Genomic DNA, 55843 nt, shown 5'->3' on the forward strand with positions numbered 1-55843 from the left:
TATCCGGTATTAGACCCCGTTTCCAGGGCTTGTCCCAGAGTGCAGGGCAGATTGCCCACGTGTTACTCACCCGTTCGCCACTAATCCACCCCGAAGGGCTTCATCGTTCGACTTGCATGTGTTAAGCACGCCGCCAGCGTTCGTCCTGAGCCAGGATCAAACTCTCCGTGAATGCTTTCCCCATAATCGGGGTGACACATCACGAGAGCGGAACCACCGGAGGAATAACCCGATGGTTCACAGCGTCCTCGCTGTGTATTTCTTCAAAGGAACCACGTCACCGGAAGAATCCGGTAGACGGGGTATCAACATATCTGGCGTTGACTTTTGGCACGCTGTTGAGTTCTCAAGGAACGGACGCTTCCTTCGTACTCACCCTCTCGGGCTTTCCTCCGGGCGCTTCCCTTCGGTGTTTCCGACTCTATCAGATCCCTTTCGGAGCCTGATTCCCGGTCGGCGGGGCCTTTCGGCATTCACTACGTTAGCGGATTCCCTCGGGGACTCATAATCGAGTTCGTGAGTTCCTGAATTCAGGCATGCAGACATGCTGAATGGGCCCTCACTGAGGGGTGTCGCTGGTAGTGGTTTGGCCGCTTCCGGCTGCTGGCGAATGCCGTACCCGGTTCAAGCGGCTCGGGCCACGTTACGCATCTTCCAAGGACGAGTCAACTTGAGCGGCGCCTGGGTACGTGGGCCCGATAAGGGCTCACCGTCGGGTCGTTGGCGATCCAGTAGCGCCACGAGTGGACACCGCCGTCGCCGGACACACCCGTGCGGGAACCGTTGCGTGCCTGGTCGGCGGGCACGGGGGTGCCGGTGGCCATCCTCAGCGGGGTCTCGCCGCGGGCGCAGGCGTCCGTGCCGTCGAGGGCTCGGTCCATGTCCAGGGCCGTGGCGAGCCGGGCCGGGTCTTTGGCCAGTTCCTTGTCGCTTCGGGCCGATAGTCGACCTTTGGTGCACCGACTCCACGTACGCCGAGGTGACGGTGGCAGGGCCGGCCGCGAACGAGAGCGGGGCGCACAGCGGCTCAGGCTCCGGCGGACGGCTTGGCTCTCGGGCTCAGTCGGTACGCCGAGACCGTCGGATCACCGGCGAGGTAGAAGCGGTGCAGCCAGTCATGGGCTTTGCTCACGCCTACCCGGGGACCAACCCGGATGAGTGCGGCGGGCACCGGCTCACCCTCGGACAGCGCGACCGAGGCGCCTGTCAGCAGGTCTGTGCCGTTGTGCTCTGCCGTGATGCCGAGCGCTTGGCAGAAGTTCCCCGGCCCCCGTGCGAGACGCGGACTCTCGACCGTGCTCCCTCGCCGCTTGCGTGCCACATCCTCCCCTTCGATGACCCTGCCTGCTCGGATGAGGACAGCCGAAGCGATGCCGTCTGTCCCGGTGACGATGTTGGCGCACCAGTGGAGACCGTGAGACCGGTAGACATACAGGCGCCCTGCCGGTCCGAACATGACGGCGTTGCGGGGTGTCCTGCCTCGGTAGGCGTGGGAGGCCGGGTCGGCCGCACCGGAGTACGCCTCGGTCTCCGTGATGGTGATGCTCACGGTTCCCTCGGATGTCTCGTGGCTGAGGATGGCACCGAGCAGCTTGGGAGCGACTTCTTCAGCGGGGTGGGCGAGGTCCACGACGTTCATGCCGACTGCCTTGGCATGCCGTAGGTGCGGTGGACGCAGACGTGTCCGGGTGGACCGGGCACCGCCTCGGGGGCGGCCTCCGGTACGGGGCGGTCGAAGAAGCTCCTGAAGAGTGGCGTACGGTCCCGGGGCACGATCATGGCTCTGGAGCGTAGTCCAGTCGGGTGGGCGCCAGAAGGTGTGGGGGGCCGCCCCGGTTGCCGGGGCGTACCGCGGAACCGGCTGGGCCCGGAGCGCGTTTGTAGGGATCAAGGGTCCGTACGTAAAGGGAGAGTCATGGCGTTCAAGAGGCTGCTCGCAAGCCTGGGGGCCGGCGGGGCTTCGGTCGAGACGGTGCTCACCGAGGAGAACGTGGTACCGGGCGGCGTCGTCCAGGGTGAGGTGCGGATCCAGGGCGGATCCGTGAACCAGGAGATCCAGGGGCTGAGCGTGGGCCTGCAGGCGCGGGTCGAGGTGGAGAGCGGCGAGGAGGAGTACAAGCAGAACATCGAGTTCACCAAGGTGCGGCTCGGTGGCGCGTTCGAGTTGCAGGCGGGGGCCGTGCACACGGTGCCGTTCGGGCTGGAGATCCCCTGGGAGACGCCCGTCACGATGATCGACGGGCAGGCGCTGCGCGGCATGCACATCGGGGTGACGACCGAACTGGAGATCGCCCGCGCCGTGGACTCCGGTGATCTCGACCCGATCAATGTGCACCCGCTGCCGGCGCAGAAGGCGATCCTGGACGCCTTCATCCAGCTGGGCTTCCGCTTCAAGAACGCGGACATGGAGCGCGGTCACATCCGCAACACGCGGCAGCGGCTGCCGTTCTACCAGGAGATCGAGTTCTTTCCGCCGTCGCAGTACCACGGCCTGAACCAGGTCGAGTTGAGCTTCGTGGCCGACGAGCAGGCCATGGACGTCGTACTCGAAATGGACAAGAAGGGCGGGCTGTTCAGCGAGGGCAGTGACACCTTCCGGTCCTTCCAGGTGGGGCTGCACGACTTCCACGGGACCGATTGGGCGGCGTACCTCAACCAGTGGCTGTCCGAGGTCGGCAGCAGGCGCAACTGGTTCTAGGCTCGGTTCCCTCTGCAGGAAACGGATCAGGAGGTACCGAGGTGACCGAGCTGAAGCGGCGGCCGCTCCCCCATGATTTCCACCCGCCCGTGCCGTCGTTCACGGTGACGAGCGAGGACGTCGAGGAGGGCGCGACGCTCAAGGACGCTCAGGTCTACGCGGCCGGCAACACCTCGCCGCAGCTGCGGTGGGCGGGCTTCCCGCCGGAGACCAAGAGCTTCGCCGTCACGTGCTACGACCCGGACGCGCCGACGGGCAGTGGTTTTTGGCACTGGACCGTGTTCGACATCCCGGCCTCGGTGACCGAGCTGCCGGCGGGCGCGGGCAGCGGCGCGTTCGAGGGTCTGCCCGCGGGTGCGGTGCAGGTCCGCAACGACTACGGGACCAAGGACTTCGGCGGTGCCGCGCCGCCGCCCGGGGACGGCCCGCACCGTTATGTCTTCACGGTGTACGCGGTGGACCAGGAGAAGCTGGGTCCGGACGCCGATGTCTCCCCCGCCGTGGTCGGTTTCAATCTGCGTTTCCACGCGATCGCGCGCGCCCAGCTCATCGGCGAGTACGAGAATCCCGCGGAGGGCTGATCCGGCGCACGGAATCAGCCGAGCGTTCATGGAACGTTTGCCCGCCCCCGGTCTTGGATGTGATCGGGGGCGGGCATTTTTTATTGCGTTGTCCATCTCGGCGCGCCCGTCCAGAGTTGATCCAAGCCCGCCGGGGGGTGGGCGGTGCGCACGGGAGGTGGGCTGGATGCGGGACACGCTGGTGCTGAACGCGAGCTTCGAGCCGCTGTCGACGGTGACATTGAACCGAGCCGTCGTGCTGGTGCTCCAGGACAAGGCGGTCGTCGAGCAGGCCCATCCCGAACTGCGGATGCGGGGCGCCGATGTGGACATACCCGCGCCTCGGGTGATCAGGCTGTGCAGATACGTACGGGTGCCGTTCCGAAGACAGGCTCCGTGGTCGAGGCGGGGTGTGCTGGTGCGGGACCGGCACCGCTGCGCGTACTGCGGGCGGCGGGCGACGACCGTGGACCATGTGGTGCCGCGATCGCGGGGCGGGCAGGACACCTGGCTGAACACGGTGGCCTCGTGCGCCGAGGACAACCATCGCAAGGCCGACCGGACTCCGCTGGAGGCCGGTATGCAGTTGCTGCGGGAGCCGTTCGAGCCGACGCCGGCCGATGCGATGTTGCTTGCGCTGGGGGCCGAGGAGTTTGAGGCTCTGCCGGACTGGCTGGCTCGGGATGCCGCCTGAGCCGTAGCGGCTTGCTCGGGGGCTCGGCCAAGGGTTGTTCGTGGTCGCTCGCGCAGTTCCCCGCGCTCCCTTGCGGGGCGCGGGGGTTGCTCGGTGTCGGCGGAAGGCGGGGTCAGTCGATCTGGGGCTTCTCGCGGCGTTCTGCGGTCGGGGGGTTGTTCTGCTGGGACGGGACGGTGTTGCCGTTGTTCCCCGAACCCCCGCCCAGAGGGCCGAAGTTGCCCATCGCGCCGGACAGGCCCTTGAGGGCGTCGCCGATCTCGCTGGGGACGATCCAGAGCTTGTTGGCGTCGCCTTCGGCGATCTTCGGGAGCATCTGGAGGTACTGGTAGGACAGGAGCTTCTGGTCCGGGTCGCCGGCGTGGATCGCCTCGAAGACCGTGCGGACGGCCTGGGCCTCACCCTCGGCGCGCAGCGCGGCGGCCTTGGCCTCGCCCTCGGCGCGCAGGATCTGGGACTGCTTCTCGCCCTCGGCGGTGAGGATGGCGGCCTGGCGCGTGCCTTCCGCGGTGAGGATCGCCGCGCGCTTGTCACGGTCGGCGCGCATCTGCTTCTCCATCGAGTCCTGGATGGAGGTGGGCGGTTCGATGGCCTTCAGTTCCACGCGGTTGACGCGGATGCCCCACTTGCCGGTGGCCTCGTCGAGGACGCCGCGCAGGGCCGCGTTGATCTCCTCACGGGAGGTCAGGGTGCGCTCCAGGTCCATGCCGCCGATGATGTTGCGCAGCGTGGTGACGGTGAGCTGCTCGATGGCCTGGATGTAGCTGGCGACCTCGTAGGTGGCGGCCCGGGCGTCGGTCACCTGGTAGTAGATGACGGTGTCGATGTTGACGACCAGGTTGTCCTGGGTGATCACCGGCTGCGGCGGGAACGGGACGACCTGTTCACGCAGGTCGATGCGGTTGCGGATGGTGTCGATGAACGGGACGACGATGTTGAGGCCCGCGTTCAGTGTCCGCGTGTAGCGGCCGAAGCGCTCGACGATGGCCGCGCTGGCCTGGGGGATGACTTGGATCGTCTTGATCAGGGCGATGAAGACCAACACCACCAGAATGATCAGGACGATGATGATCGGTCCCATCGTATTTCCCCGTACCCTTCTCCGCCTCGGCGCTTTTGGAAGATCTTATGTTGTTGAAGATCTTGCTGGTCGAGTCTGGCAGACCGTGGGACAACTCGTGGTCTGTTCGGCCCAGTTGAGTCTCGCGAGGTCAGATGACGATCGCGGTGGCTCCCTCGATGTCCACGACGTCCACTTCCTGACCCGCTTCGTAGGCCCGGCCGGTGTCGAGGGCGCGCGCCGACCAGATCTCTCCGGCGAGCTTGATCCGGCCGCCCGAGGCGTCGACACGCTCCAGCACGACGGCCTGCTTGCCCTTCAACGCGTCGACGCCGGTGGCGAGTTCGGGCCGCTGTCTGCCGTGCCGGTTGGCGATGGGCCGTACGACGGCGACGAGGGCGACCGAGACGATCACGAAGGCCAGCACCTGGACCACCACGTCGAACCCGAGGCCGGCGAGCACGGCCGCGGCGATGGCGCCCACCGCGAACATGCCGAACTCCGGCATCGCGGTGATGACGAGCGGGATACCGAGCGCCGCCGCGCCGATCAGCCACCACACCCATGCGTCGATGTTGTCCACGTGGTCATGGTAGGGCCGCGGGTCCGCGTCGGACAGTGCGCAAAAGGAGTCAGGACAGCGGAAGTCCCTGGGCGGTCCAGCGGTCGCCGACCTGCTCGACGACGAGCGGGAGGCCGAAGCAGAGGGAGAGGTTGCGGGAGGTGAGTTCGAGCTCCAGCGGGCCGGCGGCCATGACCTTGCCCTGGCGGATCATCAGGACGTGGGTGAAGCCGGGGGCGATCTCCTCGACGTGGTGGGTGACCATGATCATGGAGGGGGCGATCGGGTCGCGGGCGAGGCGGCCGAGGCGGCGGACCAGGTCCTCGCGGCCGCCGAGGTCGAGTCCGGCGGCCGGCTCGTCGAGCAGGAGGAGTTCGGGGTCGGTCATCAGGGCGCGGGCGATCAGGGTGCGCTTGCGCTCGCCCTCGGAGAGCGTGCCGAACTTCCGGTCGAGGTACTCGCTCATGCCGAGGCGGTCCAGGAAGGCGCGGGCGCGCTGCTCGTCGACCTCCTCGTAGTCCTCCTGCCAGTGGGCGGTCATGCCGTAGGCCGCGGTGAGCACGGTCTCCAGGACGGTCTGGCGCTTGGGGAGCTTCTCGGTCATGGCGATGCCCGCCACGCCGATGCGCGGGCGTAGTTCGAAGACGTCCGTGCCGGGCCTGCCGAGGGTCTCGCCGAGGACGGTGGCGGTGCCCTTGCTGGGGAAGAGGTAGCTGGAGGCGACGTTGAGCAGGGTGGTCTTGCCGGCGCCGTTGGGGCCGAGGATGACCCAGCGCTCGCCCTCCTTGACCGACCAGGAGACCTGGTCCACCAGAGCCCGGCCCTCGCGGACCACCGATACGTCCTGAAGTTCCAGAACATCGCTCATGAGCGCGTTGTCTCCCCTTGCATTGTGGCCGGTCTCGGCGCAGTCGCGGTCACCAGTGGCTCGGTCCGCCGCGCCGGTGGCGCAGCCCCTACGAAATCTACGCCACCGGTGCCGCGGTCCATTCCATCGGTCCGGTCCTTAGGGTGGGGGCATGCTCTCGGAACCGCGTTCAGGACGCCTTGCCGCTTGGGGAAATGCCCTATTGGCCGGACTTGTCTCTCCGGATGACGCCGTGCTCGCCATCGTGGGGGAGGACGCGGTGCACCGGCTGGAGGGGCTGCCCGGGGAGCCGGCACCGGTCGGTCTCACGCTCGGCCTTGGCCGGCTGCGGGCGCTCGGGGTGACGGGGCTGCGGGTGGCGCTGCCGCAGCCCGGGCATCCGCTGGGGCTGAGCGGGCCGCCCGAGTTCAACGCGCGGGCGCTGGAGGCCAAGGAGGCGGTGGTCTGTCACGGCGCCGCGTTCGGGTTGGTGCCCGAGGTGGACGAGGCGGGGCCGGACGGCGATGTGCATGTCGAGGTGGTCTGGCGCTGTCTGCCGGTGCGGGAGGCGCCGCCCGCCGATGTGCCGTCGCTGGGCGAGGCGGAGCGGGAGTTGGCGGAGGCACTGCGGGAGGCCACGGAGGTGCTGTCGCGGCTGGACCTCGCGGGGTCGGGCCCGGTGGCCGAGGCGGCGATCGACGCCTACCGGGCACGGGCCGAACGGGGGCGGGAGGTGCTGGCGCCGGGGTATCCGCCGCGGGCGGTGCGGGTTTTGGAGCTGGCGCAGCGGGTGGGCCTGTTGGTCTCGCTGGCGTACGAGAACGGGCACGGCGGTGCGGTGAGCGCCTCGGAGATGGCGGCGCGGGGTGCCGCGCTGCGTCCGGTGGAGCGGACGGCCCGGCGGGCGCAGGTCGCGGCGTACAACTCCGTTGTGGAGGAGCGGGAGCGCGGAGCGCGGTGAGCGGTGCCTTGTGTGGGGTGTGGGTGCGGGCGTATCTGGGGGCTGCCGCCCCCAGACCCCGCTCCGGCCGTGACCGAACCGAAAGGGCTCGGCTCAGCCGTTGGCGCTCTGGTTGCCGAACGCCGGGTTCAGCAGGCCGACCACGTTGACGCTGTCGCCGGTGACGTTGACGGGGATGTGGACCGGCACCTGGACCACGTTGCCGGAGCCGACGCCCGGGGACTGCTCGGCCGCGCCCGCCGCTCCCGAGTCGGCGAAGGCCGCGCCGGCCGAAGCGCCCGCGGCGATACCGGCGACGGTCATGGCTACGGCGGCCCTCTTGGCGATGTTCATTGGAAACGTTCCTCCTGCGTGTGCGTATCCGACCCGGCGTGGGTCGCACGCTGATCAACGTCGATCGGGTCCGGGCGGTACGGAGCCGCGCGGCCGACAGCCCGATCGGACGATTGGAACGACAAACGGACCGGCCTCCCGGGGCCCGGGAGGCCGGTACTCGCTGTCGGCGCGCGGCGCGGCGTCAGCCGTTGAGGCCGAGGTTGCCGAAGGCGGGGTTCAGCACACCGATGACGTTCACGCTGTTGCCGACCGCGTTCACCGGGATGTGCACCGGGGCCTGGATGACGTTCCCGGAGACGACGCCCGGGGAGTGCTCGGCCTTGCCGCCGGCCGCCGAGCCGTCGGTGGCGGAGGCCATCCCGGCGCCGGCGGCCACCAGGCCACCGGCCACCATCGTCACGGCCGCTGCCTTCTTCAGGTTCTTCACTTCTAAGCCCTCCTTGGCGAACACCGCGGCAAGTCGCCGCGGCACGCACTGGAGAACGCCGGCGGTGCACGAAGGATGCGCCATCCGGGTGACGTTCCCACGACGGTATGAATCTCGGCCCGGAGGGGAACCGTCCGCGCTGATGCCGGGTGTGCGGCCTGCCGAGGGGCGTTTCAGCCGGTCACGCCGTGCCGGACGGCCCACAGCGCGGCCTGGGTGCGGTCCGCGAGGTCCAGTTTCATCAGGATGTTGGAGACATGCGTCTTGACCGTCTTCTCGGACAGCACGAGGGCGCGGGCGATCTCCCGGTTGGAGCGGCCGTCGGCTATCAGGCCGAGCACCTCGCGCTCCCGTTCGGTGAGTGAACCCCCGCGGCCCTGACCGGAGTTGACCTCGTCCTGGGAGAGCAGCGCACCGGCCACCTCCGGCTGGAGCAGGATGTGTCCGGCGTGCACGGAGCGGATGGCGCCGGCGAGCGCGTCGGGGTCCACGTCCTTGTAGACGTATCCGGCGGCGCCCGCCCGCAGGGCCGGGACCACCGTGCGCTGCTCGGTGAAGCTGGTGACGATCAGTATCCGCGCGGGGTTGCCGAGTTCCCGTAGTCTGCGCAGCGCGTCGACGCCGTCCATGCCGGGCATCCTGACGTCCATCAAAACGACGTCGGGGCGCAGTTCCTCGGCGCGGTCGATCCCTTCGGCGCCGTCGGCCGCCTCGCCGACGACCTCGATGTCGTCCTGCACCTCCAGGAAGGTGCGCAGTCCCCGGCGGACGACCTGGTGGTCGTCGACGAGCAGGACTCTGATTGCGTCAGCCACCAGGAACCTCCATCTCGATCGTGGTGCCCTTGCCGGGCGCCGATTCCACCGTCAGCGTGCCGCCGACGCCGCTCGCGCGGTCGCGCATGGAGACCAGGCCGAGATGGCGTCCGGCCCGGTGCACGGAGCGCGGGTCGAAGCCGCCGCCGTCGTCGGTGACCCGGAGCACGGCCCCGTAGCCGCGCCGGTTCACGGTGACGTCGACCTGGGCGGCTCCGGAGTGCCGCAGGGCGTTGTGCAGGGCTTCCTGGGCGACCCGCAGCAGCGCCTCTTCCTGGGCGGCCGGCAGGGCGCGGAAGCCGGTGCTCGCGAAGGTCACGCGCGCGGTGTGGGCGCGGTCGAGGACCTGTATCTGGGTGCGCAGGGTGGCGATCAGGCCGTCCTCGTCGAGCGCCGCGGGGCGCAACTCGACCACGGCGGCGCGCAGTTCGTCGGCCGCCTCCGCGGCGAGCGCGGCCACCTGCTGCAGCTCGCACTTGGCGCGGGCCGGGTCGCGGTCGACGAGGCGGGCCGACGCCTGGGCGGTCAGGCGCAGCGAGAAGAGCTTCTGGCTGACCGCGTCGTGCAGTTCATGGGCGAGGCGGGAGCGCTCCTCGGCGATGGTCAGTTCGCGGCTGCGTTCGTAGAGCCGGGCGTTGGTCAGGGCGATCGCGGCGTGCTGGGCGAGGATGGCGAGGAGTTCCTCGTCCTCCTCGGTGAAGGCGCAGCCGCCGGTCCGCCCGGGGGCCGGGCGGTGCCCCTTCGGCCGGCGGCGCTTGTTGGCGAGGAACAGCGCGCCGATGACCTCGTCGCCGTCGCGGATCGGCAGGCCGAGGAAGTCGGACAGTTCGGGGTGGGTGGTGGGCCAGCCCTCGAAGCGCGGATCCTTGCGGACGTCGGCGAGGCGTACGGGGGTGGCCTCGTGCAGCATCGCGGCCAGGATGCCGTGCTGGCGCGGGAGCGGGCCGATGGCCTTCCACTGGGCGTCGCTGATGCCGGCGACCACGAACTGGGCGAATCCGCCGTGGTCGTCCGGGACGCCCAGGGCGGCGTACTCGGCGTCGAGCAGTTCGCGGGCGGAGGCGACGATCGTCTTGAGGACGTCGCGCACCTCCAGGTGCCTGCTCATGGCCAGCAGCGCGGAGCTGACCGCGGCGAGGCCGGACCGGGGGCCGTGACTCATGTCCTCACGGTACCGGCGGGGTGCGACAGCGCGGATCGGGCCGGTGGCGGCCGGGGGTGGGCCGGTGGGCCTAGGTCCACCGCCGTAGGCCGCGGGTCGGCGCCGTAGGCCGCGGGTCGGCGCCGTAGGCCGAAGGACCCCGCCGCTGTGCCGCCCGCGTCCGAGGCGGGCCGGGTGGGTCGCGTTCCTACGTGGGGCCACCGCCGGGTGGAGGCAGATGGGAGCGAGGGGCCGCCTGTCATGCCGCAGCGATCATCACGGGTGCGTCGAAGGGGCTGGGGCGGGCGCCGGCCGCGCGCGGCTGGGGCCCGGTGTGCGACACGCGGGGCGGTGCGGCCCTGGCCCGGGCGGCGGAAGCGATCGCCGCGCACGGCACACGCGTGGAGGCCCGGACCGGGGCTGTCGCCGACGCCGGCCGGCCGAGCCGCGGCGGCCGAGCCGTACGTCCTTGCGGGCAGAGTCCTCACACAGCGCATTGCTGACGCAACTCCTGGTGAGAGCGGCACCGGGTTCATGTGACCCCGCACATAGGGCGCAGCTCACGTACGAAGGCATATAGGAGATAAATAGGACCGCCATTAGCGGGAAAGACGTTCCAGTCTGTCCCGATTTGCCCCCCACCGGTCAACTATCACAAATCGTACGTCACATCTTTGCCATGGGATTTTGCGACCGCTAAGAATGGCTGCCGTCGCTCAACGCCGCGGGTTCCCGTCCGCGGCGTCCGTGCGGAGAGGAACCGATTCCCCCTCCGCAGAACGGACGCGGCCTCCGCGCTATTCGAAGAGGTCCAACTGCATGCCCAAGAACATCAACATCCGAGATCTCGGTCGGACGCTGACCAAGCAGCACAAGATCGCGATCACCGGTGTCGGTGCCCTCGGTGCCGCCGCTGTCGCCTTCTCCGCAGCCCCCAGCAGCGCGGAGCCAGTCGCCTCCGCAACCTCCGTGCCCTCCGCCCAGGTGGCCTACAGCAATGACCGGATCCAGGACGTCAAGGGCACCGTCACCGACCAGCTCGCCGACCAGAACGTCAAGCTGGAGGCCATCGCGACGCGGCAGAAGGCCGCGGCCGAGACCGCGAGGAAGCAGGCCGAGACCACGGCGAGGAACGCGGCCGTCAAGAAGGCCGCCCAGGAGCGCGCCGCGCAGGAGACCGCGAGCCGGTCCGCGCAGCGCCTCCAGGTCCAGCCGGTCGCCGTAAAGACCTACGGCAACAACCTCGACGGCTGGATCCGGGAGTCCCTCGACATCATGAGGGCGAAGGGCATCCCGGGCAGCTACTACGGGCTGCACCGCAACATCATGCGGGAGTCCTCCGGCAACCCGAACGCCATCAACAACTGGGACGTCAACGCCGTCAACGGCGTCCCGTCCAAGGGGCTGCTCCAGGTCATCCCGCCGACGTTCAAGGCGTACCACGTCCCGGGCACGTCCTGGAACATCTACGACCCGGTCGCCAACATCACCGCGGCCGCCAACTACGCGGCCCACCGGTACGGCTCGATCGACAACGTCAACAGCGCGTACTGAGGTAGGCGCGGGCCTCAGTCGTGAACGCCGAAGGGCGGCACCCGGTGGCCGGGTGCCGCCCTTGGCCCGTCCTGGCGGCCGGACGCGCCTACTTGCGCATGACCTCCGGCTCATGGCGGCGCAGGAAGCGGGCCACGAAGAACCCGCAGATCACACCGAGCGCGATCAGCGCGGCCATGTCCAGGCCCCAGGCGCCGACGGTGTGCTCCCACAGCGGGTCGGTGTCCCCGGCCGACTCCGGGGGGCTGATCTTGTTGAAGTCCAGCGTGGCGCCCGCGGCGGCGACGGCCCAGCGCGACGGCATCAGATACGAGAACTCGTTGACGCCGATCGAGCCGTGCAGGGTGAACAGACAGCCCGTGAACACCACCTGGATGATCGCGAACATCACCAGCAGCGGCATGGTCTTCTCGGCCGTCTTCACCAGCGAGGAGATGATCAGGCCGAACATCATCGAGGTGAAGCCCAGCGCCATGATCGGCAGCGACAGCTCGACCAGCGTGGCGCCGCCGAGGACCAGGCCCTCCTCGGGGATCTCCCGGCTCGCAAAGCCGATCACGCCGACCAGCAGGCCCTGCAGCACGGTGATCATGCCGAGCACGAACACCTTGGACATCAGATACGCCGAGCGCGACAGGCCGGTGGCGCGCTCCCGCTCGTAGATGACCCGTTCCTTGATCAGCTCGCGGACGGAGTTGGCGGCGCCCGCGAAGCAGGCGCCGACCGCGAGGATCAGCAGGACCGTGGTCGCGGTGCCGTTGGGGACGATCTGGCCGTTGGCGCGCGGCGGGTTGGGCAGCAGGCCCTTGTCCGCGTCGATGAGCAGGCTCACCGCGCCGAGCACGGCCGGCAGGATCACCATCAGGGCGAGGAAGCCCCGGTCGGAGGCGATCACCGAGACATAGCGGCGCACCAGCGTGCCGAACTGCGACATCCAGCCCTGCGGCTTCGGCGGCTTCATCGCCTGCATCGGCGGCACCTGTACGGACTGCGGCGCGACCGCGTCGATGTCCGCGGCGTACATCTGGTAGTGCTGCGAGCCCTTCCAGCGGCCGGCCCAGTCGTAGTCGCGGTAGTTCTCGAAGGCGGAGAACACATCGGCCCAGGTGTCGTAGCCGAAGAAGTTCAGCGCCTCCTCGGGCGGACCGAAGTAGGCGACCGCGCCGCCCGGGGCCATTACCAGGAGCTTGTCGCACAGCGCCAGTTCGGCGACGGAGTGGGTGACGACGAGGACCGTGCGGCCGTCGTCGGCGAGGCCGCGCAGCAACTGCATCACATCGCGGTCCATGCCCGGGTCGAGGCCCGAGGTCGGCTCGTCGAGGAAGATCAGCGAGGGCTTGGTGAGCAGTTCGAGGGCCACCGAGACCCGCTTGCGCTGGCCGCCGGAGAGGGAGGTGACCTTCTTCTCCTTGTGGATGTCCAGCTTCAGCTCGCGCAGCACCTCGTCGATGCGGGCCTCGCGTTCGGCGGCCGTGGTGTCGGCCGGGAAGCGCAGCTTGGCCGCGTACTTGAGTGCCTTCTTGACGGTCAGTTCCTTGTGCAGGATGTCGTCCTGCGGGACCAGTCCGATGCGCTGGCGCAGCTCGGCGAACTGCTTGTACAGGTTGCGGTTGTCGTACAGGACCTCGCCCTGGTTGGCGGGCCGGTAGCCGGTGAGCGCCTTGAGCAGGGTCGACTTGCCCGAGCCGGACGGGCCGATGACCGCGATCACGGACTTCTCCGGGACGCCGAAGGAGACGTCCTTGAGGATCTGCTTGCCCCCGTCGACCGTGACCGTCAGATGGCGGGCCGAGAAGGAGACCTCACCGGTGTCGACGAACTCTTCCAGGCGGTCGCCGACGATACGGAAGGTGGAGTGGCCGACACCGACGATGTCGTTCGGGCCGAGCAGTGCCGAGCCGCCCTTGGCGATCGGCTGGCCGTTGACGTACGTGCCGTTGTGCGAGCCGAGGTCGCGGATCTCCATGCGGCCGTCGGGCGTCGCGTGGAACTCGGCGTGGTTGCGGGAGACCTGGAGGTCGGAGACGACCAGGTCGTTCTCCAGGGCACGGCCGATGCGCATCACGCGGCCGAGCGCGAACTGGTGGAACGTGGTGGGGCTGCGGTCGCCGTAGACCGGCGGCGCCCCCGCGCCACCACCGGACCCCTGCTGCTGCGGGATCGACGGCTGCTGGGCCGCCTGCTGCGGCTGCTGCCAGTCCTGCTGCGGCGGCTGCTGGGCCTGCTGCGGCTGCTGGGCCCAGCCGGCCGCCGCGCCCTGGGCCGCGTACGGCTGTTGCTGTGGCTGCGCGACCACGGCCGCGGCACCGGACAGGCTCACCAGCGGCCCGTCGGTGGCGTTGCCCAGGTGCACGGCCGAGCCGGGACCGATCTCCACCTGGTGGATCCGCTGGCCCTGCACGAAGGTGCCGTTGGTGCTGCCGTGGTCCTCCATGACCCAACTGCGGCCGTTGAAGCTGACCGTGGCGTGCCGCCAGGAGACCCTGGCGTCGTCGAACACGATGTCTCCCTGCGGATCGCGTCCGAGGGTGTAGTGCCTGGACGCATCGAGCGTCCAGGTCCTTCCGTTTGATTCCAGTACGAGTTCCGGCACTCCATGCCCCACTGAGTTGTCCCCCGAATTTCCCCCGTCGCAGGGAGTCTAGGGATGTCGAACATCGTGAGGAACTATTCCAGGCCCGCCCCTGTGTCCGAAAGTCGGGCCTTGTCACGAGCGCGTACCAGCGCTGGGACTTCTTCCGTTGACGGGGTTGAAACCGGCGCGGAAAGTGGTAATCCCCCGCGAGGGGGGCATGCGCGACCGACGGCCGCGCCGCGGATCGGGGGGTCTGCCATGAGTACTGCCACGCACATCGGGACCGAACGGCACGGCGGGCGGCTGCCGTGGGCAGACGTTCTGCTGTCCGCGATCACCGCCGTGAGCTGGGCATTGATCGGGATGGCGGGAACGGCCGCGCTCGGTCTGCATCTGCTGCGAGCCGATTCGGCCGGCTCACTGGGGCCGATGACGGCGGCGGTTGTGGCGCTCGGGGCGGGTGGTTCCCTCTCGCCGTCCGGAGATCTGTCCGCTTTCGGACTGAAAGGCGCTCAGGCGCATACGGCCGTCGAGATCACGCCACTCGGCGTGAGCCTCGTGGGCGCCCTGCTGTTGTCGTGGTTCTTCCTACGATCCCTGCGCGCGGCCGGCGTGGTGATCGCCCCGCCCGAACTCCTCGCGCGCGCGGGGGCGGTGGTCGCGCTGTTCGTGGCGATGCTGGGCGGGCTCGCCCGGGCCGGGCACGACGTCGTCACGATCGACGGCGGTGCGCTCGGGCTCGACCGGCTGCCCGGCACGGGCGGGGGCGACGGCGGCGGCCTCGGCGTCCTTGGGCTCGGTGACCTCGGGGACGTAGGCGGGCTGCTGCCCGACCGGATCGGCGATCTGATCGACGCGAAGGCGGCGGTCGGCTTCACCGTGGACACGGCGCCCACCCTGCTCGGCGGGCTGGGCTGGTCCGCGGGCGTGCTGCTGATCGCGCTGCTCGCCTCGCGCCGCGCTCCCCTGCCGCGCGGCTTCGACGCCGTGCACCGGGTGGTCCGGCCGGCGGTCTCGGCCCTCGTCGGCGTGCTGGTCGTGGCCGTCGTGGCGGGGCTCGCGGCGGCGGCGTACGCGGCGATCGGCGACGAGCATCCCCGGCGCATCGCGGGCGCGGCCCTGCTCGGCGCGCCCAACGGGGTGTGGCTGGGCGTCCCCCTCGGTCTGTTCGTGCCCTTCGACGGCAGGGCCACCGGCGCCCTGACCGCCGTGCTGCCCGATCCGCTGGACCGGCTCCTCGCCGGGATGCCCGACCGGCCCGTGACGCTGGGGCGGCTGGCGGAGCTGGACGGCCGGGTGTGGCTGCTCGGCGTGGCGGCGGCCCTCATGATGCTGTCGGCGGGAGTACTGACCGCGGTACGAACTCCGACGGCGCCACGCGGCGTCCGGGGGGCGGGCGGCTCGGGGACGGGCGGCTCCGGGGCGGTCGGCTCCGGAGCTGCCGGCTCCGGGACCGCGGAGTGGGGGGCGGCTGGCTCCGGGATTGCCGGCTCCAGGACAGCGCGCTCCGGGGACGGGGCGGCCGGTTCCAGGACGGCGGGCTCCGGGGCTCCGGGCTCCGAGATGGCTGGCTCCAGGACAGCGGACTCTGGGACGGCCGATTCCAGGACGGGGGGCTCCAGGGTGGCCGGTTCCGGGACAGCGCGTTTCGGGGCCGGGGTGGTGGGCCCCGGGGCTGGCGGCTCCGGGGCGGTCGGTTCCGAGGCGGGTGGGGTGAGGCTGTCGGGTGCCGGAGGTGTCGGTCGGCACGGTTTCGGGGTTCTGGGGTTCGCGGGGCGCTGTGCGCTGCGGCTGGGGGCCGTGACCGCGCTGGCGCTGCCCCTGCTCGCCTGGCTGGCCGACGTCTCCGTGGACGCCTCGCTGTCCGTCCTGGGCCTCGACGCGCTGGGCGCCGGGGTCGAACTGCACGGGCATCTCGGTACGGCGCTGCTCCTCGGGGCCGCCTGGGGTGCCGGGGCGGGAGCCGCGGGCGCGGTGCTCGCCTGGGTGGCGGGGGCCGCGGGCCGGCAGGCGGCACCGTTGGCCCTGGGCGAGCCGGCCGGCGGTACCGGTCGGCCGGCGTACGGGCACCTCGGCGACGTCGGGGGCAGCGGGCCGTACACGCCTCGGGTGCCTTACCGACCGCCCAACCCTGGGACGAATCCCTATCTCCGGCTGCCGGACGAGCTGCGGAACGCCGGGGGCTCCGGCCCGCTCGAGGCCGAGCAGCCGCGACCGCCGGCCGGCCCGCCGCCGGCCGACGATGTGTACGACGCCACCACCGTGACCCGCCCCCTGGACCCGCCGCCGCGCCCCCGGTACCGTCCCGGAGACCGGCCCGCCGACCACCCCGACAACGGTCCCCCACCCCCACCCGCGGCGCCGCCGGGACAGTCGGGCGGGAGGAACTGAGCCGTGCCGCACCGGGCGACGGCCGGTCACGGGGAAAGGCCTCGCGACGGCGGCACGCGGTGACCCCCACCACCGTTCCCGCCCCCGCCACGACCGCCGGACACACGGCATCGAGCCATGCCGACGGAGTGACGCCTGGCCGCGGAAAAGCGGACACAACACCCCGGCGACCCCACCACCGCCCCCCGCCCGCGGCGCCCCGGACGGCCGGGCGGGAGAAACTGAGCCGTGCCGCACCGGGCGACGGCCGGTCGCGGGGAAAGGTTTCGTGACCGCGGCACGCGGTGACCCCCACCACCGTTCCCGCCCCCGCCACGACCGCCGGACACACGGCATCGAACCATGCCGACGGAGTGACCGGTGGCCGCGGAAAAGCGGACATAACACCCTGGCGACCACGCCCCATCCCCGCCTACGGCGCTGCCGGGGCGGCCGGGCGGAAGGCGCTGTGCCCTGCCGCACCGGGCGACGGGCGGTCACGGCGGCGGCACGCGGTGTCCGTGGTGGGGCTGTCGGGCGTGGTGGCCGCGGGTGCGAGCGGGGTGGCATGCGACACGGTGGGCACGGGCGCGCGCACGCGTGCCGGGGGCTCGGCGGGCTTGCGGCCGTGTCCCGTGGCGGCACGGACGCGCGCTCGCGTGCCGGGGGCTCGGCGGGCTTGCGGCCGTGTCCCGTGGCGGCGCGGACGGAGCGTACGACAGTTCTGGTCATCCGCCCGGGACCGGCGGCCGGGGCCACGGTCGTGGTTGTGCCGCAAGGCGTCGGACACCGACCCGACATCTATTGTTCCGTGTCCGCCAGGCGGACCTCGGGGGCATGGGGCACGGGGTGCCGGATACGGTGGATGCACCATGAGCGCTTCGCAGACTTCCGAGGTCCCCACCCTCCTCGTCAAGATCTTCGGCAAGGACAGGCCGGGCATCACGGCCGGACTCTTCGACACTCTTGCCGTCTTCTCCGTCGACGTGGTCGACATCGAACAGGTCGTCACCCGGGGCCGGCTGGTGCTCTGCGCGCTCGTGACCCAGCCGACCGCCGGTCTTGAGGGTGATCTGCGGGCCACGGTGCACAGCTGGGCCGACTCGATGAAGATGCAGGCGGAGATCATCTCCGGACGCGGCGACAACCGTCCGCGTGGACTCGGCCGCTCCCTGGTGACCGTCCTCGGCCATCCGCTCACCGCCGAGTCGACGGCCGCCGTCGCCGCCCGGATCGCGAAGGTCGGCGGCAACATCGACCGGATCTTCCGGCTCGCCAAGTACCCGGTGACCGCGGTCGAGTTCGCGGTGTCCGGCGTGGAGACCGAGCCGCTGCGCACCTCCCTGGTGGCCGACGCGGCGGCGCTCGGCGTCGACATAGCGGTCGTCGCCGCGGGCCTGCACCGACGGGCGCAGCGGCTGGTCGTGATGGACGTCGACTCCACCCTCATCCAGGACGAGGTGATCGAACTCTTCGCCGCGCACGCCGGCTGCGAGGAGCAGGTCGCCGAGGTGACCGCCGCCGCCATGCGCGGGGAGCTGGACTTCGAGCAGTCGCTGCACGCGCGCGTGGCGCTGCTCGCGGGGCTGGACGCCTCGGTCGTGCACAAGGTGCGCGGTGACGTGCGGCTGACGCCGGGCGCGCGCACGTTGATCCGTACGCTGAAACGACTCGGCTACCAAGTCGGCGTGGTCTCCGGCGGGTTCACCCAGGTCACCGACGATCTCAAGGAGCGGCTGGGACTGGACTTCGCGCACGCCAACACCCTGGAGATCGTCGACGGGAAGCTGACGGGCCGGGTCATAGGGGACGTCGTCGACCGCGCGGGCAAGGCACGGCTGCTGCGCCGGTTCGCCGCGGAGGCGGGCGTCCCGCTCTCCCAGACGGTGGCGATCGGCGACGGCGCCAACGACCTGGACATGCTGAACGCGGCCGGTCTCGGTGTCGCCTTCAATGCCAAGCCGGTGGTCCGCGAGGCCGCGCACACCGCGGTGAACGTGCCCTTCCTGGACACGGTGCTGTATCTGCTGGGCATCACCCGCGAAGAGGTCGAGGCGGCGGACGCCCACGACGAGGACTGAGCCGCCGGCACGACCCCTGCCCCGCCTGGGCCCGGCACCGCCGCGGCACCGGGCCCAGGCGGAGTCGTAGCGGCCGTACGCGTGGTACGGGTCGTACTGGTCGTACGTACGGTCCTACGGGTCTCGTACGGGTCGTACGGGTCGTACGGGGGTCAGTCGGACGGCGCCCAGTAGTCCGCGAGCGCCGCGGCGCCGGGCTCCAGGCCCTTCCACGAGCCGTCGAAGGTCAGCACGGCGAAGGCGGCGGCGGGGAAGCCACGGCGCTTCATCCGCTCGCCCGCCTCGCCGTCGGCGGAACCGGAAAGGATCTCGGCCAGCCCGTGCACGCCCGGGTTGTGGCCGATCAGGACCAGGTTACGGGCGTCGTCGGGCACCTCGTTGAGCACGGCGATGATCTCGCCGGGCGAGGCCTCGTAGAGCCGCTCCTCGTAGACGGTCTTCGGCCGGTGCGGCAGCTCCTGCACAGCGAGCTTCCAGGTCTCGCGGGTCCGGACCGCGGTGGAGCACAGGGCCAGGTCGAAGGAGATGCCGCTATCGGCCAGTCTGCGGCCGGCCACTGCCGCGTCCATGCGGCCCCGCTCGGCGAGCGGCCGCTCATGGTCGGTCACCTGTGGCCAGTCGGCTTTCGCATGCCGGAAGAGGACAATCCTGCGGGGTTCTGCGACGCTCATGAGGTCCAGCTTCGCATGAAACAGGCCATGGGGCGCAGGGAGTTGACACCCGACCGGACCGCCCGGGCCGGCCCCGGGCTCAGCGGGTCAGCAGGTGCTGTGCGCGCTCGATGAACTGGGCGACGGCCGGCTGGCCGGTGGCCGCCTGGGCGTCCGAGGGGTTGAGGAGCAGCACCAGCAGGGAGACGAAGGCGAGCACGGGCAGGGCCAGCGCCCACCAGGGCAGCCGCATGTCGACGCCGCCCGTGGTCGCCGGGCGGGGCCGGGTGTGCGTACGGGCCGGCATGATCGCCTCCGCTGGGCTCCGAGTGGTCGGTGACCGCTTGTCGCGGTCACATCTCGACGGTAGGGAATCCGCGGGCGCCGACCCATCCGGTGATCCACCCAGTTCACCCTGACACTCACCCCCTAGGGGATGGTGGGGCTGGCCCCACCATCGGCTGCGGTGGTGAGGTCAGGGGGACGCGAGGGTCGCGATGACGGCGATGAGCACGAAGATGGCGAAGAACGAGCCGAAGACGATCAGCATCTTCTTCTGGCCGTTCTGGGGGTTCGGATCGAGCACGGGCATGCGTCCCAGTCTCGCACCCCACGCCCGCGCCCAACCGGCCGGGTCCGGAGAAACCACCCCGACGGGCCGCACCCCGCCCCACCGAACCGGCGCACCGGGGCCGGGCGGTGTGCCGAGCGGGCCCCGGCCCTCGGTGGGACGGACGACAAGCGGGCAGGCCCCTGGCCGGGTGGACGCGGAGGCCGAGCCGTTCCCTGCCCATCAGCGGGCGGCCCCGCCCGGGGTGGACCCGATGCCTCCCGTCAGCGGTGGGCCTCGTCTTCGACGGTGCGGTCGCGGCCCGCCAGTATGCCCACCGCCATCTGCGGGACCATGAGGCCGGCCATGAGGGCGATGGGCAGGCCCCAGCCGCCGCTGTGCTGGTAGAGCACCCCGACCAGCAGCGGCCCGGGGATGGAGATCAGATAGCCGGTGCTCTGCGCGAACGCGGAGAGCTGGGCGACACCCGCGCCGGTCCTGGCCCGCATGCCGACCATGGTGAGGGCCAGCGGGAAGGAGCAGTTGGCGATGCCGAGCAGCAGCGCCCACGCCCAGGCACCGCCGGCCGGGGCCAGATACAGGCCCGCGTAGCCGGCCAGGCCGCAGGCGCCGAGGACGACCACGATCGGCCCCTGGTGGGGCAGCCGGGTGGCCAGGCGCGGGATCACGAAGGCCAGCGGTACGCCCATGACCATGGTGACGGCGAGCAGCAGTCCCGCCGTGCCCGCGGGGACGCCCGCGTCGCGGAAGATCTGCGCCATCCAGCCCATGGTGATGTAGGCGGCGGTGGCCTGGAGTCCGAAGAAGACGGCGAGTGCCCAGGCCGTACGGCTGCGGGTGATCCGCAGCGGGGGCGCGGCGGGCCGCTGGTCCGCCGCGGGCGCGGCCGTCCGCGCGGGGGCGCTCCGCCGGTCCCGGGCCAGTGGCAGCCACGGCAGGACCGCCGCCGCGGCGAGCGCGGCCCACACACCGAGGCCGGCCCGCCAACTGCCGCCGAGCGCATCGGTCATGGGCACGGTGACCGCGGCGGCCAGCGAGGTGCCGAGGGCGAGGGCCATCGAGTACAGGCCGGTCATGGAGCCCACCCGGTCGGGGAACCAGCGCTTGACGATGACCGGCATGAGGACGTTGCTGACCGCGATGCCCATGAGTGCGAGGGTGCTGGCGGCCAGGAATCCGGCGGTGCCCCCGACGTACGGGCGGATGACCAGGCCCGCGGTGATCGCGGCCATGCCGGCGCAGACCACCGCGCCGGGCCCGAAGCGGCGGGCGAGCCGCGGGGCCGTGACGCCGAAGACGGCGAAGCAGAGCGGGGGTACGGAGGTGAGCAGCCCGGCCACGCTGCCGCTCATGCCGAGGCCGTCGCGGACCTCCTCCAGGAGGGCGCCGAGGCTGGTGATGGCGGGGCGGAGGTTCAGCGCGGCGAGCACGATGCCGACGACGACCAGACGCGTCGCCCACGCGCGCGTGCCTCCCGCCTCGGCGGTCGGGGTGCCGTGCGTCTCGCTGGACGCGTCGTGGTCGGCTTCCGCGGTGGCGGCTGCGGTGGTGGGCGGCGGGTCCGTTGACCGCGTCGCCATGTCTGTCGTGCGGGTTTCCTCACTAGCCATGAGAGACATCATAGAATCATGGGATGATTGGTTGTCCATTCCCGGGTCGTCGCGACCCGGCCGTCCCCTGCGAAGGTGTGCCATGCCCCTGAGCCACCCCCGTCGCTCGGCGCTGTCCGAGCAGGTCATCGCAGAGCTGCGGAACCAGATCGCCACCGGCGAGTGGCCGGTCGGCTCCCGTATCCCGACCGAGCCGGAGCTGGTCGAGCAGCTCGGCGTCGCCCGCAACACGGTCCGCGAGGCCGTCCGCGCGCTCGCCCACAACGGCCTGCTGCACATCCGCCAGGGCTCCGGGACCTATGTCGTGGCGACCAGCGAACTGGCGGGCGTGATGCAGCGGCGCTTCGCCGACACCGACCCGCGGCACATCGCCGAACTGCGCTCCACGCTGGAGTCCGCCGCGGCGACGCTGGCGGCGCGCCGGCGCACCGAGAAGGACCTCAAGCAGTTGGACGCCCTGCTCGTGCGGCGTGAGGAGGCCTGGGAGTCGGGTGACGCGGAGGCCTTCGTGACCGCGGACTCCACCTTCCATCTGGCGGTGGTGGCCGCCTCCCACAACGACGTCATGACCGCCCTGTCCGCCGACCTGGGCGAGGTGCTGCGGGACTGGCTGCGCGCCGATGTGGGCGCGGATCTGACGCCCGAGACGCACATGGACCACTCCCGGCTGGTCGACGCGATCCGCACGGGCGACGCGGAGGCGGCCGGGCGGGAGGCGGCGAGCTATCCGTTTCTGTGCCGCCCGGGCCGGCACAGTCCGCCTTCTGGTGGCTGATCCCCGGCCTACGGGTTGTGGCGGTAGGCCGTACGGCAGGCACAGGACGCCGGCGAGGGCCGTGGTCGCCGAGACCGGGCTGCCGGGCAGGCGCACAGGGGAACGTCCTCGGCCGGGCCGGGGAGGGAATGCGCGAGGGGAACGCTTACTCCGGAGCGCGCGGTCACGGCCGGTCCCCGCCCGGCCGGTGGACCGCACGGGTGAGGCCGGCACAGGCCGAGGCCCCCACCGCGGCTTGAGTTCCAGGGGTCGTCGCAACACCACTTGGTTTAGGTGTTGCGAGGACCGTTAGAACCCAAGCGGAGTGGGGGCCTCGGTCGTCGGGCGGGGTCGGGGCGGTCAGGCGCCGATGGCGTGCAGACCGCCGTCCACGTGGATGATCTCGCCGGTGGTCTTCGGGAACCAGTCGCTCAGCAGGGCGACGATGCCGCGGCCGGCCGGCTCGGGGTCCTTCAGGTCCCACTCCAGCGGCGAGCGGGAGTCCCACACGGAGGCCAGGTCCTCGAAGCCCGGGATGGACTTGGCGGCCATGGAGCCGATCGGGCCCGCGGAGATGAGGTTGCAGCGGATGTTCTGCTTGCCCAGGTCCCGCGCCATGTAGCGGTTGGTGGCCTCCAGGGCGGCCTTGGCCGGGCCCATCCAGTCGTACTGCGGCCAGGCGTACTGGGCGTCGAAGGTGAGGCCGACGACCGAGCCGCCGTTCTGCATCAGCGGCAGGCACGCCATGGTGAGGGACTTCAGCGAGAACGCCGACACGTGCATGGCCGTGGCGACGGACTCGAACGGGGTGTTCAGGAAGTTGCCGCCCATGGCGTCCTGCGGCGCGAACCCGATGGAGTGCACGACGCCGTCGAGGCCGCCCAGCTCCTCGCCGACGATGTCGGCCAGCCGGCCCAGGTGCTCGTCGTTGGTGACGTCCAGCTCGATGACCCTGGTGGGCTTCGGCAGCTTCTTGGCGACGCGCTCGGTCAGGGTGGGCCGCGGGAACGCGGTCAGGATGATCTCCGCGCCCTGCTCCTGGGCCAGCTTGGCCGCGTGGAAGGCGATGGAGGACTCCAGCAGCACACCGGTGATCAGGACGCGCTTGCCGTCGAGAATTCCGCTCATGGTGATCAGTGACCCATTCCCAGTCCGCCGTCAACGGGAATGACGGCTCCAGTGATGTACGAGGCGTCGTCCGAGGCGAGGAACCGCACCGTCGCGGCGATCTCCTCCACCTGTGCGTAACGCCCGAGCGGGACCTGCGCGAGGATGTCCGCGCGCTGCTCGTCGGTGAGCGCCCGCGTCATGTCGGTGTCCACGAAGCCGGGGGCGACGACGTTGAAGGTGATGTTGCGCGAGCCCAGCTCGCGGGCCAGGGAGCGCGCGAAGCCGACGAGCCCGGCCTTGGAGGCGGCGTAGTTCGCCTGCCCCGCCGAGCCCAGCAGCCCGACGACCGACGAGATCAGTACGACACGGCCCTTGCGGGCGCGCAGCATGCCCCGGTTGGCGCGCTTGACCACCCGGAACGTACCGGTCAGGTTGGTGTCGAGGACGGAGGTGAAGTCCTCCTCGGACATGCGCATCAGGAGCTGGTCCCGGGTGACGCCGGCGTTGGCGATCAGCACCTCGACCGGGCCGTGCTCGGCCTCGATCTCCTTGTAGGCCTGCTCCACCTGCTCGGGGTCGGTGATGTCGCACTTGACGGCCAGGAAACCGGACGGCGGCTCGCCCGAGCGGTACGTGATCGCGACCTTGTCGCCGGCGTCGGCGAAAGCGCGGGCGATGGCGAGGCCGATGCCCCGGTTGCCTCCGGTGACGAGAACCGAGCGGCTCAACGGATCACCCTTTCGATAGCGGTCTGACACATCCGCCCGAACACCTGGATGACAGGCGGCTTCGTCGAAAACCTATCGGTAGCGGAACGCCTGCGGGCATTCGGGCACCGACAGTGGCGCGCGCGGGTCGCTGTCGGATCCCTACAGAAAGGGCGGACCTCACGCGGAAACGTGTGGTCCGCGGGCCCGGTCGCGCGACATCATCGGAGCCGACAGGCCACGACAGCAGGGAGACCTCCGTGCCTCATTCCATCGACGAAGCCTTCACGGCGCTTCCGCTACGGGCCCTCGCCGACGCCGCGCTGGCGCGCGCGCGTGCGCTGGGGGCCGAGCACGCGGACTTCCGGTTCGAGCGGGTGCGCAGCGCGTCCTGGCGGCTGCGGGACGCCAAGCCGGCCGGGTCGTCCGACACCACCGACCTCGGATACGCGGTACGGGTCGTGCACGGCGGCACATGGGGCTTCGCGTCGGGGGTCGACCTGACCCTGGACGCCGCCGCCAAGGTCGCCTCGCAGGCCGTGGCGATGGCGAAGCTGTCCGCCGAGGTGATCAGGGCCGCCGGGTCGCAGGAACTGGTGGAGCTGGCCGACGAGCCGGTGCACGCCGACCGGACGTGGATCTCGTCGTACGAGATCGATCCGTTCTCGGTGCCCGACGAGGAGAAGTCGGCGCTGCTGGCCGACTGGAGCGCCCGGCTGCTCGCGGCGGACGGCGTCAACCACGTGGACGCCTCGCTGCTCACCGTGCACGAGAACAAGTTCTACGCCGACACCGCGGGCACGGTGACCACGCAGCAGCGGGTGCGGCTGCATCCGCAGCTGACCGCGGTGTCGGTCGACGAGTCCAGCGGCGAGTTCGACTCGATGCGCACCCTCGCTCCGCCGGTGGGCCGCGGCTGGGAGTACCTGACCGGCACCGGCTGGGACTGGGACGGCGAGCTGGCCCGGATCCCCGAGCTGCTCGCCGAGAAGATGCGCGCGCCGAGCGTGCAGCCGGGACCGTACGACCTGGTCGTCGACCCGTCCAACCTGTGGCTGACCATCCACGAGTCCATCGGCCATGCCACCGAGCTGGACCGTGCCCTCGGCTACGAGGCCGCCTACGCGGGCACCTCCTTCGCCACCTTCGACCAGCTGGGCAAGCTGAAGTACGGCTCCGAGCTGATGAACGTCACCGGTGACCGCACCGCCGAGCACGGCCTGGCCACCATCGGGTACGACGACGAGGGGGTGGCGGCCCAGTCCTGGGACCTGGTGAAGGACGGCACCCTGGTCGGCTACCAGCTGGACCGGCGGATCGCGAGGCTGACCGGCTTCGACCGGTCCAACGGGTGCGCGTTCGCCGACTCACCCGGACATGTGCCCGTGCAGCGCATGGCCAACGTGTCGCTCCAGCCGGACCCGGCGGGGCTGTCCACGCAGGACCTGATCGGCAGCGTCGACCGCGGGATCTATGTCGTCGGCGACCGGTCCTGGTCCATCGACATGCAGCGCTACAACTTCCAATTTACGGGCCAGAGGGCATACATGATCCGGAACGGCCGCCTTGAAGGGCAGCTCCGGGACTTTGCATATCAGGGGGTCACCCCCCAGTTCTGGGGATCCATGGAAGCCGTAGGAGGACCCCAGACCTACGTGCTAGGAGGGGCTTTCAACTGCGGCAAGGCCCAGCCGGGACAGGTGGCCGCGGTGTCCCACGGCTGCCCCTCCGCCCTCTTCAAGGGCGTCAACATCCTCAACACGACGCAGGAGGCCGGTCGATGAGCGCCGGATTCGGAACCGGCCGGGGGTCCGGGGGTCGCCCCCCGGGAAAGCACAGTCTCAACACGACGCAGGAGGCCGGTCGATGAGCGCCGGATTCGGAACCGGCCGGGGGCCCGGGGGTCGCCCCCCAGGAAAGCACAGTCTCAACACGACGCAGGAGGCCGGTCGATGAGCGCCGGATTCGAAACCGGCCGGGGGCCCGGGGGTCGCCCCCCAGGAAAGCACAGTCTCAACACGACGCAGGAGGCCGGTCGATGAGCGGCGGATTCGGAACCGGCCGGGGGTCCGGGGGTCGCCCCCCGGGAAAGCACAGTCTCAACACAACGCAGGAGGCCGGTCGATGAGCGCTCGTAGCAACAAGCCGCACGAGGTCGTCGAGCAGGCGCTCGCGCTGTCCCGGGCCGACGGCTGCGTGGTGATCGCCGACGAGCACTCGACCGCCAATCTGCGCTGGGCGGGCAACGCGCTGACCACCAACGGCGTCACCCGGGGGCGGACGCTGACCGTCGTCGCCACCGTCGACGGCAAGGAGGGCACGGCCTCCGGGGTGGTCTCCCGCTCGGCCGTGACCGCCGAGGAGCTGGAGCCCCTGGTGCGGGCCGCGGAGGCCGCCGCGCGCGGCGCCGGACCCGCCGAGGACGCCCAGCCGCTGGTCACGGGCGTGCCTCAGGCGCCGGACTTCACGGACGCGCCCGCCGAGACCTCGTCGGCGGTGTTCGCGGACTTCGCCCCGGCGCTCGGCGAGGCGTTCGCACGCGCGCGTGCGGGCGGCCGGGAACTGTACGGCTTCGCCAACCACGAACTGGTCTCCACCTATCTGGGCACGTCCACCGGGCTGCGGCTGCGGCACGACCAGCCCACCGGCACCCTGGAGCTGAACGCGAAGTCCCCGGACCGTACCCGCTCGGCCTGGGCGGGGCGCTCGACGCGGGACTTCAAGGACGTCGACCTGGGCGCGCTCGACGCCGAGCTGGCCGTCCGCCTCGGCTGGGCCGAGCGGCGGGTGGAGCTGCCCGCGGGCCGCTACGAGACGCTGCTGCCGCCGACCGCGGTGGCGGACCTGCTGATCTACCAGCTGTGGTCGGCGTCGGGCCGGGACGCGGCCGAGGGCCGGACGGTGTTCTCCAGGCCGGGCGGCGGCACCCGCCTCGGCGAAAAGCTCACCGAGCTGCCGCTGACCCTGCGCAGCGACCCGGACGAGCCGGGTCTGGAGAGCGCCCCGTTCGTGGTCGCGCACTCCTCGGGGGGCGACCAGTCGGTGTTCGACAACGGGCTGCCGGTGCGCGGCACGGACTGGATCGGCGACGGTGAGCTGAAGCACCTGACGACCACCCGGCACAGCGCGGCCCTGACCGGGCTCCCGGTGGCCCCGGCGATCGGGAACCTGATCCTGGACGGGGGCGAGGACCACTCGCTGGACGAGATGGTCGCGGACACCGAACGCGGGCTGCTGCTGACCTGCCTCTGGTACATCCGCGAGGTCGACCCGGCGACGCTGCTGCTGACGGGGCTGACCCGGGACGGCGTGTACCTCGTGGAGAACGGGGAGGTGACCGGGCAGGTCAACAACTTCCGGTTCAACGAGTCGCCGGTGGATCTGCTGGGGCGGGCCACGCAGACCGGGCGGACCGAGAAGACGCTGCCGCGCGAGTGGAGCGACTGGTTCACCCGGGCCGCGATGCCGGCGCTGCGCGTCCCCGATTTCAATATGAGCTCGGTCAGCCAGGGCGTATAACCTCGTAGGCGTTCCCGGTCGGCCGTCAGCCGGCCGGCCGAAGATCATCCGAGGAGACACGAGAACCGTGACGGACATCGTCGACGAGCTGAAGTGGCGCGGGCTGTTCGCCCTGTCCACCGACGAGGACGCTTTGCGCAAGGCGCTCGCGGACGGTCCCGTCACGTTCTATTGCGGTTTCGACCCGACCGCGCCGTCGCTGCACGTGGGGCATCTGGTGCAGGTGCTGACCGTGCGCCGGCTCCAGCAGGCCGGGCACCGGCCGCTGGCGCTGGTGGGCGGCGCGACGGGGCTGATCGGTGACCCGCGCCCGACCGCGGAGCGCACGCTGAACGACCCGGAGACGGTGGCCGGCTGGGTGCACCGGCTGCGGGGCCAGATCGAGCCGTTCCTCTCCTTCGAGGGGCAGAACGCGGCGGTCATGGTCAACAACCTGGACTGGACCGAGGGGCTGTCCGCGATCGAGTTCCTGCGGGACATCGGCAAGCACTTCCGGGTCAACAAGATGCTCACGAAGGACTCCGTGGCCCGCCGCCTGGAGTCCGACCAGGGCATCAGCTACACGGAGTTCAGCTACCAGATCCTGCAAGGCATGGACTTCCTGCAGCTCTACCGGAGGTACGGCTGCACGCTCCAGCAGGGCGGCAGCGACCAGTGGGGCAACCTCACGGCCGGTCTCGATCTGATCCACCGGCTGGAGCCGCACGCGAGCGTGCACGCGCTGGCGACGCCGCTGATGACGAAGGCGGACGGCACCAAGTTCGGCAAGACCGAGGGCGGCGCGGTCTGGCTCGACCCGGAGATGACATCGCCGTACGCGTTCTACCAGTTCTGGCTGAACGTGGACGACCGGGACATCTCCTCGTACATGCGGATCCTGTCCTTCAAGTCGCGTTCGGAGCTTGAGGAGTTGGAGCGGCAGACCGAGGAGCGTCCGCAGGCCCGGGCGGCGCAGCGCGCGCTGGCCGAGGAGCTGACGACGCTGGTGCACGGCGCCGACCAGACGGCCGCGGTGATCGCCGCGTCCAAGGCGCTGTTCGGCCAGGGTGAGCTGGACCAGCTCGACGAGCGGACGCTGACGGCCGCCCTGTCGGAGGTGCCGCACGTCCGGGTCGCCGAGCTGGGACAGGTGACCGATCTGTTCGCCGAGGTCGGCCTGGTGCCCAGCAAGTCGGCCGCGCGGCGGACGGTCAAGGAGGGCGGCGCCTACGTGAACAATGTGAAGGTCACCGCCGAGGACGCGGTCCCCGCCACGGAGGACCTGCTGCACGGCCGCTGGCTGGTGCTGCGCCGGGGCAAGAAGAACCTGGCGGCGGTGGAGGTCACGTCCGGCTGAGACCGTCGGCGGACCTGGCGGAGGGCGGCCCCGGGCGCGGGGTCGCCCTTGTTCGTGTCCGCCGTCGGTCTCAGACCCGCCGCTCCTGCTTCCTTCTGCCCCACATCGCCATGTACGCCATGTCCCCGAGGAAGACGATGATGATCGCGGCGATGAGCTGGAACAGGTGCCGGGTCCAGTCGACGCCCGGGGTCGAGGCGACGCCGGCGGCGCGGGCGACCGCGTTGCCCACGATAGCGCCGAGGATGCCGAAGATGGTGGTCAGCCAGAGCGGGCTGTGCTGCCTGCCCGGGATGACCGCCTTGGCGATCACACCCAGCACGAACCCCACGATGATCGCCCACAACCAGCCCATGGCTGCCTCCTCGTCGGCTCGACGTGAGCATTACGCCCAGTCTCGGACGGTCCGCCGAACGGCGCATGTCGGGTACGGCCGTGTGGTGTACACGCCCTGAGCGATACGGCGCACCACGTTCGCCCGGACGGGAGGCGACCCGGTCTCGAAGGCGGCGCGGGGGCGGCGTAACGTGGATGCTGTCCTGATCCGGTGCTCCGCGCCGGGTGCGGGCCGGGAGAGTCCCGAAGCGGGTGGATGGTGGAATGTGATGCGGAAGCAGCACGGCGGCGGCGACGTCCAGGTGTTCCGGATCACCGGAGCCCGGACGGGTCTGGCCGAGGATGTGCGGGGGCGGCAGCGCCGGTATGTCATCTCGATGTCCATCCGTACCGTCTCGGTGATCCTCGCGGTCTCGCTGTGGAACGTCGAACGGCCCGTCGCCATCGTGGCGTTGGTGCTCGGGGCGGCTCTGCCCTATGTCGCGGTGGTGATCGCCAACGCGGGCCGGGAGCGGCCGCCGTCGCTGCCGTCGACCTTTGTGACCGCGCCGCTGCGGCCGGTGATCACGCCGTCGCACGCACCGGACGACGGGGCGGAACCCGCTCCGGAGGACGCACGGGCCGATCCGCCGACGGGGGTGAGCGGTGAGCGGACCGACCCGGCATGACCTCCGCGGATGGCGGGAAGCATGCGCCCGGCGCACGGCCGGCGCAGAAATGCTCAGATCAATCATGTTGTTCCGGTGCCGGGCGGCCGGTCACCCGTGACATACTTCCTACGCGCTCCGCATCCCCCGTCGGAGCGACGGACCGACGCCGGGCAGCTCCCCCCGTGGCTGCTCGGCGTCGCCTTGTGTGCGGGGCCTTTGTGAGACGAACCGGTGAGTGACGCTATCTGTTCAGCCAAGGGGTGCCGGGCCGCCGCCGCATGGGTGCTGGCCTGGAACAATCCGAAGATCCATACGCCCGAGCGGCGCAAGACATGGGTGGCCTGCGAGGAGCACCGGGAGCATCTGTCGCAGTTCCTCGGGGTGCGGGGGTTCCTGAAGGACGTCGTGCCGTTGCGGGAGTGGGAGGAGCGCTGAGCGCTCCGCCGGGTGGGCCGTGACGGGCCCTCGCTCGTCCACGGCGCCGTCGTGACGGGCCGCGTCCCGGGCGGGCGCGTCAGCCGCCGATCGCCGACATGGGCCGCTCGGGCTGGAGGAACGACGGGTCGTCCAGACCGGATCCGGCCTTCTTTCCCCACATCGCGAGCCGCCAGATCCGGGCGATCTCCTCGTCGGGCGCGCCGGAGCGGAGCGCGCCGCGCAGGTCGGTCTCCTCCCGGGCGAACAGGCAGGTGCGTATCTGGCCGTCGGCGGTCAGCCGGGTGCGGTCGCAGGCCGCGCAGAACGGGCGGGTGACGGAGGCGATGACACCGACGCGCTGCGGGCCGCCGTTCACCAGCCAGCGTTCCGCCGGGGCCGAGCCGCGTTCCCCGGCGTCCTCCGGGGTCAGCTCGAAGCGGGTGCGCAGGGCGGCCAGGATGTCCGCGGCCGTGACCATGCCCTCGCGCTTCCAGCCGTGCTGGGCGTCGAGGGGCATCTGCTCGATGAAGCGCAGTTCGAAGCCGTGCTCCAGCGCCCAGGCGAGGAGATCCGGGGCCTCGTCCTCGTTCAGTCCCGGCATCAGGACCGTGTTGACCTTGACCGGGGTGAGGTCCGCGGCCCGGGCGGCGTCGAGGCCGTCCAGGACGTCCTGGTGCCGGTTGCGGCGGCTGAGGGCCTTGAAGACGTCCGGGCGGAGCGTGTCGAGGGAGACGTTGACCCGGTCGAGGCCGGCCGCCTTCAGGGCCGCGGCCGTGCGCTTCAGGCCGATGCCGTTGGTGGTCAGGGACAGCCGGGGGCGCGGGTGCAGGGCCGCGGCCCGCTCCACGATGCCGACGAGGCCGGGGCGCAGCAGGGGCTCACCGCCGGTGAAGCGGACCTCCCGGATGCCGAGGGAGGTGACCGCGACATCGATCAGACGGACGATCTCGTCGTCGGTGAGCAGGTCGCGTTTGCCCAGCCACTGCAGGCCCTCCTCGGGCATGCAGTAGGTGCAGCGCAGATTGCACCGGTCGGTCAGCGAGACCCTCAGGTCGGTGGCCACCCGACCGTAGGTGTCGATGAGCACGTGGGCCCCCTCCCTCGTCCCTGAGACGCTTCTTCCGTCAGTTGTCTTCCGTCACTTGCGAGCCTACGTGACGGCGCCGACATCGGCTGAGGGCCGGTCCCGTGGGACAGCACGGACCGCGCCGCGGATCGCCGCGGCGCGGCCGTCCGTGCGGGTCGTTCAGTGGGCTCCGGTGCCGGTCAGGGACCGTACCTCCAGTTCCGCGTACTTGCCGGCGTCCGGTGTCTCCTTCGACAGGAGCGTGCCGACGACGCCCAGCAGGAAGCCGACCGGGATCGAGATGATGCCCGGGTTCTCCAGCGGGAACCAGTGGAAGTCGACGTCGGGGAACATCGAGGTCTCCTTGCCGGAGACCACCGGCGAGAACAGCACCAGGCCGACCGCGGCGATCAGGCCGCCGTAGATCGACCAGAGCGCGCCGCTGGTGGTGAACCGCTTCCAGAACAGGCTGTAGAGGATCGTCGGCAGGTTCGCGGAGGCGGCGACCGCGAAGGCGAGGGCCACCAGACCGGCGACGTTCAGGTCGCGGGCGAGGGCGCCCAGGACGATGGAGACGGCGCCGATGCCGACCGTGGCCCAGCGCGCCGCGCGCAGCTCCTGCTGCTCGGTGGCCCGGCCCTTCTTGATGACGTTGGCGTAGATGTCGTGGGCGAAGGAGGAGGACGAGGCCAGGGTCAGGCCGGCGACCACCGCGAGGATCGTGGCGAAGGCGACCGCGGAGATGGTGGCGAGCAGGATGGCGCCCCAGTTGGAGTCCACTCCGCCGAGGTGCAGGGCGAGCAGGGGCGCGGCCGTGTTGCCCGCCTTGTTGGAGGCGATGATCTCGTCCGGTTTGATCAGCGCGGCGGCGCCGAAGCCGAGCGCGAGGGTCATCAGGTAGAAGGCGCCGATCAGGCCGATCGCCCAGATCACCGACTTACGGGCGGCCTTGGCGGTGGGCACCGTGTAGAAGCGGATCAGGATGTGCGGCAGGCCGGCGGTGCCCAGGACCAGGGCGATGCCGAGCGAGAGGAAGTCCAGTTTGGTGGTGCCCGTCGCGCCGTACTTGAGGCCGGGTTCCAGGAAGGCGCTGCCCTTGGCGCTGTTGTCGGCGGCCGAGCCCAGCAGGTCGGAGATGTTGAAGTCGAACTTCAGCAGGACGAGGAAGGTCAGCAGCAGGGCGCCCAGGATGAGCAGCACGGCCTTGACCATCTGCACCCAGGTGGTGCCCTTCATGCCGCCGATCGTGACGTAGACGATCATCAGGACGCCGACCAGGGCGACGATGGCGATCTTGCCGCCGTCGCTGGTGATGCCGAGCAGCAGGGAGACGAGGACACCCGCGCCGGCCATCTGGGCCAGCAGGTAGAAGATCGACACGACGATCGTGGAGGTGCCGGCGGCGGTGCGGACGGGGCGCTGGCGCATCCGGTAGGCGAGCACGTCGCCCATGGTGTAGCGGCCGGAGTTGCGCAGCGGCTCGGCGACCAGGAGCAGCGCCACGAGCCAGGCGACCAGGAAGCCGATGGAGTACAGGAAGCCGTCGTAGCCGAACAGGGCGATGGCGCCCGCGATGCCGAGGAAGGACGCCGCGGACATGTAGTCGCCGGAGACGGCGAGGCCGTTCTGGAAGCCGGTGAACTGCCGTCCGCCCGCGTAGAAGTCGCTGGCGTCCTTGGTCTGCCGGCCCGCCCAGACGGTGATGACGAGGGTCGCGGCGACGAACACCGCGAACAGGGTGATGATCAGTGTCCGGTGTTCGCCGGCCTCGCCTGCGGCCAGGGTGATCGCGGGGCTCATGCGCCGCCCTCCGTCCGGGACTTGATCGCCTCGGCCTTGGGGTCGAGCTTCGCGGCGGCGTGCCGCGCGTACCACCAGGCGATGAGGAACGTGGTGAGGAACTGGGCGAGGCCGAGGACGAGGGCCACGTTGATGTTGCCGAACACCCGGGTGCCCATGAAGCCGCCCGCGTAGTTGGACAGCAGCACGTACAGCAGGTACCAGACGATGAACGCGACGGTCAGCGGAAACGCGAAGGAGCGGTAGGAGCGGCGCAGTTCACCGAACTCCGCGCTCTCCTGCACCGCGACGAACTCCTCGGTGGAGGGGAGTCGGTGATGGGGTTCAGAGTGGGGCGGTGTCTCGGTAGCCACAAGGTCTCCTCGGGTTGCGGGTGGATCGCGGACGGGGGCTCGATCGTGCTCGGGCTCCCTGTCGAAGGTCCACGGCGCCACGCGAGGGCAGGTTCAAGTCCTATGAGTTCTTTCCGAAGTCGTCTCTTTAGGTCATTGCTGGCCAGCGAGGCGGGGAGATAGTTTCGCCCTGCAGCACCCGTCATGTACCTGCCCAGTCAGCATCGGTGTCTCGGGCGGTTTCGTTTTCGGATGATGTGGAGACCCCATGCTTCATCTGCGTTCCAGACGCCGGCTCGGCCTCGCCGTGCCGGTCGTGCTGTCGCTGACCGCCTCGCTGGGCTTCCTGCCGACCGCGGCATCGGCGCCCCCCGCGGCGGCGACGGGCCCCGCGGTGGACGGTCCGGCGTCGGCCTATGTCGTCAACACCGCGACCGACCATCGCACCATCGCGTCGGTACGGAAGGCGGTGACCGCGAACGACGGCAGCGTCGTCGCGGCGTACGCCGCGGTGGCGGCGCTGCTGAAGTCCACTCACCCGCGCGCGACCCCGGCCCGGGTTCAGGCGCTGCTCAAGGCCCAGGCGGACAACCCCGGGTGCCCGGCGGACCCGTACGACGGGGACGGCGACGGCGTCGTGGACGCGACCTGCGTCGGCGGCAGGCGCGTCAACGGCTTCTACGGGTCCGGCATCGTCAACGCGCTCCGCGCGGTGCGCTGACGCCCGCTCTCTCTGCGCCCCACGTCGCAGTCTCCCCCCACGCCAGGAATCCCGCACGGCATGCACAGCATGCTCGTCAAGCGAACGAACTGGAGACACAGACACATGACCGCGCCTCAGCCGCGTCACCTCCGCGCCCTGTCGATCCCGGTCGGGATGGCCATGGCCACGGCCCTCACGTTCCTGCCGAACGTCACCGCGTCCGCCGCGGACGCCACGACCACGGCCACGGCATCCGCATCCGCATCCGCATCCGGTGACGCGACCCCGCTCAGCTACGTCGTCAACGTCCGCCCCGGTCACGGCACTTCGAAGCAGGTGCAGAAGGCCGTCGGCCGGGCCGGCGGCACGGTGGTGACCTCGTACGACCAGATCGGCGTGATCGTCGTCCACTCGTCGAACCCGGACTTCGCCAAGACCATCCGCACGGTGCGCGGCGTCGAGTCGGCCGGTGCCACCCGCAACGCGCCGCTGCCCGCGCAGTCGACCACGGACATCGGCACCCCGAAGGCGCTCAGCGCCGAGCAGATCGCCGCGGCGCAGGCGGCGGACGGGCAGGACCCGTTGGAGCCCCTGCAGTGGGACCTGCCCGCCATCAAGGCGGACAAGGCGCACGAGAAGACCCTCGGCAGCCCGAAGGTGACCGTCGCCGTCATCGACACCGGCGTGGACGACACCCACCCCGACATCGCGCCCAACTTCGACCGGAAGGCATCCGTCAACTGTGTGACGGGCAAGCCGGACACGGCCGACGGCGCCTGGCGGCCCAGCGCCTCCGAGAGCCCGCACGGCACGCACGTGGCCGGCGAGATCGCGGCCGCCAGGAACGGCGTGGGCATGACGGGCGTGGCACCGGGCGTCAAGGTGGCCGGCATCAAGGTCTCCAACCCGGACGGCTACTTCTACACGGAGGCCGTGGTCTGCGGCTTCGTGTGGGCGGCCGAGCACGGCGTCGACGTGACCAACAACAGCTATTACACCGACCCGTGGTACTTCAACTGCACGAACGACCCCGACCAGAAGGCGCTGGTCGACGCCGTCACCCGGGCCTCCCGGTACGCCGAGAAGAAGGGCGCGGTCAATGTCGCCGCGGCCGGCAACGAGAACTACGACCTCGCGGCCGACTCGATCACCGACCCGGACTCGCCCAACGACGGCACCCCGTCCGACCGGGTGATCGACCCGTCGAAGTGCTACGACATACCGACCCAGTTGCCGGGTGTGGTGACCGTCGCGGCCACCGGCGCCAAGGGCATCAAGTCGTCCTTCTCCAACCACGGCCTCGGAGTCATCGACATCGCCGCGCCCGGCGGCGACTCGACCGCCTACCAGACGCCGCAGCCACCGGCGACCAGCGGTCTGATCCTGGGCCCGCTGCCCGGCGGCACGTGGGGCTACCTGGCCGGCACCTCGATGGCCAGCCCGCACGTCGCGGGTGTCGCCGCATTGATCAAGTCCACCCATCCGCACGCCTCGCCGGCCCTCGTCAAGGCGCTGCTGTACGCGGGCGCCACGGCCACGCCGTGCACCGACCCGTACGACATCGACGGCGACGGCAAGATCGACGCGGTGTGCGAGGGCTGGAAGAACTACAACGGCTTCTACGGCTGGGGCACGGCGAACGCCCTGGCGGCCGTGACCAAGTAACACCGGACACAGGCGGGCGGCACCCAGGACACCCGTCCGCCCGCCTGTTCCCCGGTCCGGTCCTGTCGGGGGCGCGGCCGGCCGGGCTCGCCGGACGGTCGGCGGTGGACGTGTGGTTGCCTTTCCCGGCTTGCTGCCTTTCCCGGCTTGCTGCCGTTCGTGGCGGCTGGCGAAGATCCGGGGGTGACCCTGATACGACCGACCGCCGTCCTGGCCCTGGTGGCGCTGGCCGCTCTGATACCCCTGCTCGGGCCGTCCGCCGCCCTGCACGGCACCGGGGAGGCCGCCGCCCCGGGCGTCGGCGGCATAGCCCTGCTGCGCACGGTGCTGTTCGCGGCGCCGTGCGTACCGCTGGGCGAGCTGTTCGTGAACCGGCTGGCCCGCGGACTGCCCGGCGCGCCGTCCGGCACGCCCCGCAGTTGGGCGCCGTACGCGGCCGGCGCCGGTTTCCTCGCCGCGCTGGGGCTCGCCTCGGTCGTGGCGACCGGCAACCTGGTGCCGCACAGCCCCTCCCAGATCGACATCGGCGGCCTCTACGGCACCCGTGACGGCGCGCTCGCCCTGCTGGAGGTCAACGCGTTCCTCCTGGCCGGACTGTGCGCGCTCGGCCGCCGGCCCGGCCTCCAGCTCTGGCCGGCGGCCGCGGTCGTGTGCGCGGAGGCGCTGCGCGCCCACCCCACGACGGAGCACAGCCCGCTGATCGGTACGGGGCTGACCCTCGTGCACCTGGCGTGCGCGGCGCTGTGGACCGGCGGCCTGCTGCACGTGCTGCGGACGCTGCGGCCATGGCGCCGGGCCGGCGCCGGCCCGGCGGGCGCCGCGCTGCTGGGGCTCTACGCGCGCGTGGCCACCGTGCTCCTCGCGGCGATCACCGCCACCGGCCTGTGCAGCACCCTGCGCCGGATGCCCGCGGACACGGTGCTGCACCAGCTGACGGACACGGCCTACGGGCGCACCCTGCTGGCCAAGGTGATCCTGGTGGCCGCCGTGGCCCTGCTCGCCCTGTGGGCACGGATCCGGCTGCGCCATGCGGCCGACCCGCTGACCGCATGCGTACCCGCGCGGGGTGAGGTGATCGTCCTCGGGGTGGTGGTCGCGGTGTCGGGGCTGCTGACCGCGCTGCCCCTGCCGATCCGCTGGTGACCGCCGGTGACCCGGTCCGAAGGCGACCGGGAGTCACATGGCGCCGTCTCAGGTGGTGATGAGCACCTTCAGGGCGGAGCGCTCGTCCATCGCCTTGTAGCCGTCCGGTACGCCTTCCAGAGCGACCGTCAGGTCGAAGACGGGCGAGGGGTCGACGGTGCCGTCGAGGATGTCCGGCAGCAGCTCCGGGATGTACGCGCGGACCGGTGCGACCCCGCCGCGCAGCGCGATGTTGCGGTCGAACATGACGCCCAGGTCGAGACTGGTGCCGCTGCCGTACGGCACGCCGACGTAGCCGATGGCCCCGCCGTCCCGGGCGACGCGCACGGCCGTCGTCATCGACTGCTCGGTGCCGACCGCTTCGACGACGGCGTGCGCGCCCTGGCCCCGGGTGAGCGCGCGGACCGCAGCCACGGCGGCCTTCCCGCGTTCGGCGACGACGTCGGTGGCGCCGAAGCGGCGCGCGAGGTCCGTGCGGACCCGGTGCCGGCCCAGCGCGATGATCCGCTCGGCGCCCAGCCGCCGGGCCGCCAGGACGGCGCACAGGCCGACGGCGCCGTCCCCGACGACGGCGACGTCGGCACCGGGTCGGACACCGGCGCCGAGGGCGGCGTGGTGGCCGGTGCCGAGGACGTCCGAGAGGGTCAGCAGGGCCGACAGCAGACGGTCGTCGCCGGCCGCCTCCTTGGGCAGCACCACGAGGGTGCCGTCGGCGAACGGCACCCGCACGGCCTCGCCCTGGCCGCCGTCGTAGCCGACGGAACCCCAGTAGCCGCCGTGCTCGCAGGAGGTGGTCAGGCCCTCGCGGCAGTAGTCGCAGACGCCGTCGGACCACTTGAAGGGCGCGACGACGAGGTCGCCGCGGCGCACGCCGCCCACCTCGGAGCCGGTCTCCTCGACCACGCCCAGGAACTCGTGTCCGATCCGCTGCCCCGGCTGCCGCGGCGCCACGCCGCGGTACGCCCACAGGTCGCTGCCGCAGACGCAGGCGCGCAGGACCCGCACCACCGCGTCGGTGGGCAGCCGCACGACCGGGTCGGGCACGGTCTCCACGCGGACGTCGTACGGGGCGTGGATGGTGGTGGCGCGCATGGCGGGGTCTTTCTCTTGCGGTGTCCGTGCGGTGTCCGTGTGTGGGTGCGCGGGGTGGTGCCTCGTGCAGTGTCCATGTGGCGGTGCCTCGTGCAGTGTTCGTGTGGCGGTGCGCGGGGTGGTGCCTCGTGCGGTGCCCTTGTGGCGGTGCCTCGTGCGGTGTTCGTGTGTGGGTGCGCGGGGTGGTGCCTCGTGCGGTGCCCGTGCGGCGGTGTTCGTGTGGCGGTGCGCGGGGTGGTGGGGGCGTGGTCGCGGGGGGGTGCGTGCGTGGGGTACGCCCGGGGTGATCGAGCCCACTTCACGGTACGTCGTCCGCGCGCCCGACCGCCGTCGGACGGACCCGCGCGTCGGAGCGCGGACCGGTCAGAGCCCGACCGCGCCCAGCAGGGTGCCGACCGCGTAGGTGACCCCCATGGCGAGGGCTCCGCCGGCCACGTTCCGCAGCACCGCGCGGCCGGGGGCCGCCGCGCCCAGCCGTGCGCTGCTCCAGCCGGTCAGCACCAGCGAGGCCAGGACGGACACCACGGTGACCGGGAGCCGCCGGTCCGCGGGCGGCAGCACGATGGCGAGCAGGGGCAGCAGCGCGCCGACCGTGAAGGCGAGGAAGCTCGCCCACGCCGCGTGCCAGGGATTGGTCAGCTCGTCCGGGTCGATGCCGAGTTCCACGCGCGCGTGGGCCCGCAGCGCGTCCCGCGCGGTGTACTGCTCCGCCGCCTCCCGCGCCACCTCCCGGGACAGCCCGCGCTCCTCCAGCAGGCCGGCCAGTTCCTCCAGTTCGGCCTGCGGCTGCTCCGTCAACTCCCGCTTCTCCACGGCCAGGGCGGCCATCTCCGAGTCACGCTGGGTCGACACGGACACGTACTCGCCCGCGGCCATCGACATCGAACCGGCGAGCAGCCCGGCGAGTCCGGCGGTGAGCAGGGCGGCACGGTCGCTCGTCGCCCCGGCCACGCCGACGACGAGACCGGCCGTGGACACGATGCCGTCGTTCGCCCCGAGGACCGCCGCCCGCAACCAGTTCAGCCGGGAGCCGAGCCCGCCGCCGTGCGGCTCGTCGTGTGGGGGGCGCGTCGGTTCCATCACAGGACGGAGGATCGCAGCTCGCCCTCCGGAGCGCCCGCAGCGACGCTCCCCCGGTGCCGGACACGCACTGCGCGGAAGCCGCACCGCGCGGGACGCCGCACCGGCCGGAACGCGCACCGGCCGGGACACGCAACGGCCGTGGTGCGAGCGCGGCTTGCCGGGCGGACGGCGTGCCCGCCCCCGAAACGCGCGCCCAGGTCGGCGATTTGACGTCGCCTCGGACCCGACGTGGGGCGCCGGGAGCCCGGGAGCCGGCTGTCGGTCCCGGCCCGTATCCTCAGTGACCATGCTCGAAGACCGTACGACCGCAGCGTCCTCCCCCACCCGGTGGCCGGCCGCGTATCCCAAGGGATACGCGGTCGTTGACGTGGAGACCACCGGGCTCGCCAGGGACGACCGGATCATCTCCGCGGCCGTCTACCGGCTGGACGCGCGCGGCGAGGTCGAGGACCACTGGTACACGCTGGTCAACCCGGAGCGCGATCCGGGCCCGGTGTGGATCCACGGTCTGACGAACGAGGTGCTTGCGGGGGCGCCGCTCTTCGCGGACATCGCCGACGAGTTCGCCGCCCGGCTGGCGGACCGGGTGCTCGTCGCGCACAACGCCGTCTTCGACTGGCAGATGATCGCACGCGAGTACGCGCGCGCGAAACGCGAGGCGCCGGTGCGTCAACGGCTGTGCACCATCGCGCTGTCCAAGGAGCTGGGCCTGCCGCTGCCCAACCACAAGCTGGAGTCGCTGGCGGCGCACTTCGGCGTCGTACAGCGGCAGGCGCACCACGCGCTGGACGACGCGCGCGTGCTCGCGGAGGCCTTCCGGCCCAGCCTGCGGGCCGCGGCGCGCAAGGACGTCCGGCTGCCGCTGCTGGAGTGCCGGCCGCTGACCGAGTGGAACGACACGCCCGTGCCGCTGATCGGCCGGCAGGCGGGCGGCGGCTGGGGCGGCTACCGGCCGTCCGGTTGGCGTCCCGCCCGCAGGCGCCCCGCGTGCCCCTACCCCAACCCGGGGCGCTGGGAGGAGGGCAAACGGCTCAAGCAGGGCATGCGGGTCGCGTTCTCCGGGGACACGTCGGTCGACCGCGAGCTGCTGGAGGACCGGGCGACCGAGGCGGGGCTGCATGTGTCGACGAGCCTGTCCCGGCTGACCAGTCTGCTGGTCACGAACGACCCGGACTCGGGCACCTCGAAGGTGGTCAAGGCGCGGCAGTACGGTACGCCCGTGATCGACGAGGCGGCGTTCGGCCAACTGCTGAGAGACGTGGAACCGGCGACCCGCCGACGCTGACCGCGCGGTGCGTGCGGGGCGGGCGGTCGGGTGATTGGGGGCGACTCGCCCGGTGGCCGCTCGACCGGGCGACGGTGACCACTCACCCTGAGCCCATGGCGAAATGCGAAGTTTGTGGCAATGACTACGGAATGACGTTCGAGGTGCACGCCCAGGGCGCGGTCCATGTCTTCGACTGCTTCTCCTGCGCGATCCACCGCATGGCCCCGGTGTGCGAGCACTGCCGGGTCTCGATCATCGGCCAGGGCGTGGAGGCCGGGGGCCAGTGGTTCTGCGGCGCCCACTGTGCCCGGGCCGCGGGCAAGACGGGGATCGTGGACCGGGTGTGAACCGGTACCCGACCGAATGCACCCGACGTCCAAGTTGTACGGTCGACGGGTGTACCGCTTCCTGTTGACCCGGCAGTGGGTGATCCTCACCCTGATCGCCCTGCTCCTGATCCCCGTGATGATCGAGCTGGGCTTCTGGCAGAAGCACCGGTACGAAGAGCGCAGTGCCCGGAACCAGTTGGTCACCGACGCCCTGTCCGCCAAGGCCGTACCCGTGGAGCAGCTGACCTCGCCCGGACACGCGGTGACCCGCACCGAGCGGTATCGCAGCGTCACCGCGACGGGCACCTTCGACACCGGCCATGAGGTCGTGGTGCGCCGCCGCGTCAACTCCGACGACGAGGTCGGCTTCCACGTCCTGACCCCGTTCGTGCTGACCGACGGCAAGGTGCTCCTGGTCAACCGCGGCTGGATCCCGGCGACCGGCTCCCAGACCGCCTTCCCGAAGATCCCCGCGCCGCCCGCGGGCCGCACCACCGTCACGGGGCGGCTGAAGACGGACGAGACGACCGCGGCGAGCGGCATCAAGAACGTCGAGGGGCTGCCGGACCGCCAGATCATGCTGATCAACAGCGAGGAGGAGGCCCGGCGGCTCGGCGCCGAGGTACTCGGCGGCTACGTCGAGCAGACGGCCCCCGAGCCGAAGGGCGACACCCCGCAGCAGATCTCCGACCCGGGCAAGGAAGACGCCCCGCTGAACTACGCGTACATGATCCAGTGGTGGCTGTTCGCCGCCGCGGTCCCGGTCGGCTGGGTCGTCCTGGCGCGCCGGGAGGCACATGAGCGTACCCGTGCGACGGACGGCGGGGCGACGCCGCAGGCGGAACCGGCCGCCGTGTGACCACCGGGCGCGTCACTCGCCCGGCCGCGCCCCGGATTGTCCCGTCGGTACACCGGGAACCCGCATCTGCGTGCACTCCCGCATCGAGGACTACGCCCTCATCAGCGATGAGCAGACCGCTGCCCTGGTCGGCACGGACGGCTCCATCGACTGGCTGTGTCTGCCCCGGTTCGACTCCGGCGCCTGCTTCGCGAGGCTCCTCGGCGACGAGGAGAACGGGCACTGGAGGATCGCGCCCGTGGACGCGGACAGCTGCACCCGCCGCGGCTACCGTCCCGACACGCTGGTCCTCGACACCGAGTGGGACACCCCCGAGGGGACCGTCCGGGTCACCGACCTGATGCCGCAGCGCGAGCGCGCGCCCGAGCTGATCCGGATCGTGGAGGGCGTCAGCGGGCGCGTCACCGTGCACAGCACGCTCCGCCTCCGCTTCGACTACGGCTCGATCATCCCGTGGATGCGCCGCTCCGGCGGCCACCGGGTCGCCGTCGCCGGACCGGACTCGGTGTGGCTGCGCAGCGAGCCCGAGGTGCGGACATGGGGCAAGGACTTCGGCACGCACTCCGAGTTCTCCGTCGCGGAGGGCGAGAAGATCGCCTTCGTCCTCACCTGGCACCCCTCGCACGAGCCGCGGCCCGGCCTGGTCGATCCGTACCAAGCGCTCAGCTCCAGTGTGCGGGACTGGCGGCGCTGGGCGGCCCGCTGCCGCTACGACGGCCCCCACCGGGACGCCGTCGTACGCTCCCTGATCACCCTCAAGGCCCTCACGTACCGTCCGACCGGTGGCATCGTCGCCGCGGCCACCACGTCGCTGCCCGAGGAACTGGGCGGTGTGCGCAACTGGGACTACCGCTACTGCTGGCTGCGCGACTCCACCCTCACCCTCGGCGCCCTGCTGTCGGCGGGATACCACAAGGAGGCCGGGGCCTGGCGCGACTGGCTGCTGCGCGCGGTCGCGGGCGACCCGGCGGATCTGCAGATCATGTACGGCGTGGCCGGTGAGCGGCGGCTGCCCGAGTTCGAGGTGCCGTGGCTGTCCGGGTTCGCCGGGTCGGCGCCGGTGCGGATCGGCAACGGCGCCGTCAACCAGTTGCAGCTCGACGTGTACGGCGAGGTCATGGACTCGCTGTGGCTGGCCCGGCGTTCCGGGCTGTCGCCCAAGCCGCACATGTGGTCGATGCAGAACATCCTGCTGGAGTGGCTGCGCGCCCATTGGCAGCAGCCGGACGAGGGGCTGTGGGAGGTGCGCGGCGGACGCCGGCACTTCGTGCACTCGAAGGTGATGGTGTGGGTGGCCGCCGACCGGGCGGTGCGCACCCTGGAGGAGTATCCGGACCTCCCCGGGGACAAGGCGGGCTGGCGGGCGCTGCGGGACGAGGTGCACCGCGAGGTGTGTGAGAAGGGCTACGACCCGGACCGGAACACCTTCACCCAGTACTACGGCTCGCGGGAGCTGGACGCCGCTCTGCTGCTCATCCCCCGCGCCGGGTTTCTGCCGCCGGACGATCCGCGGGTGATCGGCACGGTGGACGCGGTCCGCGCGGAGCTGGGGCGCGACGGGTTCGTGCAGCGCTACGCCGGCGCCGACGACGGCATCGACGGGCTGCCCGGCCGCGAGGGCGTCTTCCTGGCCTGCTCGTTCTGGCTCGCGGACGCGCTGCATCTGACGGGCCGTACGGCGCAGGCGCGGCGGCTGTTCGAGCGGCTGGTGGGGATCGCCAACGACGTGGGGCTGCTGTCCGAGGAGTACGACCCGGCGGCCGGGCGCCAGCTGGGCAACTTCCCACAGGCCTTCAGCCATATCGCGTTGGTGAACACCGCCCTCGTGCTGTTCGGGGGCGAGGGGGCAGGATAGGGGCCATGGATCTTGGACTGAAGGACCGGGTGTACGTCGTCACGGGGGCCACGCGCGGGCTGGGCAACGCCGCCGCGCGCGAACTGGTCGCCGACGGGGCGAAGGTGGTCATCACGGGGCGGGACGAGCAGCGGGTCGCCGACGCGGCGGCCGAACTGGGCCCCGGCGTGATCGGGGTCGCCGTGGACAACGCCGACCCGGACGCCCCCGCGCGGCTGATCGCGACCGCCCGCGAGCGGTTCGGCCGCTTCGACGGCGTGCTGGTCAGCGTCGGCGGGCCGCCGCCGGGTTTCGTCGCCGACAACACGGACGAGCAGTGGCGGGCCGGTTTCGAGTCGGTGTTCCTGGGCGCGGTGCGGGTCGCTCGCGCGGCGGCGGCTGAGCTGGCGGAGGGCGGTGTCATCGGGTTCGTGCTGTCCGGGTCGGTGCACGAGCCGATCCCCGGGCTGACGATCTCCAACGGGCTGCGGCCCGGACTGGCCGGCTTGGCCAAGTCGATCGCGGACGAGCTGGGGCCGCGCGGGATCCGGGTCGTGGGGCTGCTGCCGGGGCGCATCGACACGGACCGCGTGCGCGAGCTGGACGCGCTGTCCGCGGACCCGGCGGTCACCCGGGCCGCGAGCGAGGCACGCGTCCCGCTGCGCCGGTACGGCACACCGGCTGAGTTCGGCCGGGTGGCCGCGTTCGTGCTGTCCCCTGCCGCCTCCTATCTGACGGGCATCATGCTCCCGGTCGACGGCGGAATGCGCCACGGCTTCTGAGGCAACGGCCCGCACCCATCGGCCGGACTCCCCCGCGCCCTGCCCGCTGTCCCGGAACACACGGCACCGACACCGCCGGCACCCTGCCGACCACGGGCGGTACCCGACTGGTTCCGCAGGCCCCGCGCCGTACCGAAGACCGGGGCGAGTCGGCGACCGGCCGGGGCGGATGAGCACGGCCGACGGCCACAGGCCGGGGCGGGTGAGTGGAAGCGGCGCGACCACCGCCGCGACGCCGCGCAGCGCGCCGCTGCACTCCCGGAACGGGCCGACCAGCGGGCCGCCGACGCGACGACCGAACTGGGCCGGAGCACACGGCACCGACTCCGACGGCTGCCTGCCGACCACGGCCGCTACCCGGCTGGTTCCACGGGCCACCGCAGGCCCCGCGCGATGCCGAAGACCGGTACGACCAGTGGGCCGCCGGCGCGACGGCCGAACTGGGCCCCGGCGCCGACACGCCCGCACGGCTCATCGCGACCGCACGACCCGCGGCAGGGCGCGAACGCGGCCGGGGTGTCGGTCGGCTGTGTCAAGTCACCCGCTCCGCGCGGTGCTTGACGGCTCGCAGGGACACCTCCGCCGGCAGCGCCGACAGCCGCGCGGAGTCGCGGGCGCGGGCCAGGGACTCGGTGGCGAGGTGGTGCAGGGCCGTGCCCGGGTCCACGTCCGGTTCCAGCTGGAGCCAGACCCGGGCCTGCGGGGCGGTGCGGCGGCCGGTCAGCGTCGCCTGGGCGTGGGCCACCCCGTCAAGACGGGCCGCGTCCCCGACGAGCACGGTCTCCAGGGCCCGGCCGCGCAGCAGCGCGCCCGCGCCGTCGCCCGTGTCGACGACCACCTCGGCCAGCCGGCGGCGGCGCAGCACCGCGATCAGCCACCACAGCCCGAGCAGCACGAGAACGGCGAGCCCGGCGATGACCGCGGGCCACCACCAGCCGGCGTCCCGCCACCGGCTCCGCTGGGCATCGCTGAGCAGCACATCGTGCGGCCCGCCGTGGATCCACCAGGACGGCGCCCCCGCGCCCAGGCCCACGGCCAGCACCGGGCCGCCGACGACGACCAGCAGCAGACCGATGATCCCGATCAGCACCCGGTTGACGATCCGGAGCACCGTAGTCACCCCTTCCGTCCGGGCCGTGCCACACGCACCGACAGGGCGGGCGGCCGGGACAGGCCCAGTCCTCGGACCGCCTCGGCGAGCGTGAGGTCCAGGTCGGCGCGTACCTCGTCGAGTTCACGGAAGTGCGAGACCGCGCGGACGTCGGCCTTCCGTCGCCGCATCCGCACCCGCACCGACCGCACGCCCGAGACCTCCATGGCCCGGTCGCGCAGCACCTGTGCGGCGGCCGCGCGCTGGAGTCCGGCCCGGACGTCGGGGTGGCCGCGCCGCATCGGCAGCAGGCTCCGCAGGCCGGGGGTGACGGCGAGCGCGATCAGCCACAGACCGAGGACCGTGGCGACGCCGGCGCCGATCAGCACCCAGATGTCGTCGAGGGGCCGGTGCGCGAGCTGATGGGCCAGGGCGCGGCGCCAGTGCATGGCGGGCTGATGGGCCCGTACGGCGGCGATGTCGTACAGGAAGACGCCCGCGCCGAGCAGGAGGAGCAGTGCGACGATGCCGGCGGGGACCCGGCGCACGGACCAGAAGCGGCCCTCCCGGCCGTCCGGGCCCTGCGCGGCGGCCGGCGGATCGTGGTCCACCGCCGCGGCGGACCGGTCGAGTGCGGGACCGGCCGGTTTCTCCACGACCGGCAGGGGCCGGGTGCCGTTCTCCGTGCCCTGGGGCTCGCTCATCGCGTCCTCCCGTCCGCGCCGTGCCCCGGTGCCAGATGCAGCCGCTCGACCTCCACGGCGACCTCCGGCACCTCCATGTCCGCCAACGCGCCTACCCGCTCGGTGACATGACGACGCACGGCCGCACAGCGGGCGCCGATGTCGGTCGGGTAGTCGAGTTCCAGGTGGACGCTGACCCGGGCCGAGGCGGTGGCGGCCGCCCGGTTCCGGGCGGATTCGGCGGCCGGGGGGCGCACGACGACGGTCGCGTGCGGGGGCGCGACGTCCTTCGGGAGCGGGCCGACGGCCTCCCGCGCGGCCTGCGCGGCGATCTTCGCGACGACCCGGTCGGCGATCCGGGTGGCGCCGCGCGCGCCCGGCGCGACGGCGGTCACCGCTCCGTGTGCCGCGCCGGGCCCATCACTCACGGACTCAGAGGCGGTCGTCATCGGGGCCGCTCGCGCTTGTGGTCGCGGGTACGGAAGAAGTCACCCGGTTCCAGGTCACCCTCCAGAAATCGGCCGACGACGAACCCGATCGCGCCCAGGGCCGCCACCAGCAGGAACGCGCCGAACCCGCCGAAGTACCCGGCGAAACCCAGCGCCATCCCGGCGATCATGCCAATCACGGCCATGTTCATCCTGCCGCCCTCCTCCGCTCCTCAGCCGCGTGGTCCCGTCGCCGCCCGGGGCATCACTGGATCCGCGGCTCCGGCTCCTCTTCTTCTTCCTCGGGGAGCTTGACATCACTCACCGCGATGTTGACCTCCACCACCTCAAGCCCGGTCATCCGCTCCACGGCGGCGATCACGTTCTCCCGGACGTCCCGGGCCACGTCGCCGATGGACACTCCGTAGTCCACGACGATCTCCAGGTCGAGCGCGGTCTGTACCTCGCCGACCTCGGCTTTCACCCCGCGGGTCACCGACTTCGAACCGCCCGGCACCCGGTCGCGCACGGCGCCGAAGGTCCGGCTCAGCCCACTGCCCATCGCATGCACGCCCAGCACGTCACGCGCGGCGAGCCCGGCGATCTTCTCCACGACCCCGTCGGCGATGGTGGTCCGGCCGCGGCTCGCCGGGTCCCCACCGCCGCGCTTGGTGGCTTTGCGGGTCTGTGTCTCGGCCTCGGCCTCGGGGCCCGTCGTCCGGTTCTGCTCCGTCATGTCGGTCATCGCCGTGCGTCCCTTCCGCTCGTCCTCCTGTGACCACCGTATGTGCGGTGACGGGAATGCGCGCCAGGAATAGGGCAGGCTGGAGGAATGACGGCGGATCCATGGACCCGAGTGGTTCGGCAGCAGGTGGGGCTCGGCAGGCTGCTGCCGCTCGGCGGTGCGCGGGACGGCGGGTGGATCACTGAGGCGGCGGCCGAGGCGGTGCTGCGGCGCGCCGCCGCGGAGGTGCCTGGGGTGCGCCTGGGCAGGCTGCGGATCGCACTCGCCGATGCTGACGGGACTGGCGGGACCGACGAGGCGGAGGAGGCCGGCGAGGCAGCCAAGGCGGAGGACGCGGCGGCTGCTGAGGCTGAAGAGACCGGTGAGGCAGAAGAGGCCGCCGTGCCGGCGCCGCCGAGCGCGTTGCCCCCGGGACCGCTGCGGGTGACGGCGGACTTCGCGGCCACGGCCGCCGCGCCGCTGACGGACACCGCGTCCCGGCTCCGGCTGGCCCTGGCCACGGCCGCAGACCGACGGCTCGGGCTGACGGTCACGGAGGTGGACCTGCGGATCACCGAACTGCTGGACGGGCCCGCGGACTCCCCGAAGGCGCGGGCGCCGCAGCCGGCCCCGGCCCGTGAGAGCAACGGCCCCGACGAGATCCGCGCGGCGACGGCGGCCCTGTCCGTGCCGGGTGTGGTCCGGCTGACCGGCAGCCTGGGCGGTCTTGGCCGGGGCGTGCACTGCGAGGAACGGCGGCACGGGCCGGACGCTTCGCCGCACCGCCATGTCCGGGTGGAGCTGGCGGTGGCGGCGGGGCACCGGCCGCTGGACGTGGTCCGTCAGGTGCGTACCGCGGTGGCGGCGGCGCTGGAGGGGCGTACGACGGTGGCGGTGCTGGTCACGGCGGTGGGCTGAGCGCCGGGCCGCCGGGCCCGTGCACGGCTCAGTCGCCGACGCCGGCCAGATCCCTCAGCCGCCGCGCCTGGGCGGTCCGTTCGGCGGCGCGCTGCTCCTCGTACGTGCGTCCGCCCGCCCCGCGCAGCAGGGCCTTGGTCTCCACCACGGCGTCGCGTGGCGCGGCCAGGATCGCCCCGGTCAGATCGTGTACGGCGGCGTCGAGTTCGCCGACGGGCACCGCGAGGTTGGCGAGCCCACAGCTCACCGCCTCCTCGGCGCCGACGAACCGCCCGGTCACGCAGATCTCCAGCGCGCGGGCGTATCCGACCAGGTCGACCAGCGGGTGCGTACCGGTCAGATCGGGCACGATCCCTAGGCTGGTCTCGCGCATCGCGAACTGCACGTCGTCGGCGACGACGCGCAGGTCACAGGCGAGGGCGAGCTGGAAGCCCGCGCCGATGGCATGTCCTTGGACGGCGGCGACGGAGACGAGGTCGTTCCGCCGCCACCAGGTGAATGCCTCCTGGAAGGCGGCGATGGCCGCGTCCAGTTCGGCATCGCCGAGGCGTGCGAGATCGGTGAGCGTCGGCTCGTCCACAATGCCGTCCGGGGCGAACATCCGACGGTCGAGCCCGGCGGAGAAGGACTTGCCCTCGCCGCGCAGCACGACGACTCGCACGGTGCCCGGCAGCGACCTCCCGGCCTCGGCCAACGCCCGCCACAGTGCGGGGCTCTGGGCGTTGCGCTTGGCCGGGTTGGTCAGGGACACCGTGGCGAGCGCGTCGTCGACGGTGAGCCGTACGCCGTCCTTGTCGAGTGCGGGAGCAAGGTCCTGGTCGGGCGAAGCCATGGGGCGCCTCCGATGAGTGCGGTCGACACGCCGTGCCGTGACGGCATGCTGAGTGACTGCACAGTAACCACCCGGCCGATCCGCGGTGCCCCCAGGCCCCTCAAGGGGGCCGCGGGAGGACCGGCCGAGTGGCCACCATCGAAGCCGATGGGCCGCCCGTGGTCAGGACGATGCGGCCTTCTTGCCCCGGGTCGCTCCGCCACGCCCACGGAGCGTGACGCCCGACTCGCTGAGCATCCGGTGTACGAAGCCATACGAGCGGCCGGTCTCCTCGGCCAGCGCCCGGATGCTCGCACCGGAGTCGTACTTCTTCTTCAGGTCTGCCGCGAGCTTGTCGCGCGCGGCGCCGGTCACCCGGCTGCCCTTCTTCAGAGTCTCGGCCACCCGTGCCTCCTCATGGGAAGTGCGCTCTGGTCTCCTCATGATCACCCCTCCCGGGCCCGATGGCCACCCATTCGGCAAGGTCCGTAAGACACGGTTTTGACGACAGGAGTACATCCCCACAAGCGGAATCAATGGTTCCGATGCCTGCCGTCCGTACCGCCGAACGGGTTCATTCGTGAAGTGCCAGGTCAGAGACGCACGACGGCCGACCCCTCACCGACGGAGGGATCGGCCGCGACATGGGTGTAGGACACACCCGGATACCAGGAGATCTCACACAGATGATGGATCACCGATGGGCCGAATGATCCATAGCCCGTGGATCATTCTTTCGATCAAGCCAGGGTGACGAGATCCGCGTAGTCGGCGCCCCACAGGTCCTCCACACCGTCCGGCAGCAGGATGATCCGCTCCGGCTGGAGCGCCTCCACCGCGCCCTCGTCGTGGGTGACCAGGACGACCGCGCCGGCGTAGGTGCGCAGCGCGCCGAGGATCTCCTCCCGGCTGGCCGGGTCGAGGTTGTTGGTCGGCTCGTCCAGGAGCAGCACGTTCGCCGACGAGACGACGAGTGTGGCGAGCGCCAGGCGGGTCTTCTCGCCGCCGGACAGGACGCCGGCGGGCTTGTCGACGTCGTCGCCGGAGAACAGGAACGAGCCCAGGACCTTGCGGACCTCGACCAGATCCATGTCGGGGGCGGCCGAGCGCATGTTCTCCAGGACCGTGCGGCCGGCGTCCAGGGTCTCGTGCTCCTGCGCGTAGTAGCCGAGCTTGAGGCCGTGGCCGGGGACGACCATGCCGGTGTCCGGCTGTTCGACGCCCGCGAGCAGCCGCAGCAGGGTGGTCTTGCCCGCGCCGTTGAGGCCCAGGATGACGACCCGCGAGCCCTTGTCGATGGCCAGGTCGACGTCGGTGAAGATCTCCAGCGAGCCGTACGACTTCGACAGGCCCTCGGCCATCAGCGGGGTCTTGCCGCAGGGCGCGGGCTCCGGGAAGCGCAGCTTGGCGACCTTGTCGGACTGGCGGACCGCTTCGAGGCCGGACAGCAGCTTCTCGGCGCGGCGTGCCATGTTCTGCGCGGCGACGGTCTTGGTGGCCTTGGCCCGCATCTTGTCGGCCTGGGCGTTGAGCGCGGCGGCCTTCTTCTCGGCGTTCTGCCGCTCACGCCTGCGACGCTTCTCGTCGGCCTCGCGCTGCTGCTGGTAGAGCTTCCAGCCCATGTTGTAGACGTCGATCATCGAACGGTTGGCGTCCAGGTAGAACACCTTGTTCACGACCGTCTCGACCAGGTCGACGTCGTGCGAGATGACGATGAAGCCGCCGCGGTACGTCTTCAGGTAGTCGCGCAGCCAGGCGATCGAGTCGGCGTCGAGGTGGTTCGTGGGCTCGTCGAGCAGCAGCGTGTCCGCGTCCGAGAACAGGATCCGGGCCAGCTCGACACGGCGGCGCTGACCGCCGGAGAGCGTGTGCAGCGGCTGGCCGAGCACCCGCTCGGGCAGGTTGAGCGCGGCGGCGATGGTGGCGGCCTCGGCCTCGGCGGCGTACCCGCCCTTGGTGAGGAACTCGGTCTCCTGACGCTCGTACTGCTTCAGCGCCTTCTCCCGGGTGGCGCCCTGGCCGGTGGCGATGCGCTGCTCGTTCTCGCGCATCTTGCGGATCAGCACGTCGAGGCCGCGTGCGGACAGGACGCGGTCGCGGGCGAGGATGTCCAGGTCGCCGGTGCGCGGGTCCTGCGGCAGATAGCCGACCTCGCCGGAGCGGGTGACGGTGCCGGCGGCGGGGATGCCCTCGCCTGCCAGGACCTTGGTGAGGGTGGTCTTGCCGGCGCCGTTGCGGCCGACGAGACCGATGCGGTCGCCCTTGGCGACGCGGAACGTGGCGTTCTCGATGAGGATGCGGGCACCGGCGCGCAGCTCGATACCGGAGGCGGAGATCACGGACAGACTCCAGGGCGGACGTCGTTGGCGGGATGGGCGGCTGAGGACGTTCCCGCCGTCTAATGCGCGAGGAGAATGGCCATGGGGGTCAGTCTAACTGGGCGGCGCAAGCGGTTTTCCCGGGTCCGGGTGTCCCGTTCCACGGCCCGGCATCTCGTTGCCGAGGGGCGTGCGGTGCGGCGCGACGGGCCCGAGGTCGTCGACGGCGATGAGCTGATCGGTCCAGGCGCCCCGCGCGCAGGGCTGGGCGACGAGCAGGTTCGGGCCGTGCCGCAGGGCACGGTCGGGACGGAACGCGCAGCGCTCACGCGCGGGCAGCACCCAGCGCAGGTCGCCGTCGGCGGTGCGGTACGCGGTGATGCGGTGCGGGGTGAGCACCGCGAGCATGCCACGGGGCAGCGGGCGCAGGACGCCCGTGGCGCCGTGCGCGGCGAGCCAGCCGGATGCCGCGGGCAGGGCGCGGTGCCAGCGCACGGAGCGGCCGTCGGTGGCGGTGACGAGTCCGTCGTCCCAGAGGGCGATGGCGTGCCCGCGCGCGGGGAGCACGTCGAGCGGGCGGCGGCCCTCGCGCGCGTAGCGCCAGCGGCGCTCGCCGTCGGCCGGGTCGTACGCCTCCACGGCCGCGCCGCGGGTACGGACCGCCGTCACGGCCTGCCCCTGGGGGTCGTGCGCGACGAGCCGGTCCCCGTAAGGGGCGGCGGGCCGCAACTGATGAGCGGCGACGAGAAGCACACCCACGAGAGCCCCACCGAGAACAAGCCCCCGAACGCCACCACGCACCCGCCCCACCTTCCCTGGGCCCCTCAGCACGCCTTCCCACCCATCCCCACCACCGGGAACCTGTGCCGGCCCTTCCGGTCCTCCAGCGCCATCCGGCCCACCAAGCCCTTGCCGCCCCTCGGGCCCTTCCGGGGCGTCCGGTCCGGAAGGCTTCTCCGGCCCCTCTGGCCCTGCGGGGGCATCCGGTCGTCCCGGCTCTGCCGGCTCCTCTGGCCCGGCTGGGGCGTCCGGTCCGTCGAGTCCCTGCGGCCCCTTTGGCCCTTCCGGTCCGCCCGGCTCTGCCGGCCCGTCGGGTTCGCCCCATCCCTCCGGGCCACTCAGTCCGCCCAGCCCTTCGGGGCTGGCAGGTCCCTGCGGTCCATCTGATCCGCCCGGCCCTTCCGATCCCCCGGACCCTTCCCGGCCATCTGGCCCGACCGACCCGACCGCGCCATCCGGTCCGCCAGGCTTTTCCGGCCCCTCTGGCCCTTCCGGGGCGTCCGGTCCGCCCGGCTCTTCTGCTCCCTCGGGTTCGCCCCATCCCTCCGGGCCACTCAGTCCGCCCAGCCCTTCGGGGCCGGCAGGTCCCTGCGGTCCATCCTGTTCGCCCCGCCCCAAGGCCCCTCCTGTCCTTTCGGTCCGCCCGGTTCGCCAGTCCGCCCAGCCCCATCGTCCGGCCGGTTCCTACGGCGCCTCCAGAGCACCCCGTCCACCTGGCCCGTCTGATCCGCCCGGCGCCTTCGGCCACAGGCCGGCCGGTCCCTCGGGGCCGTCCCGTCCGCCCAGTCCGCACTGCCCTTCCGGGGCGGCCGGGGCAGGCGCAGAGCGTAGTCAGGCGGGGGCGGGGCGGCGGGGCGGGCGGGTGCGACACGCAAGGGGGCCTTCGGCCGTCCCCCGTTCGGCCGCTCGGGTGCTCGGGTGCCGGATCGGGGCATGGGCCGGTGCGACACGTTCCGGTGAAGCGGGGGCCGGTTGCCGCCGGGCGTTGTCAGTGCCGGGTGCAAGACTGGGCGGCAGGTCGGATCCACGGGACCGACGGGCCCGTCGACGGACACAGGTGAGGCATGTTCACAGGGGAGTGATCGGCATGGCAGGCACGGGCGGAGGGCGTCCGAGCATCTATCCGACGCTGCTGTACGCGGACGCGAAGGCGGCGATCAAACAGCTCACGGAGGCCTTCGGATTCACCGAGCTGTCGGTGTACGAGGGAGAGAACGGCTTGGTGCTGCACGCCGAGCTGGTGCAGGGCAACGGTGCGGTGATGCTGGGTTCCAAGGGCCGCGGCGGCGTCTTCGACACGCTGATGAGGGACGCGGGCCCGGCGGGGGTGTACATCGTGGTGGACGACGTCGACGCGCATCACCAGCGCGCCGTGGACCACGGCGCGGAGATCGTGATGCCCCCGACGGACCAGGACTACGGCTCGCGGGACTACACGGCCCGGGACGCCGAGGGCAATATCTGGAGCTTCGGGACATACGCCCCCGAGATAGGGATCTGACCCGCTCGGCCGCGCGCTATCCGCCGGTGTGCACCTGGAAAGCGGCCCGGCGCACCGCCTTGGCCAGGGCCGGGTCGGGGTGCGCGGCGGCGAGCGCGACCAGGACCTGCACGGTGCGCGGGTGCCCCACCGCGCGCACCTCGTCGAGCAGCCGGGGGACGGTGGGCTGCACCGCGGACTCCAGATGACGCACGAGCATCGGCGCCTCGCCGTGGTCGGCGACGGCGGCGGCGGTGTCGACCCACAGCCACGTGGCCTCTTCGCGGGTGAGGACCTCGTGGGCGTCCTCCGGGTCGGCCCCGTCGTGCTCGGCGAGCCACAGCAGGGCGTAGGGCCGCAGCGTGGGCTCGTCGACGACGCCGTGCACATCGGGCTCGGCGGGGGCGCCGACGACCCGCAGTGCCTCGAAGGCGAGGCCGCGCAGCAGCGCGTCGTCGCCGCGGGCGGCCCCGATCAGTTCGGTGACGGCGCTGCCGACGGGGCGGGCGGCGAGCCAGGCGCGGTACTCGGCGCGGGCGGCGTTGGGGCGGAGCTGGGCGCAGCCGCGGAGCATGTCCTCGGCGGACTGTTCGATGTTCCCGGCCGGACTCTGCGCGGCCACGCAGATCTGCTCCAGCTTGACCCACACCGCCCAGCTGCCGAGCGGGGTGAGGGTGGCCTGGCCGTCGCCGTAGGTGAGGGCGCCGACGGAGGCGAGGGCGTGCAGGGCCCAGTCGAGGATCGGGGCGAGGAGGGTGTCCTCGGCGGGCGCGGGCGGCGGCGCGGCGGGCGCGTCTGCCGTCGGGAGCGCGGCGCCCGGGGCATCGTCCGGACCGGGCTCGTAGGGGACTTCGCAGCGCTCGGTGCGCAGTTCGGTCACCCGCTGCCGGAGCAGGTCGAGGAGCTGCTCGACCGGGACCGGGCCGGCGGACAACTGGAGGAAGGAGAGCACCTGAGGCATGGCCGAGACCACGTCCGCGACGACCGCGTGCTCGTGCTCGGCGGGTTCCGGATGGGCCAGCGACCAGGCGTCGAACAGGGCGACCCAGCCGCGCAGTACGGCACTGTCGTCCCGGTCCCAGGCACGCAGCCGCCAGCCGGGGCGGGCGCTGTCGCCGTGCACCTCGACCAGGCCGGCGAGGCGGGCGGTGTCCCAGTCGGCCCGGACCTGGGCCACGGTCAGATGCAGATCGCCGGCCGCGCGTTCGGCGGCCGCGTCGGAGAGGGTGGCCTTGCCGTCCTCGGTGGCCCCGGCGCGGCCGGGGCCGAGGGCGGCGTCGGCCCAGTGGGCGACGCGGGCCGCACCCGCCAGGCCGGAGCGCGCCATTCTGGCCAGCTCCGCGGGGGCGGGCGTGCCTTCCGGTGGCCGGGGTGCGGGGCGGCTCGGGCGCCGCTGGTTCACAGCTCTGGGGGCGGCGGCCAGGGGTCGCGGTCGGACGAGTCGAAGCCTGGAGTCGCGCGGGATACGGGACGTCACGGGGGCAGTCTCCCGGTTGACGGTCCGAAAACCCAAACGGAATGTCACGGCGGGCGACGGGGGTGGCCAACGCACGGGTCCGGCTGGGGCGGCCGGGCCACGATCAGGCCACCGGTACGGAGTTAAACGGAATGGATTACATGAGCGGAGTCAGGAACCGGCGCAGCTGTTCCTCGTACTCCTCGGGGTCGGCGTTCCACATGGCCGCGTGCGGGGCGTCCGGGACGGTGTGCAGGGCGACACGGTCCGGGCGGCGGTCGGCGAGACGCCGGGAGTACGCCCAGGGGGCCACGGTGTCGCCCGGGCCGTGGATGATCAGGGTGGGCACATCGAGCCGGGCGGGGTCGGCGGCGTCGGCGAGGCCGTCGGGGTGCAGACCGGTGCGCCCCTGCGCGGCGCGCACGGCGAGCGGCAGCACGGCGTCCGGCGTGTGGCGGGCCGAAGCCAGGGCGCGCAGCGTGGCCGGCCAGTCCAGCACCGGCGAGTCCAGGACGAGCCCGGCGATACGGTCCCGTTCGGGTGAGCGGGCGGCGGCGTGCAGGGCCATGGTGGCGCCGGTGGACCAGCCGAGCAGGATCACGCGGCCGGCACCGTGCCGGAGGGCATAGCGGATCGCGGCGTCCAGGTCGCGCCACTCGGTCTCGCCGAAGTGGTTCAGGCCATCGGGCCTGCGGGGTGCGCCGAGGTCGCCGCGGTAGGCGAGGGCGAGCACCGGAAGGCGCCTGCGGTGCAGGAATTCCATGACGTTAAGGGCCTGTTCACGGGTGGTGCCCAGACCGTGCACGGCGATCACCCAGATGTCCCGGTCGCCGGGCACGAACCACGCGGGCAGCGGGCC

At 71.9% G+C, this 55843-nt stretch carries 53 protein-coding genes, 1 rRNA gene and 3 pseudogenes (1 of these 57 cut by a window edge); 23 read left to right on the top strand and 34 right to left on the bottom strand.

Annotated elements, in window-relative coordinates; translation table 11 throughout:
- The 3 genes and pseudogenes from ABT245_RS23510 to ABT245_RS23520 form a co-directional block, all read right to left on the bottom strand.
- A 16S ribosomal RNA gene (locus ABT245_RS23510) occupies nt 1–172 on the bottom strand; the annotation flags it as partial.
- A 493-nt stretch (nt 173–665) separates the two neighbouring features.
- Nucleotides 666–953, bottom strand: a pseudogene (locus tag ABT245_RS23515) (DNA-3-methyladenine glycosylase); the annotation flags it as partial.
- Between the two features lie 74 nt (nt 954–1027).
- Nucleotides 1028–1639, bottom strand: coding sequence for a DNA-3-methyladenine glycosylase (locus ABT245_RS23520; protein ID WP_351736598.1), 612 nt, complete (start codon nt 1637–1639; stop codon nt 1028–1030).
- Between the two features lie 276 nt (nt 1640–1915).
- Between ABT245_RS23520 and ABT245_RS23525 the strand changes: the two genes are divergently transcribed.
- The 3 genes from ABT245_RS23525 to ABT245_RS23535 all read left to right on the top strand — a co-directional run bounded on the left by ABT245_RS23525 (nt 1916) and on the right by ABT245_RS23535 (nt 3952).
- Nucleotides 1916–2698, top strand: coding sequence for a sporulation protein (locus tag ABT245_RS23525; protein WP_351736600.1), 783 nt, complete (start codon nt 1916–1918; stop codon nt 2696–2698).
- A 41-nt stretch (nt 2699–2739) separates the two neighbouring features.
- Nucleotides 2740–3279, top strand: coding sequence for a YbhB/YbcL family Raf kinase inhibitor-like protein (locus ABT245_RS23530; RefSeq protein ID WP_351736602.1), 540 nt, complete (start codon nt 2740–2742; stop codon nt 3277–3279).
- 166 nt (nt 3280–3445) lie between these two features.
- Complete coding sequence (locus ABT245_RS23535; RefSeq protein ID WP_351736604.1) at nt 3446–3952, top strand: HNH endonuclease; 507 nt, start codon at nt 3446–3448, stop codon at nt 3950–3952.
- A 112-nt stretch (nt 3953–4064) separates the two neighbouring features.
- Here the strand turns inward: ABT245_RS23535 and ABT245_RS23540 are convergent, their stop codons facing one another.
- The 3 genes and pseudogenes from ABT245_RS23540 to ABT245_RS23550 all read right to left on the bottom strand — a co-directional run.
- On the bottom strand, nt 4065–5033 hold the full coding sequence (locus ABT245_RS23540) for an SPFH domain-containing protein (RefSeq protein ID WP_351736606.1): 969 nt from the start codon (nt 5031–5033) through the stop codon (nt 4065–4067).
- Nucleotides 5034–5163: 130 nt separating this feature from the next.
- The gene (locus tag ABT245_RS23545; RefSeq protein WP_351736608.1) at nt 5164–5595 is read right to left on the bottom strand and encodes an NfeD family protein; all 432 of its coding nucleotides are present in this window, start codon (nt 5593–5595) and stop codon (nt 5164–5166) included.
- A gap of 316 nt (nt 5596–5911) precedes the next feature.
- Nucleotides 5912–6442 (bottom strand): annotated as a pseudogene (locus ABT245_RS23550) (ABC transporter ATP-binding protein); the annotation flags it as partial.
- Nucleotides 6443–6593: 151 nt separating this feature from the next.
- On the opposite strand from ABT245_RS23550, the gene ABT245_RS23555 reads away from it, so the two are divergent.
- Nucleotides 6594–7382 carry an Rv1486c family protein gene (locus ABT245_RS23555; RefSeq protein ID WP_351736612.1) on the top strand — a complete coding sequence of 263 codons (789 nt, stop codon included), beginning with the start codon at nt 6594–6596 and terminating at the stop codon, nt 7380–7382.
- A gap of 93 nt (nt 7383–7475) precedes the next feature.
- Here ABT245_RS23555 and ABT245_RS23560 read toward each other — a convergent pair whose 3' ends face one another.
- The 4 genes from ABT245_RS23560 to ABT245_RS23575 form a co-directional block, all read right to left on the bottom strand.
- Nucleotides 7476–7715, bottom strand: a complete 240-nt coding sequence (locus ABT245_RS23560; RefSeq protein WP_351736614.1) for a chaplin — start codon at nt 7713–7715, stop codon at nt 7476–7478.
- 184 nt (nt 7716–7899) lie between these two features.
- Complete coding sequence (gene chpE, locus ABT245_RS23565; protein WP_351736616.1) at nt 7900–8145, bottom strand: chaplin ChpE; 246 nt, start codon at nt 8143–8145, stop codon at nt 7900–7902.
- Nucleotides 8146–8318: 173 nt separating this feature from the next.
- The gene (locus ABT245_RS23570; RefSeq protein WP_351736618.1) at nt 8319–8960 is read right to left on the bottom strand and encodes a response regulator; all 642 of its coding nucleotides are present in this window, start codon (nt 8958–8960) and stop codon (nt 8319–8321) included.
- Nucleotides 8953–10122: a GAF domain-containing sensor histidine kinase gene (locus tag ABT245_RS23575; protein ID WP_351736620.1), complete on the bottom strand. Its 1170-nt coding sequence runs from the start codon at nt 10120–10122 to the stop codon at nt 8953–8955. The genes ABT245_RS23570 and ABT245_RS23575 overlap by 8 nt, the downstream gene beginning before the upstream one ends.
- A gap of 798 nt (nt 10123–10920) precedes the next feature.
- On the opposite strand from ABT245_RS23575, the gene ABT245_RS23585 reads away from it, so the two are divergent.
- Nucleotides 10921–11655 carry a transglycosylase SLT domain-containing protein gene (locus ABT245_RS23585; protein ID WP_351736622.1) on the top strand — a complete coding sequence of 245 codons (735 nt, stop codon included), beginning with the start codon at nt 10921–10923 and terminating at the stop codon, nt 11653–11655.
- A gap of 88 nt (nt 11656–11743) precedes the next feature.
- Here ABT245_RS23585 and ABT245_RS23590 read toward each other — a convergent pair whose 3' ends face one another.
- Nucleotides 11744–14248, bottom strand: a complete 2505-nt coding sequence (locus ABT245_RS23590) for an ABC transporter ATP-binding protein/permease (protein WP_351736786.1) — start codon at nt 14246–14248, stop codon at nt 11744–11746.
- 240 nt (nt 14249–14488) lie between these two features.
- Here ABT245_RS23590 and ABT245_RS23595 point away from each other — a divergent pair, with 240 nt between their 5' ends.
- Both ABT245_RS23595 and serB read left to right on the top strand, forming a co-directional pair.
- Entirely contained in the window at nt 14489–16621 is a 2133-nt protein-coding gene (locus tag ABT245_RS23595; RefSeq protein WP_351736624.1) for a streptophobe family protein, read from the top strand.
- Between the two features lie 851 nt (nt 16622–17472).
- Complete coding sequence (gene serB, locus ABT245_RS23600; protein WP_351736626.1) at nt 17473–18681, top strand: phosphoserine phosphatase SerB; 1209 nt, start codon at nt 17473–17475, stop codon at nt 18679–18681.
- A 152-nt stretch (nt 18682–18833) separates the two neighbouring features.
- Here the strand turns inward: serB and ABT245_RS23605 are convergent, their stop codons facing one another.
- The 4 genes from ABT245_RS23605 to ABT245_RS23620 all read right to left on the bottom strand — a co-directional run bounded on the left by ABT245_RS23605 (nt 18834) and on the right by ABT245_RS23620 (nt 21524).
- The gene (locus ABT245_RS23605) at nt 18834–19352 is read right to left on the bottom strand and encodes a SixA phosphatase family protein (RefSeq protein ID WP_351736628.1); all 519 of its coding nucleotides are present in this window, start codon (nt 19350–19352) and stop codon (nt 18834–18836) included.
- 79 nt (nt 19353–19431) lie between these two features.
- The gene (locus ABT245_RS23610; protein ID WP_351736630.1) at nt 19432–19638 is read right to left on the bottom strand and encodes a hypothetical protein; all 207 of its coding nucleotides are present in this window, start codon (nt 19636–19638) and stop codon (nt 19432–19434) included.
- A 168-nt stretch (nt 19639–19806) separates the two neighbouring features.
- Nucleotides 19807–19923, bottom strand: a complete 117-nt coding sequence (locus ABT245_RS23615) for an SGM_5486 family transporter-associated protein (RefSeq protein ID WP_351736632.1) — start codon at nt 19921–19923, stop codon at nt 19807–19809.
- 242 nt (nt 19924–20165) lie between these two features.
- Nucleotides 20166–21524 (bottom strand): CynX/NimT family MFS transporter, encoded by a 1359-nt coding sequence (locus tag ABT245_RS23620; RefSeq protein ID WP_351736634.1) that lies wholly within the window; start codon nt 21522–21524, stop codon nt 20166–20168.
- 70 nt (nt 21525–21594) lie between these two features.
- Between ABT245_RS23620 and ABT245_RS23625 the strand changes: the two genes are divergently transcribed.
- Nucleotides 21595–22287 (top strand): FadR/GntR family transcriptional regulator, encoded by a 693-nt coding sequence (locus ABT245_RS23625; RefSeq protein WP_351736636.1) that lies wholly within the window; start codon nt 21595–21597, stop codon nt 22285–22287.
- A gap of 339 nt (nt 22288–22626) precedes the next feature.
- Here ABT245_RS23625 and fabI read toward each other — a convergent pair whose 3' ends face one another.
- A complete protein-coding gene (fabI, locus tag ABT245_RS23630; protein WP_351736638.1) occupies nt 22627–23394 on the bottom strand; it encodes an enoyl-ACP reductase FabI in 768 nt (255 codons plus the stop codon).
- 5 nt (nt 23395–23399) lie between these two features.
- A complete protein-coding gene (gene fabG / locus ABT245_RS23635; protein WP_351736640.1) occupies nt 23400–24104 on the bottom strand; it encodes a 3-oxoacyl-[acyl-carrier-protein] reductase in 705 nt (234 codons plus the stop codon).
- A 239-nt stretch (nt 24105–24343) separates the two neighbouring features.
- Here fabG and ABT245_RS23640 point away from each other — a divergent pair, with 239 nt between their 5' ends.
- The 3 genes from ABT245_RS23640 to tyrS all read left to right on the top strand — a co-directional run bounded on the left by ABT245_RS23640 (nt 24344) and on the right by tyrS (nt 28938).
- Entirely contained in the window at nt 24344–25867 is a 1524-nt protein-coding gene (locus ABT245_RS23640; RefSeq protein ID WP_351736642.1) for a TldD/PmbA family protein, read from the top strand.
- A 340-nt stretch (nt 25868–26207) separates the two neighbouring features.
- On the top strand, nt 26208–27602 hold the full coding sequence (locus tag ABT245_RS23645) for a metallopeptidase TldD-related protein (RefSeq protein ID WP_351736644.1): 1395 nt from the start codon (nt 26208–26210) through the stop codon (nt 27600–27602).
- 67 nt (nt 27603–27669) lie between these two features.
- Nucleotides 27670–28938: a tyrosine--tRNA ligase gene (gene tyrS / locus ABT245_RS23650; RefSeq protein ID WP_351736646.1), complete on the top strand. Its 1269-nt coding sequence runs from the start codon at nt 27670–27672 to the stop codon at nt 28936–28938.
- 70 nt (nt 28939–29008) lie between these two features.
- Here the strand turns inward: tyrS and ABT245_RS23655 are convergent, their stop codons facing one another.
- The gene (locus tag ABT245_RS23655) at nt 29009–29293 is read right to left on the bottom strand and encodes a GlsB/YeaQ/YmgE family stress response membrane protein (protein WP_351736648.1); all 285 of its coding nucleotides are present in this window, start codon (nt 29291–29293) and stop codon (nt 29009–29011) included.
- A 250-nt stretch (nt 29294–29543) separates the two neighbouring features.
- On the opposite strand from ABT245_RS23655, the gene ABT245_RS23660 reads away from it, so the two are divergent.
- Nucleotides 29544–29942 carry a DUF3099 domain-containing protein gene (locus tag ABT245_RS23660; RefSeq protein WP_351736650.1) on the top strand — a complete coding sequence of 133 codons (399 nt, stop codon included), beginning with the start codon at nt 29544–29546 and terminating at the stop codon, nt 29940–29942.
- 213 nt (nt 29943–30155) lie between these two features.
- Complete coding sequence (locus ABT245_RS23665) at nt 30156–30359, top strand: hypothetical protein (protein WP_351736652.1); 204 nt, start codon at nt 30156–30158, stop codon at nt 30357–30359.
- A gap of 79 nt (nt 30360–30438) precedes the next feature.
- Here ABT245_RS23665 and moaA read toward each other — a convergent pair whose 3' ends face one another.
- The 3 genes from moaA to ABT245_RS23680 form a co-directional block, all read right to left on the bottom strand.
- Nucleotides 30439–31428, bottom strand: coding sequence for a GTP 3',8-cyclase MoaA (gene moaA, locus ABT245_RS23670; protein WP_351736654.1), 990 nt, complete (start codon nt 31426–31428; stop codon nt 30439–30441).
- A gap of 159 nt (nt 31429–31587) precedes the next feature.
- The gene (locus tag ABT245_RS23675; RefSeq protein WP_351736656.1) at nt 31588–33207 is read right to left on the bottom strand and encodes a monocarboxylic acid transporter; all 1620 of its coding nucleotides are present in this window, start codon (nt 33205–33207) and stop codon (nt 31588–31590) included.
- Nucleotides 33204–33560: a DUF485 domain-containing protein gene (locus tag ABT245_RS23680; RefSeq protein WP_351736658.1), complete on the bottom strand. Its 357-nt coding sequence runs from the start codon at nt 33558–33560 to the stop codon at nt 33204–33206. Before ABT245_RS23680 ends, ABT245_RS23675 begins: the two co-directional genes overlap by 4 nt.
- Before the next feature lie 484 nt (nt 33561–34044).
- On the opposite strand from ABT245_RS23680, the pseudogene ABT245_RS23685 reads away from it, so the two are divergent.
- The 3 genes and pseudogenes from ABT245_RS23685 to ABT245_RS23695 form a co-directional block, all read left to right on the top strand.
- Nucleotides 34045–34260, top strand: a pseudogene (locus tag ABT245_RS23685) (peptidase S8); the annotation flags it as partial.
- 105 nt (nt 34261–34365) lie between these two features.
- Nucleotides 34366–35907, top strand: a complete 1542-nt coding sequence (locus ABT245_RS23690) for a S8 family peptidase (protein WP_351736660.1) — start codon at nt 34366–34368, stop codon at nt 35905–35907.
- A gap of 183 nt (nt 35908–36090) precedes the next feature.
- Nucleotides 36091–37050, top strand: a complete 960-nt coding sequence (locus ABT245_RS23695) for a CopD family protein (RefSeq protein ID WP_351736662.1) — start codon at nt 36091–36093, stop codon at nt 37048–37050.
- Between the two features lie 48 nt (nt 37051–37098).
- On the opposite strand, the gene ABT245_RS23700 is transcribed toward ABT245_RS23695, so the two are convergent.
- The gene (locus ABT245_RS23700; protein WP_351736664.1) at nt 37099–38142 is read right to left on the bottom strand and encodes a zinc-dependent alcohol dehydrogenase family protein; all 1044 of its coding nucleotides are present in this window, start codon (nt 38140–38142) and stop codon (nt 37099–37101) included.
- A 363-nt stretch (nt 38143–38505) separates the two neighbouring features.
- Nucleotides 38506–39222, bottom strand: coding sequence for a VIT1/CCC1 transporter family protein (locus ABT245_RS23705; protein WP_351736788.1), 717 nt, complete (start codon nt 39220–39222; stop codon nt 38506–38508).
- A 289-nt stretch (nt 39223–39511) separates the two neighbouring features.
- Here ABT245_RS23705 and ABT245_RS23710 point away from each other — a divergent pair, with 289 nt between their 5' ends.
- From ABT245_RS23710 to ABT245_RS23730, 5 genes are all read left to right on the top strand, one after another.
- Nucleotides 39512–40510, top strand: coding sequence for a DEDDh family exonuclease (locus ABT245_RS23710; RefSeq protein ID WP_351736666.1), 999 nt, complete (start codon nt 39512–39514; stop codon nt 40508–40510).
- A 95-nt stretch (nt 40511–40605) separates the two neighbouring features.
- Nucleotides 40606–40839, top strand: a complete 234-nt coding sequence (locus ABT245_RS23715) for a metallothionein (protein ID WP_351736668.1) — start codon at nt 40606–40608, stop codon at nt 40837–40839.
- A 49-nt stretch (nt 40840–40888) separates the two neighbouring features.
- Complete coding sequence (locus ABT245_RS23720) at nt 40889–41680, top strand: SURF1 family cytochrome oxidase biogenesis protein (RefSeq protein ID WP_351736670.1); 792 nt, start codon at nt 40889–40891, stop codon at nt 41678–41680.
- A 70-nt stretch (nt 41681–41750) separates the two neighbouring features.
- Nucleotides 41751–43535 carry a glycoside hydrolase family 15 protein gene (locus tag ABT245_RS23725; protein WP_351736672.1) on the top strand — a complete coding sequence of 595 codons (1785 nt, stop codon included), beginning with the start codon at nt 41751–41753 and terminating at the stop codon, nt 43533–43535.
- Between the two features lie 5 nt (nt 43536–43540).
- On the top strand, nt 43541–44296 hold the full coding sequence (locus tag ABT245_RS23730; RefSeq protein ID WP_351736674.1) for an SDR family oxidoreductase: 756 nt from the start codon (nt 43541–43543) through the stop codon (nt 44294–44296).
- Between the two features lie 532 nt (nt 44297–44828).
- Here ABT245_RS23730 and amaP read toward each other — a convergent pair.
- From amaP to ABT245_RS23755, 5 genes are read right to left on the bottom strand one after another with little or no spacing between them, the layout of a single operon-like run.
- Nucleotides 44829–45416: an alkaline shock response membrane anchor protein AmaP gene (gene amaP / locus ABT245_RS23735; RefSeq protein ID WP_351736676.1), complete on the bottom strand. Its 588-nt coding sequence runs from the start codon at nt 45414–45416 to the stop codon at nt 44829–44831.
- Nucleotides 45413–46090 (bottom strand): DUF6286 domain-containing protein, encoded by a 678-nt coding sequence (locus tag ABT245_RS23740; RefSeq protein WP_351736678.1) that lies wholly within the window; start codon nt 46088–46090, stop codon nt 45413–45415. The genes amaP and ABT245_RS23740 overlap by 4 nt, the downstream gene beginning before the upstream one ends.
- Nucleotides 46087–46518 carry an Asp23/Gls24 family envelope stress response protein gene (locus ABT245_RS23745; protein WP_351736680.1) on the bottom strand — a complete coding sequence of 144 codons (432 nt, stop codon included), beginning with the start codon at nt 46516–46518 and terminating at the stop codon, nt 46087–46089. The genes ABT245_RS23740 and ABT245_RS23745 overlap by 4 nt, the downstream gene beginning before the upstream one ends.
- On the bottom strand, nt 46515–46709 hold the full coding sequence (locus ABT245_RS23750; RefSeq protein WP_351736682.1) for a hypothetical protein: 195 nt from the start codon (nt 46707–46709) through the stop codon (nt 46515–46517). Before ABT245_RS23750 ends, ABT245_RS23745 begins: the two co-directional genes overlap by 4 nt.
- A gap of 53 nt (nt 46710–46762) precedes the next feature.
- A complete protein-coding gene (locus ABT245_RS23755; protein WP_351736684.1) occupies nt 46763–47242 on the bottom strand; it encodes an Asp23/Gls24 family envelope stress response protein in 480 nt (159 codons plus the stop codon).
- An 87-nt stretch (nt 47243–47329) separates the two neighbouring features.
- Here ABT245_RS23755 and ABT245_RS23760 point away from each other — a divergent pair, with 87 nt between their 5' ends.
- The gene (locus ABT245_RS23760) at nt 47330–48139 is read left to right on the top strand and encodes an Asp23/Gls24 family envelope stress response protein (protein ID WP_351736686.1); all 810 of its coding nucleotides are present in this window, start codon (nt 47330–47332) and stop codon (nt 48137–48139) included.
- A 28-nt stretch (nt 48140–48167) separates the two neighbouring features.
- On the opposite strand, the gene ABT245_RS23765 is transcribed toward ABT245_RS23760, so the two are convergent.
- The 4 genes from ABT245_RS23765 to ABT245_RS23780 form a co-directional block, all read right to left on the bottom strand.
- The gene (locus ABT245_RS23765; RefSeq protein ID WP_351736688.1) at nt 48168–48971 is read right to left on the bottom strand and encodes an enoyl-CoA hydratase/isomerase family protein; all 804 of its coding nucleotides are present in this window, start codon (nt 48969–48971) and stop codon (nt 48168–48170) included.
- A gap of 162 nt (nt 48972–49133) precedes the next feature.
- Complete coding sequence (locus tag ABT245_RS23770; RefSeq protein WP_004002281.1) at nt 49134–49355, bottom strand: helix-turn-helix domain-containing protein; 222 nt, start codon at nt 49353–49355, stop codon at nt 49134–49136.
- A 335-nt stretch (nt 49356–49690) separates the two neighbouring features.
- Nucleotides 49691–51289 carry a ribosomal protection-like ABC-F family protein gene (gene abc-f, locus ABT245_RS23775; protein WP_351736690.1) on the bottom strand — a complete coding sequence of 533 codons (1599 nt, stop codon included), beginning with the start codon at nt 51287–51289 and terminating at the stop codon, nt 49691–49693.
- A gap of 93 nt (nt 51290–51382) precedes the next feature.
- Complete coding sequence (locus ABT245_RS23780; RefSeq protein WP_351736692.1) at nt 51383–52027, bottom strand: outer membrane protein assembly factor BamB family protein; 645 nt, start codon at nt 52025–52027, stop codon at nt 51383–51385.
- Nucleotides 52028–53135: 1108 nt separating this feature from the next.
- Here ABT245_RS23780 and ABT245_RS23785 point away from each other — a divergent pair.
- Nucleotides 53136–53549 (top strand): VOC family protein, encoded by a 414-nt coding sequence (locus tag ABT245_RS23785; RefSeq protein WP_351736694.1) that lies wholly within the window; start codon nt 53136–53138, stop codon nt 53547–53549.
- 16 nt (nt 53550–53565) lie between these two features.
- Here the strand turns inward: ABT245_RS23785 and ABT245_RS23790 are convergent, their stop codons facing one another.
- Together ABT245_RS23790 and ABT245_RS23795 are read right to left on the bottom strand one after the other, a co-directional pair.
- The gene (locus ABT245_RS23790; protein WP_351736696.1) at nt 53566–54855 is read right to left on the bottom strand and encodes a hypothetical protein; all 1290 of its coding nucleotides are present in this window, start codon (nt 54853–54855) and stop codon (nt 53566–53568) included.
- Between the two features lie 286 nt (nt 54856–55141).
- Nucleotides 55142–55843, bottom strand: the 3' portion of a protein-coding gene (locus tag ABT245_RS23795) for an alpha/beta hydrolase (protein ID WP_351736698.1). It continues 426 nt past the right edge of the window; 702 of the gene's 1128 nt are visible here — the last part of the coding sequence; its start codon lies off the right edge, out of view; the stop codon is at nt 55142–55144.

It is taken from the genome of Streptomyces sp. NPDC001508 (assembly GCF_040298665.1).
GTDB lineage: Bacteria > Actinomycetota > Actinomycetes > Streptomycetales > Streptomycetaceae > Streptomyces.

Coding starts and splice junctions, on each gene's coding strand:
- ABT245_RS23540 (WP_351736606.1), bottom strand. CDS start 5,033: ATGGGACCGATCATCATCGTCCTGATCATTCTGGTGGTGTTGGTCTTC.
- ABT245_RS23620 (WP_351736634.1), bottom strand. CDS start 21,524: ATGATGTCTCTCATGGCTAGTGAGGAAACCCGCACGACAGACATGGCG.
- ABT245_RS23700 (WP_351736664.1), bottom strand. CDS start 38,142: ATGCGCGCCACCACCATCCACGCCCCGTACGACGTCCGCGTGGAGACC.
- ABT245_RS23595 (WP_351736624.1), top strand. CDS start 14,489: ATGAGTACTGCCACGCACATCGGGACCGAACGGCACGGCGGGCGGCTG.
- ABT245_RS23715 (WP_351736668.1), top strand. CDS start 40,606: ATGGCGAAATGCGAAGTTTGTGGCAATGACTACGGAATGACGTTCGAG.
- ABT245_RS23535 (WP_351736604.1), top strand. CDS start 3,446: ATGCGGGACACGCTGGTGCTGAACGCGAGCTTCGAGCCGCTGTCGACG.
- ABT245_RS23645 (WP_351736644.1), top strand. CDS start 26,208: ATGAGCGCTCGTAGCAACAAGCCGCACGAGGTCGTCGAGCAGGCGCTC.
- ABT245_RS23555 (WP_351736612.1), top strand. CDS start 6,594: ATGCTCTCGGAACCGCGTTCAGGACGCCTTGCCGCTTGGGGAAATGCC.
- ABT245_RS23520 (WP_351736598.1), bottom strand. CDS start 1,639: ATGAACGTCGTGGACCTCGCCCACCCCGCTGAAGAAGTCGCTCCCAAG.
- ABT245_RS23755 (WP_351736684.1), bottom strand. CDS start 47,242: ATGACCGACATGACGGAGCAGAACCGGACGACGGGCCCCGAGGCCGAG.
- ABT245_RS23740 (WP_351736678.1), bottom strand. CDS start 46,090: ATGAGCGAGCCCCAGGGCACGGAGAACGGCACCCGGCCCCTGCCGGTC.
- ABT245_RS23730 (WP_351736674.1), top strand. CDS start 43,541: ATGGATCTTGGACTGAAGGACCGGGTGTACGTCGTCACGGGGGCCACG.
- ABT245_RS23785 (WP_351736694.1), top strand. CDS start 53,136: ATGGCAGGCACGGGCGGAGGGCGTCCGAGCATCTATCCGACGCTGCTG.
- ABT245_RS23625 (WP_351736636.1), top strand. CDS start 21,595: ATGCCCCTGAGCCACCCCCGTCGCTCGGCGCTGTCCGAGCAGGTCATC.
- ABT245_RS23655 (WP_351736648.1), bottom strand. CDS start 29,293: ATGGGCTGGTTGTGGGCGATCATCGTGGGGTTCGTGCTGGGTGTGATC.
- ABT245_RS23605 (WP_351736628.1), bottom strand. CDS start 19,352: ATGAGCGTCGCAGAACCCCGCAGGATTGTCCTCTTCCGGCATGCGAAA.
- ABT245_RS23790 (WP_351736696.1), bottom strand. CDS start 54,855: ATGGCGCGCTCCGGCCTGGCGGGTGCGGCCCGCGTCGCCCACTGGGCC.
- ABT245_RS23745 (WP_351736680.1), bottom strand. CDS start 46,518: ATGACGACCGCCTCTGAGTCCGTGAGTGATGGGCCCGGCGCGGCACAC.
- ABT245_RS23675 (WP_351736656.1), bottom strand. CDS start 33,207: ATGAGCCCCGCGATCACCCTGGCCGCAGGCGAGGCCGGCGAACACCGG.
- fabI (WP_351736638.1), bottom strand. CDS start 23,394: ATGAGCGGAATTCTCGACGGCAAGCGCGTCCTGATCACCGGTGTGCTG.
- ABT245_RS23705 (WP_351736788.1), bottom strand. CDS start 39,222: ATGGAACCGACGCGCCCCCCACACGACGAGCCGCACGGCGGCGGGCTC.
- ABT245_RS23615 (WP_351736632.1), bottom strand. CDS start 19,923: ATGCCCGTGCTCGATCCGAACCCCCAGAACGGCCAGAAGAAGATGCTG.
- ABT245_RS23690 (WP_351736660.1), top strand. CDS start 34,366: ATGACCGCGCCTCAGCCGCGTCACCTCCGCGCCCTGTCGATCCCGGTC.
- ABT245_RS23750 (WP_351736682.1), bottom strand. CDS start 46,709: ATGAACATGGCCGTGATTGGCATGATCGCCGGGATGGCGCTGGGTTTC.
- ABT245_RS23710 (WP_351736666.1), top strand. CDS start 39,512: ATGCTCGAAGACCGTACGACCGCAGCGTCCTCCCCCACCCGGTGGCCG.
- ABT245_RS23585 (WP_351736622.1), top strand. CDS start 10,921: ATGCCCAAGAACATCAACATCCGAGATCTCGGTCGGACGCTGACCAAG.
- ABT245_RS23575 (WP_351736620.1), bottom strand. CDS start 10,122: ATGAGTCACGGCCCCCGGTCCGGCCTCGCCGCGGTCAGCTCCGCGCTG.
- ABT245_RS23765 (WP_351736688.1), bottom strand. CDS start 48,971: ATGGCTTCGCCCGACCAGGACCTTGCTCCCGCACTCGACAAGGACGGC.
- ABT245_RS23525 (WP_351736600.1), top strand. CDS start 1,916: ATGGCGTTCAAGAGGCTGCTCGCAAGCCTGGGGGCCGGCGGGGCTTCG.
- ABT245_RS23760 (WP_351736686.1), top strand. CDS start 47,330: ATGACGGCGGATCCATGGACCCGAGTGGTTCGGCAGCAGGTGGGGCTC.
- ABT245_RS23660 (WP_351736650.1), top strand. CDS start 29,544: ATGCGGAAGCAGCACGGCGGCGGCGACGTCCAGGTGTTCCGGATCACC.
- ABT245_RS23610 (WP_351736630.1), bottom strand. CDS start 19,638: ATGCCGGCCCGTACGCACACCCGGCCCCGCCCGGCGACCACGGGCGGC.
- serB (WP_351736626.1), top strand. CDS start 17,473: ATGAGCGCTTCGCAGACTTCCGAGGTCCCCACCCTCCTCGTCAAGATC.
- ABT245_RS23560 (WP_351736614.1), bottom strand. CDS start 7,715: ATGAACATCGCCAAGAGGGCCGCCGTAGCCATGACCGTCGCCGGTATC.